Origin of the sequence: Streptomyces sp. NBC_00659 (assembly GCF_036226925.1) — a bacterium.
Taxonomy (GTDB): Bacteria; Actinomycetota; Actinomycetes; order Streptomycetales; family Streptomycetaceae; genus Streptomyces.
The window spans coordinates 6,772,794-6,830,464 of record NZ_CP109031.1; the positions used below are offsets into that span (position 1 = coordinate 6,772,794).

Below are 57,671 nucleotides of genomic sequence, written 5' to 3' on the forward strand. Positions count from 1 at the left end.
GATCCCGGCTCCCGCGAGGGCGACGTAGGGCCACTGGTCGTGCATGGACAGGTCGGTCAGCTTGCCGGCCCAGAGGTAGAACCCGACCGCGCCCACGATGGTGCCGATCTTCATGGGCCGCCGTGCGCCCTGTCTGTCCAGCATGCGGCCGCCCCACTGGGAGGCGATCGCGAAACCCGCGAAGAAGTACAGAAGGTAGAGCGCGGCCTGGTCGGGCGAGGCGCTGAGGGAGACCTGCGCGTACACCGAGGCGAAGAAGAACACCGGGACGAAGGCCAGCATGGCGAAGAAGAGCACCAGGGAGTCCACGGTGAACGCCTTGTCCCGGAAGACCGCCAGGTTGACCAGCGGTTGGCGCCGGTCCCGCTCGTAGCGCCAGAAGAGGATCAGGACGACGAGGCCGCCCGCGATGCAGCCCCAGGTCGCCGCGCTGTCCCAGCCCCAGGCCGCCGCCTGCTGGAATCCGAGCACGCTCAGGCCCATGCCCACCGCGATGAGCAGGGCCCCGACGCCGTCCAGCGACTCGTCGCGCCGCCGGTCGGGAATGCGCGCCAGCACGGTCAGGACGAGCGCCACGACGGCGACGGGCACGTTGACCCAGAAGATCGCCCGCCAGGTCCACGACGTGAGCCAGCCGCCCAGCAGCGGGCCGATGGCCGTCAGCGCTCCCGACAGTCCGAAGAACAGGGCCAGGGCCCGGCCGCGCCGCTGCACCGGGAACACGGCCACGACCACGGCGAGTGCCGCGGGGAAGAGGAGAGCGGCCCCCAGGCCCTGGGTCGCCCTGAAGACGATCAGCCAGGTCTGGGCGAGGTCTCCCTCGGGCACACAGCCGCACAGGACCGACGAGATGACGAACACCAGGGTGCCCACGACGACGACACGGCGTGGCCCGAGCAGATCGGCCAGCCGTCCGCCCAGGGCGAAGAACGCGGCCAGCGACAGCAGGTAGGCGTTCACCACCCACTGCATCCCGGACGCCGACAGCCCCAGCTCGCGGACGATGTCCGGCGCCGCGATGGAGACGATCGTCTGGTCGATGAACGTCATCGACACCGCGAAGAGCATCGCCGCCAGTGCCAGTGACTGGCGAGGGGCCCGGGGCGCGGTGGACGCGATGTCGTCCTGCTCTGCGTACATGCCACTCACACGCACAGTTTTGGCCGGTCGGGACACCACCGCATCCGCGGACCGCCACCCTCGGGACGGCCACCCCGGCATCCGCGGACCGCCCCCCGCCCCCTGGGGGCGTCGCTTCCGGCCTGGCCCTAGGAGCCCGCCTCCGTGGGCGCGTCCGGCGAGCGCAGCCGCTCGCGTGCCTCCATCAGGGCGAAGCCCAGCAGGTTCTCGCCCGGCCAGCGGCGTGGGTCGAAGGCGCCGTCGTCGTTCGCGGCGAGTCCGATCCCCCAGACCCGGTCCACGGGACTCGCCTCGACGAGCACGCGCCCGCCCGTGCCCAGCAGGAACGCCCGCAGGCCGGGATGGGCGGCGAACTTGTGGACGCTGCCCTCGACGACGATCCCGAACCGCTCGCGCTCCCAGGCGCCGTTGTCGAAGTCGCGCACCAGCCGCCCGGCCTTCTTGGCGAGCGCGGGGTTCGGCGCCTCGATGGCCTGCCGCTCGGCCTCGGCGTCGCCGAACAGGCGCGCCTTGGACGCCATCATCCAGTGCTCCGCCGTCGCGTAGACGACCCCTTCGACCACGAAGGGCGACGGCCACCACTGGCTGAGGCAGCTCGACCCCAGCCGTCCGTCCGGCTGCGGGCGGTGCCCCCAGAAGTGCAGGTACTTCACCGGTGTCCCCGACTGAACCGCACCGACCAGTGCTTCCCGTGTATCGATCTTCCCCATGCACGCCACTGTGGCACGCACCACTGACACACCGTCCCGCCTTTTCCGGGGGGACTCGACACCTGGTCAAAGGATTCCGTCGCGTAACCAAAAGGCAACAACGGAATCACTTGTTGGAGTCCCTTTGCTCTGTCAGGATCGGCACTCAAATCGAGCTGGAGCTACGCCGACCCTCGTCCCGACGGGGAGGACGGCGGAGGAGAGCGACATGCACAAACCGGGCCATCGCTTCCAGGCGCAGGACCGCCTCGCGGGCGGCGCGCAGTACATCGGAGGCCGTCTCACCCAGGGCACCTCCGGCCGTACGCACGCGGTCGTGAACCCCGCCACGGGCGAGGAGGTGTACACGTACGAGCTGGCGAGCACCGCCGACGTGGACGCGGCCGTCGCCGCCGCCCGCGCGGCGTTCCCCGGCTGGGCGGCCACCACCCCGGGGGAGCGGTCCGACGCGCTGCACCGGTTCGCCGCCGTGCTCGCCGAGCGGGCCGAGGAGTTCGCCCGGGCCGAGTCGCTCCAGTGCGGAAAGCCCCTGAAGCTGACCCGCGAGTTCGACGTCCCGGGAACCATCGACAACACCGCGTTCTTCGCGGGCGCCGCCCGGCATCTGCAGGGCCAGTCGGCCGGTGAGTACTCCGGCGACCACACCTCGTACGTACGCCGCGAGCCCATCGGGGTCGTCGGTTCCATCGCCCCCTGGAACTACCCGCTCCAGATGGCCGCCTGGAAGATCCTCCCGGCGGTCGCGGCGGGCAACACGATCGTGCTGAAGCCCGCCGAGCTGACCCCGCTCACCTCCCTGCTGTTCGCAGAGGCGGCCACCCACGCGGGGATTCCGGACGGTGTCATCAACATCGTCACCGGTCTGGGCAAGGAGGCGGGCGAGCATCTCGTCGGGCACCCCGACGTCGCCATGACCTCCTTCACCGGGTCGACCGCCGTCGGCAAGCGGGTCGCGGAGATCGCCACCTCGACCGTCAAGCGACTCCACCTGGAGCTCGGCGGCAAGGCCCCCTTCCTCGTCTTCGACGACGCGGACCTGGAGGCCGCCGTGCACGGCGCGGTCGCCGGTTCGCTCATCAACACCGGCCAGGACTGCACGGCCGCCACGCGCGCGTACGTGCAACGCCCCCTCTACGACGCGTTCGTGGAGCGGACCGGCGCCCTGATGGCGAGCGTCCGCGTGGGCGATCCCTTCGCGCCCGGCACCGACCTCGGCCCGCTGATCTCGCACGCGCAGCGTGACCGCGTCGCCGGATTCGTCGACCGGGCCCGCGGCTACGCGCGCGTGGTCACCGGCGGAGAGGCCCCACAGGGAGAGCTCAAGAGCGGCGCGTACTATGCGCCCACGCTCGTCGCCGACGCCGCACAGGACAGCGAGATCGTGCAGGCCGAGATCTTCGGCCCCGTGCTCGTGGTGCTGCCCTTCGACACCGACGACGAGGGCATCGCGCTGGCCAACGACACCCCGTACGGACTGGCCGCCTCCGCCTGGAGCCGCGACGTCTACCGGGCCAACCGCGCGACCCGCGAGATCAAGGCCGGGTGCGTGTGGGTCAACGATCACATCCCGATCATCAGCGAGATGCCGCACGGCGGTTACAAGGCCTCCGGCTTCGGCAAGGACATGTCCGCCTACTCCTTCGAGGAGTACACGCAGGTCAAGCACGTCATGTTCGACAACACCGCGGTCGCCAGGAAGGACTGGCACCGCACGGTCTTCGGGGACCGGCCGTAGCCCCATCGGCTACGGCCCTGTGGCAGACCAGGCCGCGACCACGGCCGCGACCCTCTCGAAAGGGCATCAGAGCATGGAGCAGTACGAGCCCGAACGCCTGTCCCCGGTGCAACTGGCCGCCATGCGGCGCAGCCTCCGGAACGGCAGGGCGGCCCTCACCCGTCGTTCACTGCTGCGTGCCTCGGCGGGCGGCGCGCTGGCCGTCGGCGGACTCGGGGCACTGAGCGGCTGCGGGATCCCCGCGGCCGGCCTGACCCAGGGCGGCACGTCCGCCCAGGACCACTCCGCCACGGAGAAGACCCTCAACTTCTCCAACTGGACCGAGTACATCGACCTCGACGACAGCGGCAAGCACCACCCGACGCTGGAGACGTTCCGCAAGCGGACGGGTATCTCGGTCAAGTACACCGAGGACATCAACGACAACAACGAGTTCTTCGCCAAGATCAAGCCGCAGCTCGCCGCCGGCCAGCCCACCGGCCGCGACCTGATCGTCCTCACCGACTGGCTGGCCGCGCGCGTGATCCGCCTGGGCTGGGTCCAGAAGCTCGACCCGTCCAACCTGCCGCACGCCTACACCAACCTGTCGCCGCAGTTCCGCAACCCCGACTGGGACCCGGGACGCGCCTACTCGTACGCGTGGCAGGGCATCCCGACGGTCATCGCCTTCAACAAGAAGGCGCTCGACGGGATCGAGGTGAAGTCGGTCTCCGACCTCCTCGACAACCCGAAGCTGAAGGGCCGTGTCTCGTTCCTGTCCGAGATGCGCGACACCATGGGCATGACCCTGCTCGACATGGGCAAGGACCCGGCGAAGTTCACCGACGACGACTACGACGCGGCCATAGCCCGGCTGCAGAAGGCCGTCGACAAGGGCCAGATCCGCCGCTTCACGGGCAACGACTACACCTCCGACCTGACCAAGGGCGACATCGCCGCCTGCGTCGCCTGGGCCGGAGACGTCGTCCAGCTCAAGAACGACAGCCCGGACGTCGACTTCGTCATCCCGGACAGCGGCTACATGACGTCGACCGACAACCTGCTGGTCCCCAACAAGGCGCGTCACAAGACGAACGCCGAGCGGCTGATCGACTTCTACTACGAGCCGGAGCAGGCCGCCGAGCTCGCCGCGTACATCAACTACGCGACTCCGGTCGAAGGAGTGAAGCCCTACCTTGCCAAGATCGACGAGGACGCGGCGAACAACCCGCTGATCGTTCCCGACAAGGCCATGCAGGCCCGGTCCCACGCCTTCCGCTCGCTGAGCCAGAAGGAAGAGACGGCCTACGAAGAGAAGTTCGCGAAGCTCACAGGGGCGTGACGATGATGACGACAGAAACCAGCGGCGACGTCCGCCTCACCGGGATCAGCAAGACCTACGGATCCTTCACCGCCGTACACCCGCTCGACCTGACCGTGCCGCAGGGCTCCTTCTTCGCCCTGCTCGGCGCCTCGGGCTGCGGCAAGACGACCACCCTGCGCATGATCGCCGGTCTGGAGGAACCTTCCTCCGGCACCGTGCACCTCGGCGACCAGGAGGTGACGAACCTGCCGCCGTACAAGCGGCCGGTGAACACCGTCTTCCAGTCGTACGCGCTCTTCCCGCACCTCGACATCTTCGAGAACGTCGCCTTCGGCCTGCGCCGGCGCGGGATCAAGAGCGTCAAGAAGCAGGTCGGGGAGATGCTCGACCTCGTCCAGCTCGGCGAGCAGGCACGCAAGAAGCCCCATCAGCTCTCCGGCGGCCAGCAGCAGCGTGTCGCGGTCGCCCGCGCACTGATCAACCACCCCAAAGTGCTGCTCCTGGACGAGCCCCTCGGCGCCCTCGACCTCAAGCTGCGCCGCCAGATGCAGCTGGAGCTCAAGCGCATCCAGACCGAGGTCGGCATCACCTTCGTACACGTCACGCACGACCAGGAGGAGGCCATGACCATGGCCGACACGGTCGCCGTGATGAACGGGGGCCGCGTCGAGCAGCTCGGCGCGCCCGCCGACCTCTACGAGAACCCGAACACCACCTTCGTCGCCAACTTCCTCGGCACCTCCAACCTCATCGAGGCCGAGGTCGACTCCAGGAGCGGCGGCGACATCGTGCTCAAGGCGGGCGGCGGCAAGCTGGTTCTCCCCGCGGCGCGTTGTTCGGCACCCGCCACGACCGGCGGCAAGGTCCTGGTGGGCGTCCGCCCGGAGAAGATCTCCCTCACGCACGCCGACGACGCGGGCGAGATACCCGCCGGCCGCAACCGGATCACCGGCAAGATCGCCGACTCCAGTTTCATCGGCGTCTCCACCCAGTACGTCATCGACAGCGCCGTCTGCCCCGAGTTCGAGGTCTACGCCCAGAACATCGACCGGGACTCCCGGCTCGTCCCCGGCGCGGACGTGGTCCTGCACTGGAGCCCGGCGCACACCTTCGGACTCGACGCAGCCCAGTCCCCGCTTGCCGGGACAGAGGTCTCCGCGGGTGTCGACACGGCCGAGGAGGAGGCCGCCTGATGGCCACCGTCGCCGAGGCCGAAGCGCCACCGCTCGCGCCGCATACCGAGCCGAAGCCGCCGAAGAAGCGGGGCCGCCTGGTCCCGTACTGGCTGCTGCTGCCCGGACTCCTGTGGCTCCTCGTCTTCTTCGCGCTGCCGATGATCTACCAGGCCTCCACGTCCGTGCAGACGGGCTCCCTGGAGGAGGGCTACAAGGTCACCTGGCACTTCGCGACCTACTGGGACGCGCTCACCGAGTACTGGCCGCAGTTCCTGCGCTCGGTGTCCTACGCGGCCGCCGCCACGGTCCTGTGCCTGCTGCTCGGCTACCCGCTGGCGTATCTGATCGCCTTCCGGGCGGGCCGCTGGCGCAACCTGATCATGATCCTGGTGATCGCGCCCTTCTTCACCAGCTTCCTGATCCGCACCCTGGCCTGGAAGACGATCCTCGCCGACGGCGGCCCCGTCGTCGGCGCGCTCAACACGCTGCACGTCCTGAACGTCACCGACTGGCTCGGCTGGACCGCGGGCGACCGCGTCCTCGCGACGCCACTGGCCGTGGTCTGCGGTCTGACGTACAACTTCCTGCCGTTCATGATCCTGCCGCTCTACACCTCGCTGGAGCGGATCGACGGCCGGCTGCACGAGGCCGCGGGCGACCTGTACGCCAGGCCCTGGACGACCTTCCGCAAGGTCACCTTCCCGCTGTCGATGCCGGGCGTGGTCTCCGGAACGCTGCTGACGTTCATCCCGGCGGCCGGTGACTACGTCAACGCCGAACTCCTCGGCTCGACCGACACCCGCATGATCGGCAACGTCATCCAGACCCAGTTCCTGAGGATCCTGGACTATCCGACGGCCGCCGCGCTCTCCTTCATTCTCATGGCCGCGATCCTGCTCATGGTCACGGTCTACATCCGCCGGTCCGGGACGGAGGATCTGGTCTAAATGCCCCTCGTCACCTGGCTCAAGCGTCATCTCGTCGTCATCGCGGGACTGCTGACGCTGTCCTATCTGCTGCTGCCCAACGTCGTCGTCACCGTGTTCTCCTTCAACAAACCGAAGGGCCGCTTCAATTACGAGTGGCAGCAGTTCTCCACGGACGCCTGGAAGGATCCGTGCGGTGTCGCCGACATGTGCGGCTCGCTCGGGCTCAGCCTCCAGATCGCCGTATGGGCGACGATCGGGGCCACCGTCCTCGGCACGATGATCGCCTTCGCGCTGGTCCGCTACCGCTTCCGCGCGCGCGGCGCCGTGAACTCGCTGATCTTCCTGCCGATGGCGATGCCCGAGGTCGTCATGGCCGCCTCGCTGCTCACCCTGTTCCTCAACATGGGCGCCCAGCTCGGCTTCTGGACGATCCTGATCGCCCACATCATGTTCTGCCTCAGCTTCGTCGTGACAGCCGTCAAGGCCCGTGTCATGTCGATGGACCCCCGGCTGGAGCAGGCGGCCCAGGACCTCTACGCCGGCCCGGCGCAGACGTTCCTGCGGGTCACCCTGCCCATCGCGGCCCCCGGAATCGCCGCGGGCGCGCTGCTCGCCTTCGCGCTCTCCTTCGACGATTTCATCATCACCAATTTCAACGCGGGCTCGACCGTCACGTTCCCCATGTTCGTCTGGGGTTCGGCACAGCGCGGAACACCCGTCCAGATCAATGTCATCGGTACGGCCATGTTCCTCGTCGCCGTCCTGTTCGTCCTGTTCGGAATGGTCATCGGAAATCGCCGGAACAGGCAGAAGGCATAACGCTCGTCACCCTTGTAGGGAGTTGAAATCATGGCCCCAAGCGCCATGACCCGTGGTAATCAGTGGACGAAATCCCTTTCCGACGCCCAGCCGGTCCCGTACTGGCTGGACGACCCCGGCAGACCCCGCCCCGAGCCCGCGCTCACCGGCGCCGAGACCTGCGACCTGCTCGTCGTCGGCGGCGGCTACAGCGGACTGTGGACCGCGCTGATCGCCAAGGAGCGCGACCCCGGGCGGGATGTCGTCCTGGTGGAGGGCCGCGAGGTGGGCTGGGCCGCCTCGGGCCGCAACGGCGGCTTCTGCGCCGCCTCCCTCACCCACGGTCTGTCCAACGGGCTCACCCGCTGGCCGGACGAGATCGGGAAGCTGGAGGAGCTGGGCGCCCGCAACCTCGACGAGATCGAGGCGGCGGTCGCCCGCTACTCCCTCGACTGCGACTTCGAGCGCAGCGGCGAGATCGACGTCGCCACCGAGCCGCACCAGGCGGAAGAACTGCGCGCGTGGCACCAGGAGCTGGAGCGGCGGGGTCTCGCCGACGGCATCGAGTTCCTCGACACCGCGGCCGTACGGGAACAGGTCGACTCCCCGACCTTCCTGGCCGGGCTGCACGACCGGCGCGGGGTCGCCATGCTCCACCCGGCCAAACTGGCCTGGGGCCTCAAGCGCGCGTGCGTGGAGCTCGGAGTGCGGGTGTACGAGCACACGCCCGCCCTCGAGCTGAAGCCGTCCGGCGCCGGCATGGCCGTCCGCACGCCGTACGGCTCGGTCCGCGCCCGCCGGGTGGCCCTCGGCACCAACATCTTCCCGAACCTGGTCAAGCGCGTGCGCCCGTACACCGTCCCGGTCTACGACTACGCGCTGATGACCGAACCGCTCACCGCCGACCAGCTCGCCTCCATCGGCTGGAAGAACCGCCAGGGTCTCGGCGACTCGGCGAACCAGTTCCACTACTTCCGGCTGTCGGCCGACAACCGCATCCTGTGGGGCGGCTACGACGCGATCTATCCGTACGGCGGCCGGGTGCGCGCCGAGTACGACGACCGCCCCGAGACGTACGCCACGCTCGCCGAGCACTTCTTCACCTGCTTCCCGCAGCTCGAGGGCGTCCGCTTCTCCCACGCCTGGGGCGGCGCGATCGACACCTGCTCCCGGTTCTCGGCGTTCTTCGGCAGCGCCCACCAGGGCAAGGTCGCCTACGCGGCCGGCTACACGGGCCTCGGTGTGGGCGCCACCCGGTTCGGCGCGGAGGTGATGCTCGACCTGCTGGAGGGGGAGCGGACCGAACGCACCGAGCTGGAGATGGTCCGCAGGAAGCCGCTGCCGTTCCCGCCCGAGCCGTTCGCCTGGACCGGCATCGCGCTCACCAAGTGGTCGCTGGCGCGGGCGGACACGCACGGAGGCCGGCGCAACCTGTGGCTGAAGACGATGGACAAGCTGGGCCTCGGCTTCGACAGCTGACGGCACGCCCGCGAAGGGCATGAGCTGAATTTCTGTCAATCGGTCCCCCGAACCCGCGTAATGGACCGCCCGGACCTCCCTCTCCTCTGTGACGCGACCGGCGTCGACACGAGAGGGAGGTTCCGTCATGACAGGGCCCAAGGCGGCGGTCGAGTGGCTGGTATCCGTGGCTCCGGACCCCGAAGCCTGCCGCTGGGAGTGGGAGCGCAGTCCCCGAGGGGTCACGCTGCTGCCCGCGGGAAAGGCCTGGGACGTCCTGATTCTTCCGGCCGGGCTCGGCTATCCCACCCTCGACGTGCTGACCCGGGTGCTCGACCAGCCCGGGCCGGTGCTCGTCGACTTCGGGGACGCCCGGATGGGCTTCTTCGTGCCCGCGGGCACCGCGACCCGGTGGCTGGGCACGGGGGTCCGCGCGGCGGGCCACGGCACATGGATCGTGGTGCCCTATCCGGGACGGTCGACCGGCGGGGTCCGCTGGCTGGTCGCGCCGGACGGCTCGGGCACGCTCACGGACCCGGCACTTCTCGAACTGGCCATGCACGAGGCCGCGGCCGGCCTCGCTCGTGACAGGGGCCGGCGCCGGTGAGGGGAGCTCCCGGCGGCCGTCGGAACTCCGTTGCCTGCCAGAGGACTTGACAACCGAATTGGTCTGGACCAAGTTGGGCGCGCGCTCCATCCTCCAACTCCCCCATGCCCGGAGGCACTCATGGACCCCACCCGGCACGACCGACCCCTCGCCCGCCACCGCCGACGGCTGCTCGCCGCCTGTACGGCCACCGTCCTGGCCGTACCCGGCCTGGTGGCGGTCTCGTCGGCCGCCCAGGCGGCCGACGTCGACCTGGCCAGGAACGGCGGCTTCGAGTCGGGCCTCGGCAACTGGACCTGCACGGCATCCGCTGTCGTCAACTCACCTGTGCACAGCGGCAGTTCGGCGATGACGGCTACCCCGGCCGGCAGTGACTACGCGCAGTGCTCGCAGACCGTGACGGTGAAGCCCGACGCGCAGTACACCCTCTCCGGCTACGTCCGCGGCAGCTACGTCTACCTCGGCGCGACCGGCACCGGTACCACCGACGTCAGCACCTGGACCCCGTCCGCCGCCGACTGGCAGCAGCTGAGCACCACCTTCCGCACCGGCGCCGCCACGACGCAGGTCACGATCTACACGCACGGCTGGTACGGCACCGGCGCCTACTGGGCCGACGACCTCTCGCTGACCGGCCCCGGGGTCGACGCGGGGCAGCCGCCGGCCGCGCCCACCGGTCTGAAGACCGGCACGGTCACGTCCTCCTCGGTCGGCCTGTCCTGGACGGCGGTGTCCGGCGCGACCGGCTACTCCGTCTACCGCGACGGGGTGAAGGTCCAGACCGTCACCGGAACCTCGGCCACCGTGAGCGGGCTGACGGCCTCCACCGCGTACTCCTTCCAGGTCGCGGCGACGAACGCCGCGGGCGAGTCGGCGAAGTCGGCCACGGTCACCGCGACCACCTCCGCGGGCTCGGGCGGAGGCGGCGGAGGCTCCTCCGACCTGCCCGCGCACGCGCTCGTCGGCTACCTGCACGCGAGCTTCGCCAACGGCGCCGGATACACGCGCATGGCCGACGTGCCCGACAGTTGGGACGTCATCGACCTGGCCTTCGGCGAACCCACCTCCACCACCTCGGGCGACATCCGCTTCAACCGCTGCCCGGTCACCGAGTGCCCCACGGTGGAGAGCGACGCCGACTTCAAGGCCGCGATCAAGGCCAAGCAGGCGGCCGGCAAGAAGGTGCTGATCTCGATCGGCGGCCAGAACGGCCAGGTCCAGCTCACCAGTACGGCCGCCCGAGACACCTTCGTCTCCTCGGTCTCGAAGATCATCGACACCTATGGCCTGGACGGCCTGGACATCGACTTCGAGGGCCACTCGCTCTCCCTCGACGCGAGCGACACGAACTTCAAGAGCCCGACCACCCCGGTGATCGTCAACCTCATCTCGGCCCTGAAGACCCTGAAGGCCAAGTACGGTTCGAAGTTCGTCCTGAGCATGGCCCCGGAGACGTTCTTCGTCCAGCTCGGTTACCAGTACTACGGCACCGGGAAGTGGGGCGGCCAGGACCCCCGCGCCGGAGCGTACCTCCCGGTGATCCACGCCCTGCGCGACGACCTGACCCTCCTGCACGTGCAGGACTACAACTCCGGGTCGATCATGGGCCTCGACAACCAGTACCACTCCATGGGCGGCGCCGACTTCCACATCGCGATGACCGACATGCTGCTGACCGGCTTCCCGGTGGCGGGCGACGCGAACAACGTCTTCCCGCCCCTGCGCCCCGACCAGATAGCGATCGGCATGCCCGCCACCACCAACGCGGGCAACGGCTATGTCGCCCCGGCCGAGGTCACCAAGACCCTGGACTGCCTGACGAAGAAGACCAACTGCGGCTCGTACGCGACCCATGGCACCTGGCCGGGCCTGCGCGGCCTGATGACCTGGTCGGTCAACTGGGACCGGTTCGGAGGCTGGGAGTTCTCGCGGAACTTCGACGCGTACTTCGGCTGACGAGGAGCCACAGGCAGGACAGCAGGACGGCGCAGAGGCACCAACTGGCCACCACGTCCAGTGGCCAGTGGTAGCCGCGCCGGACCAGGCCGAACGCCACGCCCGCGTTCAGGGCCGCACACACGCACAGCAGTGCGCCGCGGGCGCCCGCGGTGCGGAGCAGCGGGAGGAGGAGCAGGGTCGCCGCGCCGTACGCGACGGCGGCGGTGGCGGTGTGGCCCGAGGGATAGAAGCCGGTGCCGGGTCCCATGACCGGGGGGCCCGGCCGGGAGACGAGTTCCTTCAGGGGCACGATCACCGCGGGGACCAGCGCCATCAGGACCGCGGCGGCGGCGGGGGGCAGCCACCATCGGTCCAGACCGGTGGCGTGGTTCCGCAGGGCGACGAGAAGCAGCGCGAGTGCCAGGACCGGAACCGCCACCTGGACGCTGCCCAGGTCGGCGAGCAGCTCGGAGAACCGGCTCGGGTGGACGAGTCTGCCGCTCAGCCGCTCGTCCAGGCTCACGAGCGGGCCGCCCGCCACGACCTGCCAGGTGATGAGCGCGAAGCACAGGGCGGGCAGGCCGAACAGGAGGGGCGTGCGGGACATGGGGGACAGCCTGCCATTGTCCGGCGCCGTCGCGGCACGGGCCCCGCGGAGGAAGGGAGTCGGCCGCCCCGGAACAGGGGGGGTGGTTCCGAGGCGGCCGTCCGGACCGGAATGCCGCGCGCCCCGGGGGGTTTGGGGCGGGCGGCCGTCCGATCGGTGAGGAGAACCGGAGCCGCAAGCTCCGGGTGTGTGCGCGAGGGCACGACCAGGGCGAAGCCGGGGAAGCCTCGGCCCGGTACCGCCTGCAGTCCCCTGCGGGCGGGTGTATCCCTGATCCGCTTAGAACCTACGGCAGGGGGTGCGGCTCCGACAGGCGGATTCGCGTCCCGCCATGTACCTCGCACACCTTCTTCACACGCCCCCACGGGAACGCCGCAGCACCGAAACCCCGGCGGAATCCGCGTGGGCGGGTCCGGGGTTCCGGTGCTGCGGTGACGTCCGCGTCGTCAGATGCGGGAGAAGGCCTGCTCGATGATGTCGAGGCCCTCGTTCAGGAGGTCCTCGCCGATGACCAGCGGGGGCAGGAAGCGGAGGACGTTGCCGTAGGTGCCACAGGTCAGGACCAGCAGGCCCTCCTGGTGGCAGGCCTTGGCGAGCGCGCCGGCCGCCTCCGGGTTCGGCTCCTTGGTGGCCGGGTCCTTGACCAGCTCGATCGCGATCATGGCGCCGCGGCCGCGGACCTCGCCGATGATGTCGAACTTCTCGGCCATGGCGCCGAGGCGGGTCTTCATGACCGACTCGATGTGCTTCGCCTTGGCGTTGAGGTCGAGCTCCTTCATCGTCTCGATCGCGCCGAGCGCACCGGCGCAGGCCACCGGGTTGCCGCCGTAGGTGCCGCCCAGGCCACCCGAGTGCGCCGCGTCCATGATCTCGGCGCGGCCCGTCACGGCGGCGAGCGGCAGACCGCCCGCGATGCCCTTGGCGGTGGTGATCAGGTCCGGGACGATGCCCTCGTCCTCGCACGCGAACCACTGGCCGGTGCGGCAGAAGCCGGACTGGATCTCGTCCGCGACGAAGACGATGCCGTTGTCCTTGGCGAACTGGCTGATGGCCGGCAGGAAGCCCTTCGCGGGCTCGATGAAGCCGCCCTCGCCGAGCAGCGGCTCGATGATGATCGCGGCGACGTTGTCGGCGCCGATCTGCTTGTTGATCATGTCGATGGCCTGGGCGGACGCCTCGGCGCCGGCGTTCTCCGGGCCCGTCAGCCAGCGGTAGCCGTAGGCGACCGGCACGCGGTAGACCTCGGGCGCGAACGGGCCGAAGCCGTTCTTGTACGGCATGTTCTTGGCGGTCAGCGCCATCGTGAGGTTCGTCCGGCCGTGGTAGCCGTGGTCGAAGACGACGACGGCCTGGCGCTTGGTGTACGCGCGGGCGATCTTGACGGCGTTCTCGACGGCCTCGGCGCCCGAGTTGAACAGGGCGGACTTCTTGGCGTGGTCGCCCGGGGTCAGCTCGGCGAGCGCCTCGGCGACGGCGACGTACCCCTCGTACGGCGTGACCATGAAGCAGGTGTGGGTGAAGTCCTGGAGCTGGGCGGAGGCCCGGCGCACGACGGCCTCGGCGCTCGCGCCGACCGACGTCACGGCGATGCCGGAGCCGAAGTCGATGAGCCGGTTGCCGTCGACGTCCTCGATGATCCCGCCGCCGGCGCGCGTGGTGAAGACGGGGAGCACCGACCCGACACCGGCCGCGACCACGGCGGTGCGCCGGGCCTGCAGCTCCTGCGACTTCGGGCCGGGGATGGCGGTGACGACGCGGCGCTCCTGCGGAAGTGCGGTCATGAGGGGCTCCCTGATGATCTTGCGAACCGGACGGTCCCCGGCGAACGCGGGGCTGGTCCGGGCGGGGGGTTTTCGGACGCTTGCCTTCTTTCTTCGCAGGCTAGAGCCGAGGAGGGGGGCTCGGCATGCGCCATGTGGGCGTTGTCGGAGGAATCCGTTGTCCGCGGTGGACATAGAGGGGCGGACGCCCGGTGGCCCCGTCCCGCCGCGGGCCCGGCCGTGTAAACGGTGAACTCGCCCCGCAGGACCACTAGATTGGCCTCGGAGCGACAGGCGGACTGGCTGGTCAGGGGGCGCACACGATGGACTTCGACGGTACGCGCGACGCACGTGGCACGCATGCCGATCCCGTGCCTCGTCCGGCCGCACCCCCCGGGGCCGTCCCCGGCGGAGCCCCGCCCAGGCCCTCGGGCCCGCCGCCCGTCCCCGCCGGCCCGCCCGGACCCCGCCGGGCCGTACGCGACTGGCTCAACGAACCCCGCCCCGAGGCCGCACTGGGGATCTGGCGGTACGGATATGTCGCCCCCCGGGCGACGAAGGAGCGCAGGCGTCTGCCCTCCGTGACGATCGTCGGTCTCCTGATCCCCTTGGTGCTCGGGCTGATCGTCTGGTCGCTGTGGCGCCGGGGGGCCGTCCCCTACCAACTGGTCGTGCTGAAGCTGTTCACGCCGCAGGACTGGTGGTGGGGCGGGACGACGGCCCCGAAGACCTGGCAGGGCGTGGACGCCCGCGTCGTCTACGACGGCCTCTTCTTCGCGGCGCTGGTCTACACGATGGGGCGCCTCGGGAGCTGGCGCGAGATCGCACATCACTTCGTCGTACGGCGCGCGCAGCCAGGCCGGGCCGCCATCGCGGCCCTGGCAGCCCTGCTGACTCTGACGTTCGTCTGGCCGAGTGCCTTTCCGGGCGTGAGCTGGGACCCCCTGCCGATCGTCGATCCGGTGCTGTCCCTGGTGGCGCTGATCGCCGGCGGACGTGACGTGTTTGCGTCACTTGTGGTCAGCTACGGCGTCGAAGCGCTGATCACCGTGCTGGTCCTGCTGCCTTTCGCCAAACTGGGCGGCTGGTGGCCGCTCGCCAAGGCGCGCCTCGGTTCCCGCCCGGCCGCGGCGGCCACCGCGGCGGCCTCCCCGGCCGCACCGGAAGAGCCGTCCGGGCCTCCGGCCGAATGGCCCGAACTGAGGGCGACCGGTCAGCACAAGGCGGCGGAACTGCTGTCCTCCGAGGTGCTGACCGAACGCATGAACGACGTCGACTGCGTGAGGATTCTGCGCGCCTGGACCTCGGCCAAGCGCGACGGGGGGCTCGTCGGCTTCAGCGACACCGTGCTGCGGCGGGGCGCCGAGGCCTGGACCCATCCGTCCGGGGCCCGCGACCTGCCCGTCCGCGCCGCCTCGCACGACCTGCTCGCGGCCCAGGTGCGGCTCGGCCGGTGGGTCGCCCGCGAGCGCACCCCGCTCGCCTACTCCGGCGCGGGTGCCGCCCTCGGCCCGGCGACGCTCGGCACCTCGCTCCTCGCCGTCGGACCCGCGGGTTCCGGCAAGACGCGCCACCTCGTGCGGCCCGTCGCCGAATCCCTCGGGCTCCAGGCCCTCACCGCGCGCTGCGCCGTCGTCGTCGTGGCCGCCGCCGGGGCGCCGGTCGGCCCCGACGCGTCGTACGACGTCGTCGTGAAGCTCGGTGACCCCGAGTCCGTCCACGACCTGGATCTGTACGCCGACTGCGAGGACCCGGACGAGGCCGCCGCGTTTCTCGCGGAAGGCCTGGTCGGGAGCGGCGACGGTGTCGACGTCCGGCGCGCCGCCACGGCCCTGGCCCAGCTGCTCGGTCCCTACCGGGCCGTGCACGGCACGTTCCCCACGATTCCCGTGCTGCGCGAACTGCTCGAAGGAGTGCCCGCGCTGCTGGAACCCCTGCGGCAGGACCTGTCGGCCGGGGGCCACCCCGTGATGCTCCGCGAACTGGAGGCACGGCTGCGGCAGAGCGGCGGCCCGAACGACCCCGGCCCCGTTCTGGCCGACCGCCTGGCGCTGCTGGACCGGCCCGTCTTCGCGGACTTCTTCGGCTCGGGCACCAGCGCCCGGCCGTTCTCGCTCCGGGCGGTGGCCCATCACCCGCTGCGTGTCCGCGTCGACCTGCCGGAACGCGGGTACGAAGAGGCCTCCCAGCTCATCACCCGGCTCCTGCTCGCCCAGTTCGCCGCCGTCGTCCGCGGCGGCGACCGGCGCGGGCACTTCGCCTGCCTGGTCCTCGACGACGCGACCGGCGCCCTGACCGCCGAGACGGTACGCCGTATCCAGGGCCTGCGGGCGCACAACGCCGGAGTGGTCCTCGCCCTGCGGACCATCGGGGACATCCCCGAGGTCCTGCACGGGCCGCTGTACGGCGCGGTCGGCTGCCGCATGGCCTTCTCCGGCGTCACGACCTGGGACGGCGGCCGCTTCGCCGAATCCTGGGGCACCGAGTGGGTGGAGACGCAGGACGTGGCCAAGCACACCGTCTTCGCTGACCAGCCCATGACCCGGGCCATCCACGCCCTGCGCAAGCTGGTGACCGGCAAGGCGGTGACCACGGACGCCGTGACCGTGCGTCAGGTCGAGCGGGAACGCTGGTCCGCCTCCGAACTGGCGCACGCCGTCCCGCCCGGCCACGCCGTCCTGTCGCTGACCAGCGTCGAGGGGGAACACGCCCCGCCGCTGCTGGTGGACCTGCGCGGCTGACGGGCCCCAGGGGCGTGACGTATCGAGGCGGACGTATGGATATACGGACCCGCTGACCAGGGTGTCCGGGGATGAACGCACGCGGCGACCGTACGGTGAGGCAGAATCGACACAGGCCGTTCATACGCCGCGGCCAAAAGATCACAGCGATCACACCGACCTGAAGGCCCCATGCCCCCCACGCTCGCCTCGCTCGTCCACCACTCCGCGCTCAAGCTCACGGTGCGTGCGGGCGAGGACCGCCTGGACGTGCCCGTCCGCTGGGCCCATGTCAGCGAGCTCGCCGACCCCGTGCCGTACATGGAGGGCGGGGAACTGCTGCTGATCACCGCGCTCAAGCTGGACGCGGACGATCCCGAGGTCATGCGGCGGTACGTGAAACGGCTGACCGACGCCGGAGTCGTAGGGATCGGCTTCGCCGTCGGGGTCAACTACGACGAGATCCCGAAGGCGCTCGTCGACGCGGCCGCGGAAGAGGGACTGCCGCTCCTCGAAGTGCCCCGGCGCACCCCGTTCCTCGCCATCAGCAAGGCCGTGTCCGCCGCCATCGCCGCGGATCAGTACCGGGCCGTCACCGCGGGATTCGCCGCTCAGCGCGAGCTCACCAAGCAGGCCCTGAACGACGGGCCGGAGGGACTGCTCACCGCGCTCGCCGGACAGGTCGACGGATGGGCGGCGCTCTACGACGCGTCCGGTTCCGTCGTCGCCGCCGCCCCCGACTGGGCGGGACGCCGCGCCGCGCGCCTCACCCCGGACGTGGAGCGGCTGCGCGAGCGGCCCGCCCCCGCGAGCTCCGTGGTGGGCGGGGAGGACCGCGTCGAACTGCACTCCCTCGGCACGGGACGCAGACCGCGCGCCGCGCTCGCCGTCGGGACCGCCGGCGCGCTCGGCACCGCCGAGCGCTACGCCGTGCACTCGGCCATCGCCCTGCTGACCCTCACCACCGAACGCTCGCGGTCCCTGCACGCCGCCGAGCAGCGGATCGGCGCGGCCGTGCTCGGGATGCTGCTCGCCGGGGAATCCGACCACGCGCGCGCCGTCGCCGGAGACCTGTACGGCGAACTGCTCGACGCCCCCTTCCGGCTGATCATCGCCGAGTCGGTGTCCGCGTCGGCCGGCCGTGCGCACGCCGACGCACACGCCCGGCCGGGTGCCGCCGCGCCCTCGAAGACCGCCGTCGCCGTGCCCGACGCCAAGGGTGATCCGCTGGGCAGCCTCGCGGAGGTCCTCGAATCCGCCGCCGCGCGTTCGGGGGAGTCGGTGCTCGTCGTGCCCGACGGGGAGCGGCTGGTCGTTCTCGCCGTGGACGGAGGCGCCGCGGTGGCGGCCTGCGGGGACTACGCCGCGGGGCTGGAGTCCGCGCGGGCCGTCCCCCGCGAGCAGCCCGCCAAGGCGGCCGGGGACGAGGGCGAACTCGTCGTCGGGCTCTCGGCCCCCGCAGGACCGATCGCCGCCCGTGCCGCCTACAAGCAGGCCGAACAGGCCCTGTCCGTCGCCCGGCGGCGGGGCCGGTTCCTCGTCGAGCACGAGGAACTGGCGGCCGGGTCCGTACTGCCGCTGCTCGCGGACGACGCCGTGCGGGCGTTCGCCGACGGGCTCCTGCGGGCGCTCCACGAGCACGACGCCACCGGCCGCGGGGACCTCGTCGCCTCGCTGCGGGCGTGGCTGTCACGTCACGGGCAGTGGGACGCGGCGGCCGCCGACCTGGGAGTCCACCGGCACACGCTGCGCTACCGGATGCGCAGGGTCGAGGAGATCCTCGGCCGCTCCCTGGACGACCCCGACGTCCGGATGGAACTCTGGCTGGCCCTGAAGACCACGGCCGCGACCGGGGAGTGACCGGGTCCCGCCGCTGACGGCCGCGCGCCCGGCGGCTCGCCCGGCGGACATCCGGCGATCCCGCTCGGCGGATCCCGGCGATCAGCGGGCCCGACCAGTGGGCGATCAGTCCAAACCGGAGCACCTCGCCACCCGACTGTTACGCGCCGGACAAACGACCCGTGGTGGTCCCGGCCCTACCGTGGACGCGAGAGCAGCACCAGCAGGAACACCCCCCATCGTCACCCCCATACGGAAGGGCCGGGACTCGGACATGCCCCAGGAAAAAATTGTGGGGGCCACCCACGCCTTCTGGCTCGCCGGCCGCCAGGCCACGGGCGAGACCACCTTCGACGTCACCTCGCCGTGGGACGGCCGCCTCGTCGGCCAGGTCAGCGTGCCCACCGAGGCCCAGGTCGAAGAGGCCGTGGCCGCCGCGCACGCCGTGCGCGACGAGTTCGCCGCGACCCCGGCCCACGTACGCGCCGCCGCCCTCGACCACGTCTCGCGCCGTCTGGCCGAGCGCACCGAGGAGATCGCGCAGCTCATCTCCGCCGAGAACGGCAAGCCGATCAAGTGGGCCCGCGGCGAGGTCGGCCGCGCGGTGTCCGTGTTCCGGTTCGCCGCCGAGGAGGCCCGCCGCTTCAACGGCGGCGAGGCGCAGCGTCTGGACACCGACCTGGGCGGTCAGGGCCGACTCGCTCTCACGCGCCGCTTCCCCAAGGGTGTCGTCCTCGGTATCGCGCCCTTCAACTTCCCGCTGAACCTGTGCGCTCACAAGGTCGCCCCGGCCATCGCCGCGGGTGCCCCGATCATCCTGAAGCCGGCGCCCGCGACCCCGCTGTCCGGCCTGATCCTCGGCGACCTGCTGGCCGAGACCGACCTTCCCGCCGGTTCCTGGAGCATCCTGCCGGTCGCCAACGACAAGATGCCCGCCCTGGTCCAGGACGAGCGCCTTCCCGTCATCTCCTTCACCGGTTCCGAGACCGTCGGTTACGCGATCATGGACTCGGTGCCGCGCAAGCACTGCACCCTGGAACTGGGCGGCAACGGCGCGGCCGTCGTCCTCGCCGACTTCGCGAGCGACGCGGACCTGGACTGGGCCGCGACCCGTATCGCGACCTTCTCCAACTACCAGGGCGGCCAGTCCTGCATCTCGGTGCAGCGCGTGATCGCGGACGCCGCGGTGTACGAGCGGCTGCTGCCGCGCATCGTCGCCGCCGTCGAGGCCCAGGTCACCGGCGACCCGTCCGACGACGCGACGGACGTCGGCCCGCTGGTCAGCGAGGCCGCCGCCGAGCGCGTCGAGTCGTGGGTGGACGAGGCCGTCGCGGCCGGCGCCACGCTGCTCACCGGTGGCAAGCGCGACGGCGCCTCCTACGCCCCGACCGTCCTCGCCGACGTTCCGGCCGACGTCACGATCTCCTGCGAGGAGGTCTTCGGACCGGTCCTGACGGTGCAGAAGGTCGACGGCGAGGCGGCTGCCTTCGAGGCCGCCAACAACTCCAAGTACGGCCTCCAGACGGGCGTGTTCACGCACGACCTTCAGACCGCGTTCCGCGCGCACCGCGCCCTGGAGGTGGGCGGCGTCGTGATCGGCGACGTTCCGTCCTACCGTGCCGACCAGATGCCGTACGGCGGTGCGAAGCAGTCCGGCGTCGGCCGCGAGGGCGTCAGGTTCGCGATGGACGACTACACCTACGAGCGAGTGCTGGTGCTGACGGGTCTCGCCCTCTGACGCAGACCTCACCGAGACCGACGGCCGGAGCCCGCTGTGCGGGGGCTCCGGCCGTCGGCATGTCCGGGAACTTCAGGCGGCGGTCTCCGTGCGTGCCGGGCGTTCCGGTGCTGCCGACGCTCCGTCAGGACGCAACAGGCCAGGGACGTTTGCGTCCACGCGATTTCTCTTCCGACCCCCGTGACCTGCGGCGAGAGTAGTTCCTGTCACCGGGAGCCACACCCGAGAACATCCTTCACGGCTGCACCTGCAGGGCAGCTGTCTGGGCCAGGGATGTGGCTTCGCCCGCTCGACCTACTCACCGCAGGAGAAATCATGAAGCTGAGCCATGCCGTCCGCCGTACCACAGCCGCCGCCGTCGCCGTCGGCGCGATGTCCCTCGGCCTGGTGGCGGTCACCGGCGGAGCCGCGCATGCCGTCGCGTCCTGCAGCGGCGACGTGTCGATGTACGGCACGCTGTCCGACGGCCGGCTGACGTACACGCAGATCGAGCCGAACACCGGCGACCGCGTCAAGACGCTCACCGGCCCGAACCTCGGCTTCACGCCCAAGACGATGGCGGCCCTCAACTTCAACACGGTCCTGGTCACTTCGACCACCGGTGACCTCTACCGGGTCGACATACAGACGAACAACACCTCCCTCACGGTCGCGGGCGTCGTCAAGATCTGGGACGGCGGCTGGACCTTCGACAAGCTGGTCTACGACGGCGCCGGTCACCTCTACGGGACGGTCGACGGCCAGCTCCACCAGTACCTGGTGTCGCAGGCCAAGCCCGCGGGGTCGGCCCACATAGGCCAGCACGTCGTGATCGACACCGGCTTCGTCCTCAAGACGCTCGCCGCCGCGGGCGACGACCGCATCGTCGCCTCGACCTCCGACGGCCGACTGCTCAGCTACAAGATCAACGGAGTGGGCGACTGGGACCGCACGGTCCTGAAGTCGAGCGGCTGGTCGGCGGTGGACTCGCTCTCCTCGCCGGGCGGCGGCCTCTACTACGGCCGTACCAACGGCGGCATGTACTGGTACCACGACTCGGACCCGACCGACGGTGACGGCAGCGACATCACGTACCACTCGGACGACCCGGTGGACGCGTCCGGCTGGACCCAGAGCCTGCTGTCGACCTACGCGAACAACTGCGCCTATGTGGCGCCGGCCCCGCCGGAGTCCGTACAGGGCGGCACGATCTCCCGCAACGAGGTCATGACCCGGGCCAAGAACTGGTACACCCGCAACGTCCAGTACGACCAGGGTGCTTCCGCCTCCGACATCGACGGCGACCACTCCTACCGCACCGACTGCTCCGGCTTCGTCTCCATGGCCTGGCACCTCACCACCTCGCTGACGACCGAGACCCTCTCCAGCGCGAGCACGGAGATCAACAAGTCCGACCTCAGGCCCGGTGACGCTCTGAACAGCTACTCCGAGCACGCCGTCATCTTCGCGGGCTGGAAGGACCAGGATGCGGGCACCTTCTACTACTACTCCGAGAGCAGCCCGGCAACGGACATGAACTACTCGACCGCGGACATCGACAGCGGTGACATCAGCGGCCACCCGGCCTCGTCGTACGTCGCCCTGCGCTACAAGAAGATCGCCTGACGCCCCACCCGACGCCTTGAAGGCCCCGCCGATCCTCGGCGGGGCCTTCAAGGCGTTCCCGGCCCAGAGCGGCCGCACCGCCGGGGCACCCCCGCCTTCCGGGCCTGCCTCGTGCGCGACGTCGACGCCCAGGTCGTGCCGGTGGTCGTGGACAACTCCTCCTCGGCGGTCGCTACCTCGGGACCGTCACTTCCCGGTGCGCGGCCGACACGAGCCGTCCGGCGTACCGTCCGGCGGCCAGGAAAGTGCGGGGCCGATTCGGGGCGCCCGCGCGCGTCCCGGACGTGCGAGCACGGCGCCGGCGTCCGAGGACGGCGCGCAGACCTACGGCGGAACCGTCCGGCTCACGGTGAACGACGGGGCCGACTCCAGGAACTCGCCGCACGCCGCACGCCGCATCCATGTCCTGGAGCGCCGGACTTCCCCGGCCCACGCCGAAAGGGCGGCGCCCCCTCGGTTCGAGGGGGCGCCGCCCTTTTCAGGTCCGCCGGCATCAGTACCAGCTGTTCGCCTGCCAGAAGTTCCACGCGTCGCACGGGGAGCCGTAGCGGCCGTCGATGTAGTTCAGACCCCACTTGATCTGGGTGAGGGGGTTGTCCTTCCAGTCGTCGCCCGCGACGTCCATCTTGGTCCCGGGCAGCGCCTGCGGGATGCCGTAGGCACCGGAGGAGGAGTTCGTCGCGTTCCAGCGCCAGCTGCTCTCGTGGTCCCAGAGTGTCTCCAGGCAGGCCCACTGCGCGGAGGTGGCCCAGGAGGCGTCCTTGTCGTTCATCAGCTGCCTGCCGGCGGCCTTGACCTGGGTGATGTTGTCGCGGTCGACCGTCTCCGTGCTGGTGGTGCAGGTGTAGGTGCCCGGCTGGGCGGACAGCAGCTTCTGCGTCCAGCCGCTGGTGTTGACCGGGTCGTCGAGGTGGTACGAGATGTCGGAGCCGGAGCCGTCGGTCGGGTTGGCGTCCTTGTACCAGTACATGGCGCCGGTGGACAGGCGGCCGTAGTAGAGGCCGGCGCCGGGCGAGACGAGCTGGTTGAAGCCGGACCAGCCGGAGGACTTGAGGGTGTTGCCCTTCCAGGAGCCCGCGCCCGCTATGGAGTAGTCGAGCAGCCGTCCGTCGTCGGTGGTGGCGCTGAGGCGGTCGTCGCCGGTGGCGGTGAGCGTCTTCAGGACGAACCCGGTGTCGATCTCGGTGCGCACGCCGATGTGCTGGGAGCCGGCCGGCTTGTCCTCGGTCACGTTGTAGCGCAGCAGCAGGCCGGCGGCGGTGCCGTAGAGGTGGCCGTGGCCGTCGTAGGTGAGCTTGTCGTGGGTCCAGCCGCTGTCGGCGATCTTCACCGGTGCGTTCAGCAGGGCGAGGCTGGTGTTGTTGGTCTTGATGTCGACGCGGTAGAGGGCACCGGAGGTCGAAGTGACCAGGACCGTGTTGAAGTTGAGGGTCGCCATGGCCTTCGGCTCGAAGCCGAGGTCCGGGCCGACGAGCACCTTGGCGAGGTCTCCGGTGGCAGGGTTGATCTGGCTGAACGTCAGTCTGCCGTCGTCGAGTACGCCGTAGATGTTTACTCCGCCCGAGCAGGTGGTGGCCGCTTCGGCGGTCGGGGTGGCCACCGTGAGGAGTCCGGTGCCGAGGGCGCCGGCCGTCAGCAGGCCTGCCATTCTCCGGCCGTTCTTGCGGATGTTCTTCACTTTTCGGTCCCCCCGGGGCGGGTTGCGGTCAGGCAGACGGACAGGAGTCGGATCGTGGCCGACAGGCTGGTGGGTGGTCGACGGCCGCGGTGAGAGGCCGTCAGCGGCGGCGGGCGGCCTACTGCCAGCCGGCGTCCGTCGGGGTGACCTGCCAGCCGGCGTCCGCCGGGGTGACCTGCCAGCCGGCGTCACCGGCGAGAACGGAGGAGGCCGGAACCGCGTCCGCCGTGGACTGGAGCGTGACCACCGGGGAGGCGAGAGCCGCGGCGACGACGAGGGAGGAGACCGCGGCGACCTTGGCGATTCGGGTACGAAGCATGGCTGTTTCCGTTCCTTCCGGGATGAGATGCGGTGTCCGGCCTGCTGTCGCGCCCCGCGGTGGCGCTCGGCTCGGCCGGTGATCCATAGGTTCGTCGCAGCTCAGGCCCGTGAGAAGAGTTCACGGATGGACGGAAAGGGCCTTGGACCGATGTGTCCACGCGGGCCGCTTCAGTCCACCGCCTGTGGTTCGAAGGTCAGCGGCATCAACGGCACCCCCGCACCGGTCAGCCGCGCGGTGGCCAACTGCGGTACGTCGCGCAGCAGTCGGCGGCAGACGTGAACCGACCGTTCCTCCGCCTCCTCCAGCACACCGGCCAGCAGATAGAAGCCGAGCGTGAGCCGGGAGGGAGAGACGGGGTGAACGGCGACGTGCTCGACGCGGTCGCGGGTGACGATCGCCGATCGCACCAACGCCCGGATGTTCTCCGGAAGTTCCTCGCCGGAGGGCAGTTCCAGATGCGTGTGGACCAGATACATGCGTTCCAGACTCTCAACGGAAGTCGAGAGCAAGTCGGCCTGAGGGGTGGACGGTTGAGGCCACGGCCGGTTCCGTCCTGGCGCTGTGAGGATCCCGCACCCTTCTGCGAAGATCATCGTCGAAGAGGGGATGTCGAGTGCAGGAAACTGGGGGGAACCAGATGCTGACCGCTCTCGGGCTCGGCTCCGTCACGGAGGCGGTGTACCGCGCCATGCTCAGACACCCGGTCGCGGGTGTCGAGGCCCTCGCCGATGACGTGGGGCTGTCCGGGGAAGAGGTGCGCGACGCCCTCGACACACTGAGCGAGCTGGCGCTGGTGCGCCCCGCCGCCGGGGACGCGAGCAGGCTCCGGGCGGTCTCCCCGGACATCGGCATGGAGATCCTGATGGGCCGCCAGCAGGCCCAGCTGGCGGCCCAGCAGCAGCGCCTCGAAGCCTCGCGGGCGGCCGCGGCCCAGCTCATCTCCGAGTACGCCGAGCTCCGTCCGGCCACCAGCCATCCCGGGGTGGAGCAACTGGTCGGCCTCGACCAGATACGCGACCGGCTGGCCGTGCTCACCCGGGAGGTGCGCGAGGAGTTCCTGACCTTCGCCCCGGGCGGTCCGCAGACCGCGGAGAACATGGCCGCCTCACGGCCGCTGAACGAGGATCTGCTCGGCCGTGGGGTGCGCATGCGCACGATCTACCTCGACAGCGTCCGCACCAACCGGCCCACCGTCGAACACGCCACCTGGCTGGCCCGGCTGGGCGGCCGGATCCGCACGGTTCCGTCCCTGCCGACCCGGATGATCCTCATGGACCGGCGGACCGCCATGGTCTCGGTCAGCAGCGACGACACCGCCGCAGGCGCCGTCCTGCTGACCGGCCAGGGCACGCTCACCGCGCTGTGCGCGCTCTTCGAGACCACCTGGGAGGCTGCACAGCCGCTCGGCGAGGTCGTCCCCACCGACCCGAACGGGCTCACCGGCCAGCAGGCGACCGCCCTCCGTCTCCTGGCCGGAGGCCATACCGACGAGGCGATCGCCAAACGGCTCGGGGTGTCGCACCGCACGGCCCGGCGGATCGCCTCCGAACTGATGGACCGCCTCGGCGCACGCAGCCGTTTCGAGGCCGGCGTACGCGCCGTTCAGCAGGGCTGGCTGCCGGCCCGGCCCTGAATCGCCGTCCAGGGGCGAGGCAGCACGACGGCGACCGCTCGGCACGCAGGGCCTCGCCCGTACGCTGCGGTTTCACGCCGGCGAGCCGCGTGCCACGGTCGCCGCGCTCACACACGCTCACACGGGCCCGAAGAGATCCGTCGCCCCCCACCGGAATCGGCCCGTGCGAGCCGGACCCGGACAAAAAAGACCCCGTCCCGGATAACGCGGGACAGGGTCTTCACAGAGCGCCGGGCAGGCCTTGCACCTGCATTTCCCCGCAGGAAGCGGGGCGTCTTTCCTTGGACCACCAACGCATCGCGAACCGGTGTGACCTCCACCGATCTGCTGAAGATCAGATTAGCGCACGGCCTGAGAAGCGCAAACACCCCGGCCGGGCAGGATCGCTGAACGTCAGCGGCAGGTGCGCGGCCGCACGGCCTGGCGTTTCCCGGAAGAGCTCGAAGACGCCCACGGGCTCCGGTCGTCCGTCTGTCGGGACGTGACCGAAAACGATGTGTCTAGTGACAATCGTTTTCAGCTAAGTTCGCCAGAGAAGGGGCCCGGCACCGATGCCTTCCGGTGCCGGACCCCTGTGCCGGCTCCTCCGGACCCTCAACCGGAGAAGCCGACGTGCGCGAGCCGGACAGGCCCGCGCAGTCCGAGGCGGACGTCGTGCACACCGCCGGCGGTGAACGGGGCGGTGAGGGTGCGGTAGTCGTAGGGCCCCCGTGTTCCGCTCAGCGTGACTTCGGCGACCGGCTTGCCGTCCAGCGAGACCTCGACAGCGCCCTCGCCCGCCACCTCGATCACGACACCGGTGACGCCCGCTCCGAAGTCGCACAGCCGGTACAGGAGTTCGCCCGTGCCGCCGTCCGCCGGGGTCACCGCGTCGCCCGCCGTCTTCGTACGGTCGACGATCCCGATGCCGTGCTGCTCGTCGAAGTCGGCCGCGTCCAGACCGCGTTCGCGGACCGGGCGGAACGCGCCCGGCTCGCCTTCGAGTTCGACGGTCGCGCCGAGCCGGACGTCCTCGCTGGAGGCGCCGACCAGCAGCTCGTACATGCCCGGTTCCAGGCGTCGACGGCCGTGCGCTACGTCCCAGAACTCCAGCGCGGTGAGCGGGAGGCCGAAGGTGACGGCCGTCGAGGCGCCCGGAGCGAGCCGGACCCGCCGGTGCGCCGCCAGTTCGCGGCGCGGGCGGGGCACGGACGGGGCGACCGCCCGGGTGTAGAGCTGGACGACCTCGTCGGCGGTCACGGTCGCGGTGTTCGTCACGGTGCAGGAGACGGTCAGGGCCGCGGCCTCCCTGCGGACCCGCAGATCCGTGTAGGCGAACGAGGCGTAGGACAGACCGTGCCCGAAGGGGAACAGCGCGGTCCCCTCGAAGTAGAGGTAGGTCTGCCGGCCGCCGATCACGTCGTAGTCGAGCAGACCGGGCAGGTCGTCGTCCGTGGCGTACCAGGTCTGCGGGAGGCGCCCCCCGGGGGAGACGTCCCCGGCGAGCACGCGGGCCAGCGCGGTGCCCGCCGCCTGGCCGCCGTGCGCGGTCCACAGCAGGGCGGGCAGGCCGGTGGGGTCGACCGCGTACGGGTAGGCGGAGACCAGCGCCAGCACGGTGTCCGGGTTCGCCGCGCGGGCGGCGTCCAGCAGCCGTTCCTGATGGGCGGGCAGCCGCAGGGTCGTACGGTCCTCGGTCTCGCGGCCGTTGATGTGCGGGTCGTTGCCCGCGACGACGAGAACCACGTCGGCGGAGGCGGCGACGCGCGCCACCGCGTCCTCACCGCGTTCGGTGAACTCCGCCACGAAGATCTCGGCGTCCCCGGCCTCCCGCCCGGCAACCTTCACGCCGTCGGCGGCGACACACACGTATCCGCCCGTCCCGAGGTGCTTGAGGAGGTGGCCGCCGCGATGGGAAGCGGAGGGTTCCAGCCGGAAGGTCTCCTGGACGACCCAGCCGCCCGGCCGGTCGGCGGACGCGCGCACGAAGCCGTCGTCGGCGACCGACAGGTAGCGGCCGTCGGGGGAGCGCAGCGTGAGGACGCCCTCGCCCCAGTCGACCAGAGCCAGTTCGGTGCCCACGGCGTCGGCGGTCAGCGGGGGCAGATCCGTACGGCCGACGAGCAGCGCCGGGTCGAGCGCACCCTCGGCACCCCGGGTCTCCACCGGTGTGCCGTCCGCGGCGGGCACCGCGAGATACCGGCCGGACGCGGTCCTCAGGCGTACGCGGTCCACGCCCTCGGCGAAGTCCACCCGCTCGGCGCCGAACCGCTCGTACAGGCCTTCCAGCGGGGTCGACCGGTGGATGAGCGTGCCGCTGTACCAGTCGAGCTTGCACTCGTCGGCGAGCAGGCCCACGACGGCGAGCCGGACGCCGGGGCGCAGCGGCAGCAGACCGTCGTTCCTGAGCAGGACGATCGCCTGCTCCGCGGCCTCCCGGGCGAGCGCGCGGTGGGCGGGCGTGTCGAACTCCCCGGTGCTCGCGTACGGGTCGAGGTCCGGGTCGAACTCGCCCAGCCGGAAGCGCACGGCGAGCTGGCGGCGGACCGCGGTGTCGATGTCGGCCTCGGTCAGCAGGCCTCGCTCCAGGGCTCCCCGGACGCGTGCGGTGATCCGCGAGCCGTCCTCGCCGTGGTCGGTGAAGCTGTCGACGCCGGCGCGGAGCGCGGCGGCGGTGGCCTCCTCGTGGGTGTCGAAGTAGTGCTCGGAGTCGACCAGGTTGGAGGGCGCGCCCGCGTCCGAGCAGACCAGCAGCTCCTGGTCGGTCCAGGTCCGCAGGTGCTCGCGCAGGTACGGCGAGACATGGTTGGGACGGCCGTTGACCAGGTTGTACGCGGGCATCACCCCGGCGACGGAGCCCGCCTCGACGGTCTCGCGGAAGGCGCGCAGATCGTATTCGTGCAGCACGCGCGGCCGGACGGACGAGGACGAGGTGTCCCTGCTCGTCTCGTTGTTGTGCGCGAGCCAGTGCTTGAGGACCGGCGCCGTACGCCAGTAGACCGGATGGTCGCCGCGCAGCCCGCGGGTGTACGCGGTGGCGATGGCGGAGGTGAGCGCCGGGTCCTCCGAGTAGCCCTCCTCGTTGCGCCCCCACAGCGGGTGGCGCAGCAGATTGACCGTGGGGGACCAGACGTTGAGGCCCACGCGGTCGTCGCGGGCGCGCATCGCACGGGCCTCCGACGAGACGGCCTCCCCGATCCGGCGCACGAGCTCGGCGTTCCAGGTCGCGCCGAGCCCGACGGCCTGCGGGAACACCGTCGCCGGACCCATCCAGGCGACCCCGTGCAGCGCCTCCTGGCCGGTGCGGAAGGCGGGTATCCCGAGCCGCTCGACGGGGGGCGCGTACTGGTGCAGGAACGCGACGCGTTCTTCCAGGGTGAGCCGCGTCAGCAGGTCGTCGATGCGCTTCGCGAACGGCAGGCTCGCGTCGCGGAAGGGCGGCATGGGTGGCGTCTCTGCGGTCACGTGGTGATCCCTTTGCGGTGGGGCATCGAAGGTCTTTCGAAGCGCTTCGATGCTCGATCGCCCCAGGGGTGGGTGTCAAGACGCTTGAGCGCCTCACCTCTGTTTCCCGCCAGTGATGTCAAGTGCCGCATGGATACGCTCTGTTGTCGCGCGCCTCCGAGGAATCTTGGGATCGACCCTTGTGCACCCCCAGGCGTTCACTTAACCTCGCAGCAACATCGAAGCGCTTCGATTGTCGGGCTTCCCTCTTCCCAGGGCACAGTCCTCCGAGGACCGCTTCAGCTCAGGCAGATCCACTCAAGACACCGCAGCCGACGGCTCCACCGCCGGGTGTCCTGCTGTGCGCCATGAAGGGTTGACGCAATGACGCCGAACACCGCCACCACCACCCCCAGCCGGAGAAGCTTCCTCGCCTCCACGGCGGTCGCAGCGGCCGCCGTGGCCGGCGGAACGTCCCTGCTCGCCGCCTGCGGCGGAGGACAGGACGGCAGCAAGGACGGCACCACCTCGGGGAAGGACGCCCAGAAGATCCTTCCGGCGTTCGTGGCGTCGAACGTCGTCACGCCCGACCTCCCGTCGAAGAACGGCTCGGCGGCCGGGTTCACCCGGGCGATCGACCTGGGCGCGCTGAAGACGTCCGTCCCGAAGAAGCTGGGCACCGGCAGTGGCCTGAAGATCATGTCGCCGTTCTGGGGCACCCCGCCGTCCGGCGACAACGCGTACTACACGGCCATGAACGAGGCCATCGGCGTCAAGGCGACCTGGCAGAACCAGGACGGCAACACCTACGACGAGAAACTGGGCGCGGTCCTCGCCTCCAGCGACATCCCGGACGTGGTGGTCGTCCCGGGCTGGAACCTGAACGGCAAGATCCCGAGCGCGATCAACGCCAAGTTCGCCGACCTCGGCCCGTATCTGTCGGGCGACAAGGTCAAGGCCTACCCGAACCTCGCGGCCGTACCGACCGACGCCTGGCAGCGCTCCATCTTCGGCGGCCGGCTGCGCGCGATCCCGATGCCGGCCTCCTACGTCACGAACATCGCGCCCTTCTACCGCAAGGACATCTTCGCCAAGAAGGGCTACACCCTGCCCAAGTCGCCCGACGAGTTCCTGTCCTGGGCGAAGGAGGCCACCGACGCCAAGGCGAAGGTGTGGGCCTGCGACGACCTCAAGTGGACGGCCTTCAACATCTACGGCGTCCTCAACGGCAGTGACAAGGCCCTGTGGTGGGACCTGAGGGACGGCAAGCTGATCAACCGGATCGAGACCGACGAGTACCTCGAAGCGCTGGAGTGGACGCGCAAGCTGTACGCGGCGGGCGTCGTCCACCCCGACGCCAAGGCAGTCAAGGGCGACGCGTCCAACCGCTTCACCGCGGGCCAGTCCCTCGTCTTCAACGGCGACCTGTCCTACTGGTACGGCTCGACGGCCGAACAGCGCACCCAGAAGACCGACTTCGAGATGGGCGCCTTCGACATCTTCGGCCCCGACGGTGGCGACCCCACACTCTGGGCGACCCAGCCCGCCGGCATCTTCACCTTCGTGAGCGCAAAGGCGTCCAAGCAGCAGATCAAGGACTTCCTCGCGCTCGCCGACTTCTGCGCGGCGCCCTACGGCACCAAGGAGTACATGCTGACGGTGTACGGCGTCGAGGGCACCGACTACACGATCAAGGACGGCCTGCCCACCAAGACCACCAAGGGCACCAACGAGGTCAACGGCGCCTACGACTACACCGGCGACCCGGCCGCCTACCTCGCCCACCCCGATCTGCCGGAGATCGCCAGGCTCCAGGTCGAGTGGCAGCAGCGCATGGGCGCCTTCACCAAGAAGTCCTCCTTCTACGGCCTGACCATCACCGAACCCAACCGATGGACCAACCTCGCCAACGACTTCGAGCAGCTGGAGGACGATGTCGTCCGCGGCCGCAAGAAGATCGGTGACGTGCAGCAGGCCGTCGCGGACTGGAAGCAGAAGGGCGGCGACGACCTGCGCGCCTGGTACAAGAAGCTGCTCGACGACAATGGCTCCGCGGCCAAGTGACCCAGGACTGAGGCAAGGAGAAGGCCGTGTCCCACAGCACGGTGCCTCGGAGCAGGGCCGGGGCCAGGGCGGGCAAGAGGACGCCGGAAGGGAGCCCGCCGGACGGCGCCACCGGACGGCGGGCCGCCGGGGGCGCCGCACAGGGCGCGGGAAAGCCGGCCTTCCGGCTGCGGTTCAGACGCGACCGCACCCTGATCCTGATGACCCTGCCCGCGATCGCGCTGCTGCTCGTCTTCACCTACATACCGGTGCTGGGCAATGTCGTCGCCTTCCAGGACTACGACCCGTATCTGAGTGACAACGGCTTCGTCGCGATCTTCGAGAGCCCCTGGACCGGCCTGGAGAACTTCCGGCGGATCTTCGCCGACTCGGCCTTCTGGCACGCGGTGCAGAACACGTTCGTCCTGTTCTTCCTCCAGCTCGTGCTCTACTTCCCGATCCCCATCGGCCTCGCACTGCTCATCAACAGCGTGGTCAGACCCCGGGTCCGGGCCGTCGCCCAGGCGGTCATGTACCTCCCGCACTTCTTCTCCTGGGTCCTCGTCGTCACCGTCTTCCAGCAGATCTTCGGCGGGGCGGGCATCATCGCCCAGACCCTGCGCCAACACGGTCATCAGGGCATCGACCTGATGACCGACCCGGGGATCTTCAAGTTCCTGGTGACGGCCGAGGGCGTCTGGAAGGACGCGGGCTGGGGCATCATCGTCTTCCTCGCGGCCCTGTCGGCCGTCTCGCCCGACCTGTACGAGGCCGCCGCCATGGACGGCGCCGGACGGTGGCGCCGGATGTGGCACATCACCCTGCCGGCCCTGCGCCCGGTGATCGCCCTGCTCCTGGTGCTGCGCGTCGGCGACGCGCTCACCGTCGGCTTCGAGCAACTCCTGCTCCAGCGCGACGCGGTGGGACCCGGCGCCGCCGAGGTCCTCGACACCTACGTCTGGTGGAACGGCATCCGCAACCAGGACTTCGGCTACGCCGCGGCGGCCGGACTGATCAAGGGGGTGGTCGGCCTGGGGCTCGTCCTGACCGCCAACAAGGTCGCCCATCTCATGGGCGAGCAGGGGGTGTACGAGAAATGACCGCCGTGACGCACGCACCGCGCGAGAGGCCCGGCCGCCGGTCGGCACCGCCCCGGCCGCCCTGGGAGGAGGAGCCGTCCAAGGCCGGCCTCGCGGGCAAGGGGCTCATCCTCGCCCTGGCCGCCTTCGCGATCCTGTTCCCGCTCTGGATCGTCGTCGTCACCAGCCTCCAGTCGAAGAAGACCATCGACGCGGCCGGCGGACTGGTCGTCGTCCCCAGGGGTGTCACCCTCGTCGCCTACAGGGAACTGCTCACCGGCGGCCAGGTGCAGCGCGCCGCGCTCGTCAGCGTCGGAGTGACCCTGGCCGGCACCCTGTTCAGCATGGCGGTCTCGGTCCTGTGCGCCTACGGGCTCTCGCGCGTCGGATCGCTCGGCCACCGCTGGTTCCTGATGCTGCTGCTCGCCACGATGTTCTTCGGCGCCGGCCTCATCCCCACCTATCTGCTGGTGCAGGCGCTCGGCCTCACCGACAGCTACCTCGCGTTGATCCTCCCCAGCGCGGTCAGCGTCTTCAACATCCTGGTGCTGCGGGCGTTCTTCATGGGCATCTCGCCCGAACTCGTCGACAGCGCCCGCATCGACGGCGCGGGCGACTGGCGCATCCTGTGGCAGATCGTGATGCCGCTCTCCCGGGCAGTCCTCGCGGTCATCTCGCTGTTCTACGCGGTCGGTTACTGGAGCGCCTGGTTCAACGCCTCCATCTACCTGAGCGACCAGGACATGATGCCGCTCCAGAACGTCATGATCCAGCTGGTGCAGAAGCAGGAACGGCCGGTCGGCCTCGCCACCCAGATCAACACCGGTCAACTGTCGCCGCTGGCCATCCAGATGGCCGTCATGGTGATGGCGCTGCTGCCGGTCGCGGTCCTCTCGCCCTTCGTCCAGCGGCACTTCAAGAAGGGCATGCTCACCGGCGCAGTGAAGGGCTGACCCCCCCGGCGCTCCGTACCCGGGTGCCCCGGTGCCCACCCCGCGCCGCCCCCAGCTCGTCGCGGCCGACCTGCTCCTGACCAGCGGTCGGCCGCGGCGGTCCACTCCTCACCCCGAACGAGGTAGGTCATGCGCACGCCCCCTGGAACCGGTCCGCAGTCCGGGCGGCCGAGCCTGAGCGACGCCACCCGGGGCCGCATCCTGTTCGGCGGCGACTACAACCCCGAACAGTGGCCTGAGGAGATCTGGCACGAGGACGTCCGCCTCATGAAGGAGGCCGGCGTCAACTCCGTCACCCTCGGGGTCTTCTCCTGGGCCAGGATCGAACCCCGCCCCGGGGCAAGGGAGTTCGGCTGGCTGGACCGGCTGATGGACCTGATGCACGCGCACGGCATCGGCGTCGTGCTCGCCACCCCCACCTCCTCGCCGCCGCCCTGGATGGGCCGGCTGCATCCCGAGACCCTGCCCCGGGACGAGGAAGGCCGCACCGAATGGTGGGGCTCCCGGCAGCACTTCTCGCACTCCAGCGCCGTCTACCGCAGCCATGCCGCCGCCGTCACCGAGGACCTGGCGGCCCGCTACGCCGGCCACCCCGCCCTCACGATGTGGCACATCAACAACGAGTACTGCACCGTCGACTACGGCGACGAGGCGGCCACCGCTTTCCGCCGCTGGCTCCAGGACAGGTACGGCACCCTCGAAGCGCTCAACACGGCCTGGGGAACGGCCTTCTGGGGCCAGGCCTACGACGACTGGCACGAGGTCCTCCCGCCGCGTCACGCGCACTACATGAAGAACCCGACGCATGTCCTCGACTTCAGGCGGTTCACCTCCGACATGCTCCTGGAGTGTTACGCCGCCGAGCGGGACATCGTGCGCCGCCACAGTCCCGGCACTCCGGTGACCAGCAACTTCATGCCGATGTGGGTCGGCCAGGACGCCTGGCGGTGGGCCGAGGAGGAGGACGTCGTCTCGGTCGACCTCTATCCCGACCCGCGCGACCCGCTCGGCGCGCAGCACGGCGCGCTCGTCCAGGACATGACGCGCTCGCAGGCGGCGGGCGGTCCCTGGATGCTCATGGAACAGGCGGCCGGAGCCGTCAACTGGCGCGGTGTGAACCATCCCAAGCCGCGCGGGCTGAACCGGCTGTGGTCCCTCCAGGCTGTGGCGCGCGGCGCCGACGCCGTCTGCTACTTCCAGTGGCGGCAGTCCCGGCAGGGCGCGGAGAAGTTCCACTCCGGGATGATCGGCCACGCGGGGGAGCGGGGCCGCACCTTCCAGGAGATCAAGCGGATCGGAGCCGAACTGGCCGCCCTCGCACCCCATGTGACGGGCAATCGAGTCGAGGCGGACATCGCGATCCTGCACGACTGGAACTCCTGGTGGGCGGGAGACCATGACGGCCGGCTGTCCGCGGAGAACGACTGCGCAGAAGTCGTACGGACCTGGCACCGCGCCCTGTGGGAGGCCCACCTCACCACCGCGTTCGCCCACCCCGAGCATGACCTCTCCGCGTACCGGATGGTCGTCGTGCCCCAGTTGTACCTCCTCGCGGACGCGGCGATCGACAACCTCCTGGCCTACGTACGAGCGGGCGGAACGCTCGTCTGCGGCTTCCTCACCGGCGTCGCCGACGAGGACGACCGGGTCCGGCCGGGCGGCATGGACCAGCGGCTGCGCGACCTGTTCGGCATCCGCACGCTGCACGAATGGTGGCCGCTGGACGCGGGGGAGAAGGTCGCGTGCGACAGCTTCTCGGGCACGCTGTGGTCCGAGGAGATCGAACCCGACGGCACCGCGACCGTCGAGGCGCGGTACCGCGGCGGCGAGCTGGACGGACTGCCCGCCGTACTGTCCAAGGGCACCGCCCGCTACCTCTCCACCCTGCCCGAACCGGCCGCTCTGCGCGCACTGCTGGCGGCCGCCGCGGACCGTGCGGGCGTCCGGCCGCCACTCGGCCTGCTGCCCGACGGCGTCGAGGCCGTCCGGCGCGGCGACCTGCTCTTCCTGCTCAACCACCGGCGCGACCCGGTGACCGTCGAGGTGCCGGGCAGCCACCGCGACCTGCTCGGCGGTGCGGCCGTGCGGGACTCCGTACGACTGGAGCGCCACGGAGCGGCGGTGCTCGCCCCATGACCGGCGAGGCCCGCTCGGGCCCCCACGCGGACCGCTCCCCGACGGAGGGCGGCCCCGGGTCCGCCCCCGTCCACGGCACCTGGGAACCCCGGCCCGCCGCCCGCTGGGAGGACGCCTTCCTGAGCGGGAACGGCACACACGGCGCCATGGTGTTCGGCGATCCGAACGATGACCGGGTCATCGTCAACCATCACCGTCTGGTCCGCCCCAACGGCAGCGCGGACGCCCGCCCGCCCGAGCTCGCCGACCGCCTCGCCGACGTACAGGACCGGCTGCTCGCCGGGGACGTGAACGCCGGCGAGGACTTCACCGACGGACGGCCGCTGCTGTGGGTACAGCCGTTTCATCCGGCGTTCCAGGTGCGGTTGCGCCGCCCCGCCGAGGAGGCGCGCGGCTACCGCCGCGAGGCCGACTTCACCACCGGGGTCGTCCGCACCGTGTGCGGTGACCGGCGGAGCGAGGTGTTCGTCTCGCGCGCCGACGACGTGATCGCGCAGTACGTGACCGCCCCCGGCCCCGCGGCCGAGGTGACGCTGGACCACCGGCTGCCGGGAGCGCCCGCGGACCTGGCGGTGGAGCACGGAGCCGTCCACACCCCCGAGGGTGCCCTGCTCACCCTGCGCTCCCGCTATCCGGGCAGCGACCTGGCGTACACCGGGGTCACCCTCCTCGTCACGGACGGTGACACCCGTCCCACCCCTTCGGGCGTACGGGCCGAGGGCGCCCGCTCGATGCTGCTGCTCACCCGGGTGCGCCGGCACCCGGGCCACCTGGACGCCCGCGCGGAGTTCCGCGCGCTGCGGGATCTGCTGCCCGGGTCCGGTCACGGCGCCGAGGACATCGAGAACGCCCACGCGCACCTGCTCTCCCGCCACACCGCCCTGCACCGCGCCGCCTATCTGCGGGTCACCCTCGACCTGCACGCCGATCCCGCCGAACGGGCCCTGCCCGGATCGGAGCTGGTCCGGCGCCCCAAGAGCCCCGCCCTTGTGGAACGGCTCTTCGCGGCCGGCCGGTACCACCTGCTGTCGGCGGCCGGCACGCTGCCGCCGCGGCTGACCGGCCTGTGGACCGGCGACTGGGACACCGCCTGGTCCGGGGCGTTCACCACGGACGCCAACCTCAATCTCCAGACGGCGTCGGCCGCCGCGGCCGCCCTCCCCGAGGTCACAGAGGCGCACGCGGCCCTGGTCCACGGCCAGTTGCCGCACTGGCGGGACAACGCCCGAGCCGTCTTCGGCGCACGCGGGGCACTCGCCCCCGCCCACACCGACGGCGAGTCCGGCCACATCTACCACCTCAGCCGCGCGTACCCGCTGCACGTGTGGACCGCGGGCGCCGACTGGCTGCTCAAGCCGCTCGTGGACCACGACGAGACCCGCGGCGCCCGCGACCCGCGGCTGGCCACGGCGCTCGCCGAAGCCGCCCGCTTCTACGAGGACTTCCTGACCCGGACCGACCAGGACGGCCACCTGGTGATCGTGCCGTCCTACTCCCCGGAGAACCGTCCCGCGAACGCGAGCTGGGTCACCGTGAACGCCGCCATGGACCTCTCGGCGGCCCGCCACGCCCTGTGCACGGCGGCCGCGTATCACCCGGGCCCCGACGCCGAGCGCTGGCGGGCGCTCGCCGACCGGCTGCCGCCGCACCGGGTCAACTCCGAGGGCGCGCTCGCCGAGTGGGCCCGTCCCGGACTCCTCGACACCTACGACCACCGGCACCTCAGTCACCTCTACGGCGTCTGGCCGCTCGACGAGATCAACCCCTACGACACCCCCGGGCTCGCCGCGGCGGCCCGTCGCGCCCTCGAACTGCGCGGCGCCGAGAACGACTCGGCGCACGGCCACCTCCATCACGCCCTGGTGGCCGCCCGGCTGCGGGACGCCGGGCGGGTGGCGAAGGCCCTCGACAACGTCCTGGCCGGGGACTTCTTCCACGTCTCCCTGATGAGCGGCCACTACCCGGACCGGCACGTCTACAACGCCGACGCGGCCCACACCCTGCCCGCCGTCGTCATCGAGGCACTCGTCCAGTCCACGCCGCGGCGGCTCGTCCTCTTCCCGGCCCTCCCCACGAGCCTGCCGAGCGGTGAACTCCGGGGCATCCGCACGAGGTTCGGCGCGGAGGCCGACCTCACCTGGACCCCCGACGGCGCCACCGTCGTACTGCGGCCGGGCCGCACCTGCCGCATCGAACTCCGGACTTCCGCCGGCGCGCGACCGCTCTCCCTGAGCGCCGGAGAAGACCGCGTCCTCACCCTGGGGCCGCGGTAGCCCCCGCACTTCCCCCCACCCATGAAAGGGACCTCATGGCGCTTCGTACACGGAACAGGATCACTATGACCCTGCTGGCCCCCGCGCTCGCGCTCGGCGCGACGATCGGCCTCGCCTCGGCCCCCGCCCAGGCCGCCGTCTGGTCATCCTGCGACCAGTGGGGCAACACCACCCTGAACGGCTACACGCTCTACAACAACATCTGGGGCTCCGGCGCGGGCAGCCAGTGCGTCTGGGCCAACTCCGGCACCAACTGGGGAGTCTGGGCCAACCACCCCAACACCGGCGGCATCAAGTCCTACCCGAACTCCAAGAAATACGTCGGCAAGACGATCTCGGGGCTGTCCTCCCTCACCAGCACCTACAACGTCACCGTCCCGTCCTCCGGTGCGTACAACACCTCGTACGACATCTGGGACACCGACTACGACTACGAGACCATGCTCTGGGTCAACTACAACGGCGCCGTCGGCGCGCTCGGCACCTCGCAGGGCACGCTCACGCTGAACGGCAACACCTGGACCGTCTACAAGGGCAACAACGGCGCGAACGACGTCTTCTCGTTCCTGCGCACCTCGGACTCCACCTCCGGCACCATCAACATCCTCCCGATCATGAGGTGGATAGCGAACACCAAGGGCTGGATGTCCAGCGCCGAGACCATCGGCGACGTGCAGTTCGGCTTCGAGATCACCTCCTCCGCGGGCGGTCTCGACTTCGCCGCCAACAACCTGACGGTCAGCAGCAGCTGACCCGTGCGCCCAGGCGCGGCCGGCCCCTCCCGGGACCGGCCGCGTCCGCTATCCGGCCACCGGCAGCCGCGCCCCGTCCCGCAGGAACAACGGGATCCGGTCCAGCGGCGCGTCCACCGTCACGGCCGCGCCCCCCTCGTACGACACCCCGGTCCACGCGTCCGTCCAGCGCGCCCCCGCCGGGAGATACGCGGTACGGGCCGTCGCACCCGCGGTGAGGACCGGCGCGACCAGCAGGTCCCGGCCGAGGAGGTAGGCGTCGTCCACCGACCAGGCCGCCTGGTCGCCCGGGAACTCCAGGAGCAGCGGGCGCATCACCGGCAGCCCCTCCTCGTGGGCTTCCCGCATGACGTCCAGCACGTACGGCTTCAGGCGCTCGCGCAGCCGCAGGTACTTCTCCATGATCGCGCCGGCCTCCTCGCCGTACGACCAGACCTCGTTCGGGCCGCCGGTCATGCCGGGACCGAGCGGCAGGCCGGGGTCGCGGAAGCCGTGCAGCCGCATCAGCGGCGACAGCGCGCCGAACTGGAACCAGCGCACCATGACCTCGCGGTACGCCGGGTCGTCCGGGTCGCCGCCGTGGAAGCCGCCGATGTCGGTGTTCCACCAGGGGATCCCGGACAGCGCGGTGTTGAGACCCGCGGCGATCTGGCGGCGCAGGGTCGCGAAGTCGGTTCCGATGTCGCCCGACCACAGGGCGGCCCCGTAGCGCTGGCTGCCCGCCCAGGCCGAGCGGTTGAGGGAGATGATCTCGCTCTCCCCGGCGGCGCGCAGGCCCTCGTAGAAGGTGCGGGCGTTCTCGCGCGGGTAGAGGTTGCCCACTTCGAGTCCCGGGCCCGCGTGGTAGCGCAGGTTCTCGGAGAAGCCCGGCTTCAGCTCCGGCTCGCAGGCGTCCAGCCAGAAGGCCGAGATGCCGTACGGGTCGAGATAGTTGTCCTTCACGCGGGACCACAGGAAGTCCCGCGCCTCGGGGTTCGTGGCGTCGTAGAAGGCCACCTGGACCGTGGAGGCGACCTGCTTGTCCGGCCAGTCGGCGTGCGCCATCGGCCCGTACTCCGTGCCGATGAACCAGCCCCGCTGCTCCATGAGCTGATGGTTCTCGGAGAGCGGCGAGACCGAAGGCCAGACCGACACGACCAGTTTGACGCCGAGACCGGCGAGTTCGGCCTGCATGGCCGCCGGGTCGGGCCACTCGGCCGGGTCGAACTTCCAGTCGCCGAGGTGGGTCCAGTGGAAGAAGTCGCAGACGATCACCGACAGCGGAAGGCCCCGCCGCTTGTACTCCCTCGCCACCTCCAGGAGTTCGTCCTGGGTGCGGTAGCGCAGCTTGCACTGCCAGAAACCGGCCGCCCACTCGGGCAGCATCGGTGTCCGGCCGGTCGCCGCGCTGTAGCGGCGCTGGGCGTCGGCCGGGGTGCCCGCGGTGATCCAGTAGTCGATCTGCCGGGCCGAGTCGGCGACCCAGCGGGTGCCGTTGCCCGCGAGCTCCACCCGGCCGACGGCCGGGTTGTTCCACAGGAGGGTGTAGCCGCGGCTGGAGGTGAGCACCGGAACGGTGACCTCGGCGTTGCGCTGGATCAGGTCCAGGACCGCGCCCTTCTGGTCGAACAGTCCGTGCTGGTGCTGCCCGAGGCCGTACAGCCGCTCGCCGTCGTACGCGGCGAAGCGCTGCTCCAGGCGGTGGTGGCCGTTGCCGGTGGGGGTGTACAGCCGTGGGCCGGGCCACCAGAAGTGGGCGCGCTCCTCGGCGAGGAGTTCACCGCCGTCCGCGGTGCGGGTGAAGCGGATCAGCCCCTCGGCGCTCACCTCGACGGTGAGTGCTCCGACCGTCAACCGGCCCTCTCCGCCGATGAGTTCCAGGGTGCTCGTGGTGTCCTCGGGCCGGTCGAGCAGCGCTCCCGGCAGGCCTTCGAGCAGCGGACCGCCGAGCCGGGCGCGGACCCGCACGGCATCGGGGCCCCACGGCTCGATCCGGACGGTCTCCGTACGGCCGCTCCACTCCAGAGCGCCGTCCCGTTCACGGAAGGTGCCGACGGTCGGGGAGGACTGCGCGAGGCTCACCTGGGGCTGGACTGCGGCGGACTGATTCACGTGGATGCTCCTGAAGGAGTGCAGACATGAAGGAGTACGGACGGGGAGTGCGGCCGGGATTCCGTCCGGGGTGGGGCGGCAAAGGGCGGTACAGGGAGAGCACGCGGACAGCGGCTGCCCGGCAGGGGCACGAAGTCCGTGAGGCCCGCGAGGCCCGCGCAGGGAGTGCCGGCGGGTGCCGGCGGGTGCGCCGCCGGCAGGAGCCCGGCTCAGGGAGCGGCCGGCGCCGGCCCCGTGCTCGCCCGTACCGTCAGCTCCGGGGCGATCAGTACGACTTCGTCCTTGCCGCGTCCTTCGAGCTTGGCGATCAGATGCTCGACGGCATGGCGGCCCATGTCCTGGGCGGGGATGGCGACCGACGTCAGCCGCACCGAGGACTGGGTGGCGACCTGGTCCGGGCAGATCGCGATCACCGAGACGTCCTCGGGGACGGCACGGCCCTTCTGGCGCAGCAGCGCGAGCAGCGGTTCGACCGCCGACTCGTTCTGCACGACGAAGCCCGTGGTGCCCGGGCGCTCGTCGAGGATGCGGGCGAGGGTGAGGGCCATCGCGTCGTAGCCGCCCTCGCAGGGCCGGTGCAGCACCCGCAGCCCCAGCTCGCGGGAGCGGGCACGCAGTCCGTCGAGCGTCCGCTCGGCGAAGCCGGTGTGCCGCTCGTAGACGGCGGGCGCCTCGCCGATGACAGCGATGTCACGGTGGCCGAGCAGCGTCAGGTGCTCGGCGCACAGCGCGCCCGTCGCCCCGAAGTCGAGGTCGACGCAGGTCAGGCCGGTGGTGTCGGCGGGGAGGCCGATGAGCACGGACGGCTGGTCGGTCTCACGCAGCAACGGCAGCCGCTCGTCGTCGAGTTCGACGTCCATCAGGATCATCGCGTCGGCGAGCCCGCTGCCGGTGACCCGGCGCACCGCGTCGGGCCCCTCCTCGCCGGTGAGCAGCAGGACGTCGTAGCCGTGGGTCCGGGCGTTGGTGGCCACCGCGATGGCGATCTCCATCATCACGGGTACGTACATGTCGGTGCGCAGCGGGACCATCAGCGCGATGATGTTGGACCGGCTGCTCGCCAGGGCGCGGGCGCCCGCGTTCGGGTGGTAGCCGAGTTCCTGGATGCTCTGCTCGACCCGCTGCCGGGTGCTCGCGGAGATGGACCGCTTGCCGCTGAGGACATAGCTCACCGTGCTCGCCGAGACTCCGGCGTGCTGGGCGACCTCGGCGAGGGTGACCATCCGGCTCTCCCAGTTTTGTGAAGCGCTTCGACAGTGCGCGCGATACCGATAGGGGCGATGAGGGTGGCTCGACACTAGCTCGGTGGAGGAATCGTGTCCATAGGCTGTCGAAGCGCTTCGACAGCCAATTCCCGGCGCCGGCCCGGCCCTCGGTGGCCGTGCGGAACCTCACCCGGACGGCGCACCCGGACCGTCCCCCGGAACGGGCCTCCGGTGCAACACCGGCGGCCGGTTCGCGGGTGGGTCCATTGCGCCGAACGCTGCGCGAGGACTGGTGGGGTCGTCCGGAATCAGGTAAATACGATCGAGTAGAACCGGTCGGTAACGGACAGTCCCAAGATCCCTATTCGCGGCGAGGTGACCCTCATGTCCGCAACACCCCACCAGCCCACAGTCACCGAACGTGAGGCCCGACAGGTCGCCGAGGCCGCGCGCGAACAGGACTGGCGCAAGCCCAGCTTCGCCAAGGAACTCTTCCTCGGCCGCTTCCGGCTCGACCTGATCCACCCGCACCCGCTCCCGGCCGACGAGGACACGCAGCGCGGCGAGGAGTTCCTGGCCAAGCTGCGGGACTTCTGCGAGACGAAGATCGACTCCGCCCGGATCGAGCGCGAGGCACTGATTCCGGACGAGACGATCACGGGGCTCAAGGAACTCGGCGCCCTCGGCATGAAGATCGACACCAAGTACGGGGGTCTCGGCCTCACCCAGGTGTACTACAACAAGGCCCTCGCCCTGGTCGGCTCGGTGAACCCGGCGCTCGGCGCCCTGCTCTCGGCCCATCAGTCGATCGGCGTACCGCAGCCGCTGAAGCTCTTCGGCACCCAGGAACAGCGGGACACCTTCCTGCCGCGCTGCGCCCGCACCGACATCTCCGCCTTCCTGCTCACCGAACCGGACGTCGGCTCCGACCCGGCCCGGCTCGCCACGACCGCCGTGCCGGACGGCGACGACTACATCCTCGACGGGGTGAAACTGTGGACGACCAACGGCGTCGTCGCGGACCTCCTCGTCGTCATGGCGCGCGTCCCGAAGTCCGAGGGCAGCAAGGGCGGCATCACGGCCTTCGTGGTGGAGGCCGCCTCGGAGGGCGTCACGGTCGAGAACCGCAACGCGTTCATGGGTCTGCGGGGCCTGGAGAACGGCGTCACCCGCTTCCACCGGGTGCGGGTGCCGGCCGCCAACCGCATCGGACCCGAGGGGGCGGGGCTGAAGATCGCCCTCACCACCCTCAACACCGGACGCCTCTCGCTGCCCGCGATGTGCGTGGGCGCCGGCAAGTGGTGTCTGAAGATCGCCCGTGAGTGGACGTCGGTGCGTGAGCAGTGGGGCAAGCCGGTCGCGTTCCACGAGGCCGTCGGCTCCAAGATCTCCTTCATCGCGGCCACCACCTTCGCGCTGGAGGCCGTGCTCGACCTGTCGTCGCAGATGGCCGACGAGAACCGCAACGACATCCGCATCGAGGCCGCCCTCGCCAAGCTGTACGGCTCCGAGATGGCCTGTCTCATGGCCGACGAACTGGTCCAGATCCGCGGCGGCCGCGGCTTCGAGACGGCCGCGTCGCTGGCGGCCCGCGGCGAGCGCGCCGTCCCCGCCGAGCAGGTGCTGCGCGACCTGCGCATCAACCGCATCTTCGAGGGCTCCACGGAGATCATGCACCTGCTGATCGCCCGGGAGGCCGTCGACGCCCACCTCTCGGTCGCCGGCGACCTCATCGACCCCGACAAGTCCCTCTCCGAGAAGGCGAAGGCGGGCGCGAACGCCGGTGTCTTCTACGCCAAGTGGCTGCCGAAACTGGTCGCGGGCGCGGGCCAGCTCCCGCGCTCCTACAACGAGTTCCACCACGACGTGGACCTCTCCACGCATCTGCGGTACGTCGAGCGCAATGCCCGCAAGCTCGCCCGGTCCACCTTCTACGCGATGTCGCGCTGGCAGGGCCGTATGGAGACCAAGCAGGGCTTCCTGGGCCGGATCGTCGACATCGGCGCCGAGCTCTTCGCGATGAGCGCGGCCTGCGTACGGGCGGAACACCTGCGCACGAAGGACGATCACGGACGCGAGGCCTACCAGCTCGCCGACGCCTTCTGCCGCCAGTCCCGCATCCGTGTCGAGGAACTCTTCGGACGCCTGTGGAGCAACACCGACGACATCGACCGCAAGGTCGTCAAGGGCGTCCTGTCCGGCACCTACACCTGGCTGGAGGAAGGCGTCCTGGACCCGTCGGGCGAAGGCCCCTGGATCGCCGACGCCACCCCCGGCCCGAGCACCCGGGAGAACGTGCACCGGCCCATTCGCTGACGATTTCCCCGGCGGTGCGCTCCCGCCCGTCCGCCGCCCTGCTGCTTGCCGCGCCGCAGCAGGGCGCCGACAATGAACGCAACGGCGAACGGGGACATCCACCACGACGCCCTGGCGGTTCTCCCCGGCATCGACCGCGCCGGACTGCGAGGGATGTCCTATGCCAGCAAAAGGGCTCGACGCCATCACCGGAAGGATCATGCGGGCGGGCGAGGGCCGGATGCTGCGCCGCCTCGAACACCTCGCCGCGCAGACCGGCTCCCTGGAAGAGGAGTTCAGGGCGCTGTCCGACGAGGAGCTCCAGGCCCTGACACCGGAGTACAAGGAGCGTCTCGGCGCGGGCGAGAGCCTGGACGACCTGCTGCCGGAAGCCTTCGCCGCGATGCGCGAGGCCTCCCGCCGCATCCTCGGCATGCGGCACTTCGACGTGCAGATCATGGGCGGAGCGGCACTGCATCTCGGCCACATCGCCGAGATGCAGACGGGCGAGGGAAAGACGCTCGTCGGCACCCTGCCGGTCTATCTGAACGCCCTCGCCGGCAACGGGGTCCACCTCGTCACCGTCAACGACTACCTGGCCCGCCGGGACGCCGAGTGGATGGGGCGCGCGTACCGCTTCCTCGGACTGAGCGTCGGCGTCCTCAGGGCCGAGTCGACCCCCGCCGAACGGCGTGCCCAGTACGCCTGCGACGTCACCTACGGCACCAACACCGAGTTCGGTTTCGACTACCTGCGCGACAACATGGCCCGCTCCAAGGACGAACTCGTGCAGCGCGGGCACCACTTCGCGATCGTCGACGAGGCCGACTCGATCCTCATCGACGAGGCGCGCACCCCGCTGATCATCTCCGGGCCGGCCGACCAGCCGACGCACTGGTACGAGGCCTTCGCCGCGTTCGTCCAGCACATGAGGGGCGTAGCGGTGCAGGAGGAGCAGTTCACCACGCAGGCCGACAAGGACCGCCTCGCCGTCCTGCGGACGGGGCACGACTACGAGTACGACCCCAAGAAGCGCACGGTGTCGATCCTGGACCCCGGCGTCGAGTACCTCCAGGACCAGCTCGGCATCGACAGCCTCTACGAGTCCGACCACACCCCGCTGATCGGACACCTGAACAACGCGCTCAAGGCCAAGGAGCACTTCAGGAAGGACAAGGACTACGTCATCGTGGACGGCGAGGTGCTGATCGTCGACGAGCACACCGGCCGCATCCTTGCCGGCCGGCGCTACAACGAGGGACTGCACCAGGCCATCGAGGCCAAGGAAGGCGTCGCGATCAAGGACGAGAACCAGACGCTCGCCACGATCACCCTCCAGAACTTCTTCCGCCTCTACGGCAAGCTCGCCGGCATGACCGGCACCGCCATGACCGAGGCGGCCGAGTTCCACCAGATCTACCGGCTGCACGTCGTCCCGATCCCCACCAACCGGCCCATGGTCCGGCGCGACGACCCCGACCAGATCTACCGCACCGAGGAGGCTAAGTACGCCGCGGTCCTCGCCGACATAGCCGAGAAGCACGCCCTCGGCCGGCCGGTCCTGGTGGGCACCACCTCCGTCGAGAAGTCCGAGACGCTCTCCGCGCTGCTGCGCCGGCAGGGCATCCGGCACGAGGTGCTCAACGCCAAGAACCACCGGCGGGAGGCCCAGATCGTCGCCCAGGCCGGACGCCGGGGCGCCGTCACCGTGGCCACCAACATGGCGGGCCGCGGCACCGACATCATGCTCGGCGGCAACCCCGAGGCGATGGCGCTCGCCGAGGCGGGCGAGGACGCGGACCCCGGGGAACGGCGCGGGGTCCTCGACCGGATCACCTCCGCGGTCGCCGCCGAGCACGACGAGGTCACGGCGCTCGGCGGACTGTACGTACTGGGCACCGAGCGGCACGAGTCACGGCGCATCGACAACCAGCTCCGCGGCCGCTCCGGCCGCCAGGGCGACCCGGGCGCCTCCCGCTTCTACCTCTCCCTGGAGGACGACCTGATGCGGCTGTTCCGGGCCAACGTCGTCGACCGTGTGATGGCCATGGCGAACGTCCCCGACGACGTGCCCATCGAGAACAAGATGGTCACCCGCGCCATCGCCTCCGCCCAGGCCCAGCTGGAGCAGCAGCACTTCGAGTCGCGCAAGGACGTCCTGAAGTTCGACGAGGTCCTCAACCGGCAGCGCACCCTCATCTACGCCGAGCGCCGCCGCGTCCTGGACGGCGAGGACCTGAACGAACAGATCGCGCACTTCATGGAGGACACCGTCCGGGCGTACGTCGAGCGGGAGACCGGCGAGGGCTTCCCCGAGGAATGGGACCTGGAGAGGCTGTGGGGAGCCCTACGGCAGCTCTACCCTGTGGGGATCACGGTCGGGGAACTGGTGGACCTCCACGGCGGCCGTGAGGACCTCACCACAGAGCGGGTCCTCGAGACGGTCACCGACGACATCCGCGCCCGGTACGCGGAGCGCGAGAGGGAACTCGGCCCGGAGGCCCTGCGCGACCTGGAGCGTCTGGTCGTCCTGTCCGTCCTCGACCGCAAGTGGCGCGAGCACCTGTACGAGATGGACTACCTGCGCGAAGGCATCGGACTGCGCTGGACGCTCGGCCGCGAGCCGATCGTCGAGTACGAGCGCGAGGGCTACGACATGTACGGAGCCATGACCGACGCCATCAAGGAGGAGTCCGTCGGCTACGTCTTCAACCTCGACACCGCCGCCCCGGCCCCCAGGGCCCTGGAACCCCGCGACCGTGCCGACGGACTGATCTTCACCGCGCCGACGCTCGACACGGCCGACGGTGTGGTCGAAGGCGCGTTCGCCCCCGCACAGCCGCTCAGGACCGCGTCGGCCGTTCCCGGACCCACCGAAGCACCCGCCGACGCACGGCCCGCGCGCGGCGGTCCCCGGTCGTCCGGACCCGCGTCCCGGCGCCGCCGCAAGCGCTGACCTGCGGATCAGTAGGACGGCCAGACCACGCCACGGCCACCGCGGACGGGCACCCGCCCGCCGCCGCCCCGTGGAATGCCCGATCCTCGCGGGCGCCCCCGAGGCGCCCCGGCACCACCGGTCACGGGGCGAGACGGCGGGAATGAGGGACGCCCTGTCTTCGGGCGGACGCGATGCGGCCACAATGGGGGGATGAGCGACAGTCCAGCCCCCCTCGCTGATCCGCATCTCGTCTTCGACCCCGTGAACGGAGTCCGGGATGTCGTGATCCTCGGATCCACCGGCTCGATCGGCACCCAGGCCATCGACCTCGTGCTGCGCAACCCCGACCGGTTCCGGGTCACCGCGCTGTCCGCCGCCGGCGGCAGGGTCGCCCTGCTCGCCGAGCAGGCCCACCAGCTGCGGGTACGGACGGTCGCCGTGGCGCGCGAGGACGCAGTCCCGGCGCTCAGGGAGGCCCTCGCGGCCCGGTACGCACCCGGTGAGACCCTTCCCGAGATCCTCGCCGGGCCCGACGCGGCCACCCAGGTCGCCGCGTCCGACTGCCACACCGTGCTCAACGGCATCACCGGTTCCATCGGCCTCGCGCCCACCCTCGCCGCCCTGGAGGCGGGCCGCACCCTCGCGCTCGCCAACAAGGAGTCGCTCATCGTCGGCGGCCCGCTCGTGAAGGCGCTGGCGAAGCCGGGCCAGATCATCCCGGTCGACTCCGAGCACGCGGCCCTCTTCCAGGCGCTGGCCTCCGGCACGCGCGCGGAGGTACGCAAACTCGTCGTGACCGCCTCCGGGGGCCCCTTCCGCGGCCGTACGAAGGCGGAGCTGGCGGACGTGAAGCCGGCCGACGCCCTGGCGCACCCCACCTGGGCCATGGGCCCGGTCATCACGGTCAACTCCGCGACCCTGGTCAACAAGGGACTGGAGGTCATCGAGGCGCACCTCCTCTACGACATTCCCTTCGACCGCATTGAGGTGGTCGTGCACCCGCAGTCGTATGTCCACTCGATGGTGGAATTCACGGACGGCTCGACGATCGCCCAGGCGACGCCCCCCGACATGCGGGGGCCCATCGCCATCGGCATCGGCTGGCCCGAGCGCGTCCCGGACGCGGCCCCCGCCTTCGACTGGACGAAGGCCTCGAACTGGGAGTTCTTCCCGCTCGACGAGGAAGCCTTCCCGTCCGTGGGACTCGCCCGGCACGTGGGGCAGCTCGCGGGTACGGCCCCGGCGGTGTTCAATGCCGCCAACGAGGAGTGCGTGGACGCGTTCCTGAACGGCACACTGCCGTTCAACGGGATCATGGAGACCGTCACCCGGGTCGTCGAGGAACACGGCACACCGCGTACGGGAACTTCCCTGACCCTCGCGGACGTCCTCGAAGCGGAGACCTGGGCGCGCGCCCGGGCCCGTGAACTGACGGCACAGATGACAATCGCGGAGGCTCGTGCATGACGACCCTGATGATGATCCTCGGCATAGTCGTCTTCGTGATCGGCCTGCTGATCTCGATCGCGTGGCACGAGCTGGGACATCTGTCGACGGCCAAGCTCTTCGGCATCCGGGTGCCGCAGTACATGGTGGGCTTCGGCCCGACCATCTGGTCGCGCAGGAAGGGCGACACCGAGTACGGCATCAAGGCCGTTCCGCTCGGTGGCTACATCCGCATGATCGGGATGTTCCCGCCCGGCCCGGACGGCCGGATCGAGGCCCGCTCGACGTCCCCCTTCCGGGGCATGGTCGAGGACGCCCGGTCGGCCGCGTTCGAGGAGCTGAAGCCCGGCGACGAGACCCGCCTCTTCTACACGCGCAAGCCGTGGAAGCGCGTGATCGTGATGTTCGCCGGCCCCTTCATGAACCTGATCCTGGCCGTCGCGATCTTCCTCGGCGTGATGATGACGTTCGGCATCAACACGCAGACCACCACGGTCAGCGCGGTCTCCCCCTGCGTGATCCAGGCCAGCGAGAACCGCGACAAGTGCACGAAGAAGGACCCGGTCGCGCCCGCCGCGGAGGCGGGACTCAAGCCCGGTGACAAGATCGTCGCCTTCAACGGCACGCCCGTCCCGGACTGGTCCGCGCTTCAGTCCGACATCCGCTCCAACCCCGGCAAGAAGGTGACGATCACCGTCGACCGCGGGGGCGAGCAGCTCGGCCTCACCGCCCACCTGGTCAAGAACACGGTGAGCAGGACCGACGGCAGCGGCGGCTATGTGGAGGGCAAGTACGTGGAGGCCGGCTGGTTCGGCTTCACGCCCGCCACCGGCATCGTCGAGCAGTCCTTCGGCCAGTCCGTGGACCGCATGGGCGACATGATGCAGAACGGCGTCGAGTCCCTGGTCTCGCTGCCCGGCAAGGTCCCCGACCTGTGGGACGCGGCCTTCGGCGACGGCCCGCGCAAGGCCGACTCCCCGATGGGCGTGGTCGGCGCGGCCCGCATCGGCGGCGATGTCTTCACCCTGGACATCCCCGCGTCGCAGCAGGTCGCGATGATGCTCCTGCTGGTCGCCGGGTTCAACCTCTCCCTGTTCCTGTTCAACATGCTCCCGCTGCTCCCGCTCGACGGCGGGCACATCGCGGGCGCGCTGTGGGAGTCGCTGCGCCGCAACCTCGCGAAGCTGCTGCGCCGCCCGGACCCGGGTCCGTTCGACGTGGCGAAGCTGATGCCGGTGGCCTACGTGGTGGCCGGGATCTTCGTCTGCTTCACCTTGTTGGTCCTCGTGGCAGACGTCGTCAATCCCGTGAAAATCTCTTAGCCGTACAGCGTTGGCGACGGCCGGGCACCCTGGGTGCCCGGCCGTCTTCCGTTGAGTGGGTTTGAACGCCGGGGCGTGATGTGCCCGGTGGTGCGCCCGTACCGTAATCTCGAAGCCCGGAGCCCACGATTCCCGGGACCTTGAACCATAACTTGGGGTTGCACAGCAGATGACTGCGATTTCTCTCGGCATGCCGTCCGTTCCGACCAAGCTGGCCGAGCGCCGGAAGACCCGGCAGATCCAGGTCGGGACCGTCGCCGTGGGCGGAGACGCACCCGTCTCGGTGCAGTCGATGACGACCACGCGTACGTCGGACATCGGTGCCACGCTCCAGCAGATCGCCGAGCTGACCGCGTCCGGCTGCCAGATCGTGCGCGTGGCCTGTCCCACGCAGGACGACGCCGACGCGCTCGCCACGATCGCCAAGAAGTCGCAGATCCCGGTCATCGCGGACATCCACTTCCAGCCGAAGTACGTCTTCGCCGCGATCGACGCCGGCTGCGCGGCCGTCCGCGTCAACCCCGGCAACATCAAGCAGTTCGACGACCAGGTCAAGGAGATCGCGCGGGCCGCGAAGGAGACCGGCACCCCGATCCGTATCGGCGTCAACGCGGGCTCGCTCGACAAGCGCCTGCTCCAGAAGTACGGCAAGGCGACCCCCGAGGCGCTCGTCGAGTCCGCGCTCTGGGAGGCCTCCCTCTTCGAGGAGCACGACTTCCGCGACATCAAGATCTCGGTCAAGCACAACGACCCGGTCGTCATGGTCAACGCCTACCGCCAGCTCGCCGCCGCCTGCGACTACCCGCTGCACCTCGGCGTGACCGAGGCCGGCCCCGCCTTCCAGGGCACCATCAAGTCGGCCGTCGCCTTCGGCGCCCTGCTCTCCGAGGGCATCGGCGACACCATCCGCGTCTCCCTGTCGGCCCCGCCGGTCGAGGAGGTCAAGGTCGGCCTGCAGATCCTCCAGTCGCTGAACCTGCGCCAGCGCGGCCTGGAGATCGTCTCCTGCCCGTCCTGCGGCCGCGCCCAGGTCGACGTCTACAAGCTCGCCGAGGAAGTCACCGCCGGCCTCACCGGCATGGAGGTCCCGCTCCGCGTCGCCGTCATGGGCTGCGTCGTCAACGGTCCCGGCGAGGCCCGCGAGGCCGACCTCGGCGTCGCCTCCGGCAACGGCAAGGGCCAGATCTTCGTCAAGGGCGAGGTCATCAAGACCGTCCCCGAGTCGAAGATCGTGGAGACCCTGATCGAAGAGGCGATGAAGCTCGCCGAGCAGATGGAGGCCGACGGAGTCGCCTCCGGCGAACCCACGATCTCGGTAGCTGGCTGACCCCGCCGCCCGCGGCCGGGCGAGACGAGACACCTCGCCCGGCCATCCGGAGGCGCGGGGAACGAGGCGGCGCGTTCGAGCTCCGGCCGGGATGCCAGGGGCGCGAGGAACTGCGCGCCCAGCCCCCCACCCTCCGCACCCGGGCACCGGGCCCGCTCCGGCAGCCGCGGACAACAAGGCTCCCTTCCGGACTCCGGCCGCGCGGACCCACCCAGGGGCGCGAGGAACTGCGCGGCCAACCTCCACGCCCCGCACCCGGGCGACAACCCCAGGCCCCACCCCGGTGACAGCCTGCTCCCCTGTCCGGCCAGAGGACTCGGCGGCGGGCCACAAGTACGGCAGGTACAGTGCGGAGATCAGCAGATCCCAGGGTGAGGCCCCCGTACGTGTTGACCCAGACCACCACCAGGGTCCTCGAACCGAGTGACCTGGACGCCGCGCTCGCCGTCCTCGGCCGCGAGCCGGTGGCGAACGCGTTCGTCACCTCCCGAGTACAGGTCGCCGGGCTCGACCCATGGCGGCTCGGCGGCGAGATGTGGGGCTGGTACGAGGACGGCATGCTGCGGTCCCTCTGCTACGCGGGCGCCAACCTCGTCCCGATCTGCGCCACCCAGCGCGCCGTGCGCGGCTTCGCCGACCGGGCCCGCAGAAGCGGCCGCCGCTGCTCCTCGATCGTCGGCCCCGCCGAATCCACCGCCCAGCTCTGGCGGCTCCTCGAACCGAGCTGGGGCCCCGCCCGCGAGATCCGAGCCCACCAGCCGCTGATGGTCACCGACCGGCTGCCCGCCGACATCACCCCGGATCCGTACGTCCGCCGCATCCGCAAGGACGAGATGGAGACGATCATGCCGGCCTGCGTCGCCATGTTCACCGAGGAGGTCGGCGTCTCGCCGCTGGCCGGCGACGGCGGCCTGCTCTACCAGGCCCGGGTCGCCGAACTCGTCGGCTCGGGCCGGTCCTTCGCCCGCCTCGACCCGGACGGCAACGTCGTCTTCAAGGCGGAGATCGGCGCCGCGACCGCCGAGGCCTGCCAGATCCAGGGGGTCTGGGTGGCCCCCGAGTACCGCGGCAGGGGACTCGCGGCCCCCGGCATGGCCGCCGTGCTGCGCTACGCCCTCGCCGACGTCGCCCCGCTCGTCAGCCTCTACGTCAACGACTTCAACACCGCGGCCCGGGCGACGTACCGCCGCGTCGGGTTCCAGGAGGCCGGCGCCTTCATGAGTGTCCTGTTCTGACGCCCGGTGCGGGCCCGTCGGGACCTCACGCGTCACACGGTCCGCCAGGTAGTCTCCCGGCATGCTGCGCTTTCCCGGCCACGGCCACCGCGACTTCGACGACGTGGTCATCGGCCCGCTGGATCTCGCCGCCCGCGTCGACGAGGCACTCGCCGTGCAGGCGCTCGCCTTCGGGCTCGGCGCCGACGAGATCGCCGTACGACGCCAGATCGTGCTGCGCCACGTCACCTACCCGGGAGCCCGCGCGCTCGGCGCCACCACCGTCGACGGACGGCTCGTGGGATTCGTCTACGGCATGCCCAACGACCGCGCGCACTGGTGGTCCACCGTCGTCGAACCGTATCTGCGCGACCAGGGCCATGACGGCTGGCTGGTCGACTCCTTCGTGATCACCGAACTGCACGTCCACCCCCGCTTCCAGAACCGGGGCGTCGGCCGCACCCTGATCACCGCCATCACGGACACCGCGGCAGAACCCCGCTCGATCCTCTCCGCGATCGACTTCGACAGCCCGGCCCGCGGCCTGTACCGCTCCCTCGGCTACGAGGACCTCGCACGGCAGGTCCTCTTCCCCAGCGCACCCAGGCCGTACGCCGTGATGGGCGCCCCGCTTCCGCTGCGCCACGCCTAATGGATTTCCGGGGACGGCCGCTGCCCGGCTAACCTCCAGACATCACCCTTACGCAGCAGGAGTCGAGAATCATGGCCCAGGTCCAGCGCATGTCCCGTTTGATGGTCAAGACATTGCGTGACGACCCGGCCGACGCCGAGACGCTCAGCCACAAGCTGCTCGTCCGCGCCGGCTACGTACGCCGCAACGCCGCGGGCATCTGGACCTGGCTGCCGCTCGGCAAGAAGGTCCTCGACAACATCTCCCGCGTGGTCCGCGAGGAGATGGACGCGATCGGCGCCCAGGAGGTCCTCCTGCCGGCCCTGCTGCCCAAGGAGCCCTACGAGGCCTCGGCCCGCTGGGAGGAGTACGGCGACCTGCTCTTCCGCCTCAAGGACCGCAAGGGCGCGGAGTACCTGCTCGGCCCGACGCACGAGGAGATCTTCACCCTGGTGGTGAAGGACCAGGTGGCCTCGTACAAGGACCTGCCGGTCATGCTCTACCAGATCCAGACGAAGTACCGCGACGAGGCCCGTCCGCGCTCCGGTGTGCTGCGCGGCCGCGAGTTCCAGATGAAGGACTCGTACTCCTTCGACATCACGGACGAGGGCCTCGCCGAGTCCTACGGGCTGCACCGCGAGGCCTACCAGAAGATCTTCGCGCGCATCGGCCTGGACTACCGCATCGTGTCCGCCGTCTCCGGCGCCATGGGCGGCTCGGCCTCCGAGGAGTTCCTCGCGCCCGCCGCCGCCGGTGAGGACACCTTCGTGGACTGCCCGGCCTGCGACTACGCCGCCAACACGGAGGCCGTGACCTTCAAGCTCACGCCTGTCTCCGGGGAGCACGGCGCGGTCGAGGAGCTGGACACCCCCGACACCCCGACGATCGAGACGCTCGCCGAGCACCTCGGCGTACCCGCCTCCGCGACCCTGAAGAACCTGCTGGTCAAGGTCGACGGCGAGATCGTGGCCGTGGGCGTCCCCGGCGACCGCGAGGTCGACCTCGGCAAGCTCGGCGAGCACCTCGCCCCGGCCGTCGTCGAACTCGTCACGGCCGAGGACTTCGAGGGCCGCGAAGACCTCGTACGCGGCTACGTGGGCCCCCAGGGCCTGGAGAAGGTCCGCTACATCGCCGACCCGCGTATCGCCCCCGGCACGGCCTGGATCACCGGCGCCAACAAGATCAATACACACGCGAAGAACGTCGTGGCCGGCCGCGACTTCGAGGTCGACGACTACCTCGACGTCGTCGTGGTGCAGGAGGGCGACCCCTGCCCGGCGTGCGGCACCGGCCTCAAGATGGACCGCGCCATCGAGATCGGCCACATCTTCCAGCTCGGCCGCAAGTACGCCGACACCTTCGGCCTCGATGTCCTCGGACAGCAGGGCAAGCCGGTCCGCGTGACCATGGGCTCGTACGGCATCGGCGTCTCCCGCGCGGTCGCGGCGCTGGCCGAGCAGTCGGCGGACGACCAGGGTCTGTGCTGGCCCAAGGAGATCGCTCCCGCCGACGTGCACGTGGTCGCCGCCGGCAAGGCCCTCCAGACCGAGCTGGCGCTCGACGTCTCCGAGAAGCTCGGCGCCGCGGGTGTCCGCGTCCTCGTCGACGACCGTGCCGGCGTCTCCCCGGGCGTGAAGTTCACCGACGCGGAACTGATCGGCGTACCGACGATCCTCGTCGCGGGCCGCCGCTCGGCCGAGGGCGTCGTCGAGCTGAAGGACCGCCGCACCGGCGAGCGTGAGGAACTGACCGTCGAAGAGGCGATCGCCCGCCTGACGGCCTGACCGACAACCTGAGCGGCGCCCCGCACCCCTCCCCGGAGGGGTGCGGGGCGCCGCTCAGCCGTTTCCGGGGCCGCGGTGCTCCGCTCCGGCCTCCCGTATGTGCAGGCGGCGGCACCACACCCGGGGCCCCGGCCGGTGCTCAGAGCCAGCCGGCGAACTCCAGCAGCAGTTCGGCGTCCTGGGGGCGGCCGACCCGGCCCGCCCGGACACCCGACTCGACGGCACGGAACAGGGTCCAGCCGCGCAGCCGCGCCTGGTCCACTTCCAGGGACTCGGCGAGCCGCTTGATCCGCCGCCGGGTGATCGACGGTCCCGAAGGCGAGGCGATGAGGTCCTCCACCCGGTCGCGGACCAGCCGGGCCAGGTCGAACGCGCACTCGCCGACCACCGGGTCCGGTCCCACCGCCAGCCAGGGCACGCGCTCACCGGCGAGCACCTTGCTCTGCCGGAACGTGCCGTGCAGCAGCAGTGCCTCGGGCGGCTGGACGAGCAGTTCCTCGCGGGCCGCGAGCGCCGCGTCGACCAGAGCCCCGGTCCCGGCCCCGGCCTCGCCCGCCGTGGCCCGCATGGCCTCGGCCTGTCGCCCGGTCCGCTCCGCCACGGTCTCGAAGACGGCGCCGGCGGGCGGCTCGACCCACAGCCGCCGCAGCGTCCCCGCCGCCTCCAGCAGGGCCTTCGCCTCGGGCAGCGACCGCACGGAGACGTCAGGATGCAGCCGCTCGAGCAGCAGGACGCCATCGGTGCCGGAGGTCTCCCCGGTGTCACCGCCGTCGAGAAGACGGACCGCGCCGCGGCCGTCCCAGTGGGCGAGCGCGACCCGCTCGGCCTCCGGACGCGCCCGCCCGGGCGCCAGCTTCAGCACGGCGGGCGTGCCGTCGGCCCGGCGCACCAGGACGACCAGACTGCTGCGCCCACCCGGAGCCTGCACTCGCTCCACGGTCAACTCGCGCAGAGCGACGGCCCCTCGGGCCAGCTCGGGCAGCCGCTCCAGCCACTCGTCGGCCTCGTCGGCGCCCTCCGGCCCGCTCCGGCGGGTCTCGCCGAGCGCCCGGAGAAGGCGCCGCGGCGGTTCGAAGGCCATGCGCGAGTCCATGCGCGAGAGGCTCCTTCCAGGTCGCGTCAGGTCGGCGAGGGTGCCGTGGCCGATGGGGTGCCCGCCCGCTCGGCGAGCCCAGGGAAGGCTACGCTCTCGCCGCTCCAGCGCACCGCGCGGACCGCGGCCTCGCGCAGCGCCCCGGCCGCCGTCCGCCGCCGGTCGCCCGTGGCGGCGCGCACGAGGTCGGAGTACACGTCGGCGACGCGTTCCTCCAGCTCGGCCGCGAACCGTATCGCCGCGGCGGTGTCCGTCACCGGGAACGGCAGCACGTACGCGGGTGACGCGGCCTCGGGTGCCGCGCCCATGTCCTTGACCTCCCGCGTCAGTTCGTCCCTCCGCGCCCGGTGGGCGTCGTAGGCCGACCGGGCGTCCGTCTGACGGGCTGTGCCGATCCGGGCGCCCACGACGCCGTAGCCGTAGACGGCCGCGTGCTCGGCGCCCAGCGCGGCCTGGAGGGCCTTGAGCTCCGCTTCCTCGGTTCTGGTCCGCTTGCTCACTTCGCCGCCTTCGTCAGCAGGAACGCGTGGGCCGCTCCGGCCGCCGCCACGGAGGCGAGCAGCCGGGCGAGTTCGCCGGGGACGTCCACCAGGGCCCGTGTCCGTTCGTCCGCGAGCGCCAGTTCGGCCGAGGCGAGTTCGGCGAGCGCGTCCTTGGGACGGGCCGCCACGCCGGGCGAGACACCGGCCGAAGCCGAACTCGAAGCCGAACCGGAAGCCGAACTCGAAGCGGACGCCGACTCCGAGGCCGACGAGGACGAGGACGGAGACTCCGTCGAGGACGCCGCCGCCGATGCCGACCCTGACGGAGTATCCGATGCCGACCCTGACGGAGTATCCGACGCCGACCCCGACGGAGCAGCCGACGCGGACCCCGGGGCTCCCGCACTGCCGCCCCCGAACGCCTGCGCGTGCCGGACGACCTCCCCCCGCAGCGGGCCGAGCCGCTCCGCCAGCTGGGGATGGGCGGCGATCACCGCGGTGTACCGGTCGGAGAGCGTCATGCTGTCCCGGGCCGCACGCGCGCGGGCCCGGTCCGCGAGCGAGGGGCTGCCGCCCGTCGTGTCGCCGGACGACTCGGGAGCGGCGGAACAGCCCGCGAGCGCGAAGGCACCCGCGGCGGCCGCGAGCAGGGTCCTTCGGCGCGGACCCGACGGGGTGCGCGACGGCAGGGGGAACGACACGGCAGACGTCCTCGGAGGGCTCGTACGAATGTATGGGCGAGCTGCCCGTGATCACGGTACCCGCGCATCGGCCGATCACGGCCCAGCGGCTCTCCTCCAACTGTCTCCGGCGCGATTTCGGGGAGGTCCGGCGGCACCCGCCGGCGCGGGCGCACCCGCACGGTGGACGGCAACACCCTCCGCGACCGGATACCCTTTGAGCTGACACGCGACCAACCCACAACAGCACACGCGGCCGAGGAGTCACCCGGATGAGCACGACCCAGAGCGAGAGGCTTCGAGAACTCCTGGATCCGCTCGTGAGCTCCCAGGGCCTCGATCTCGAAGAGATCGAAGTGGAGTCAGTAGGCCGCAAGCGTGTACTGCGCGTCGTCGTCGACTCGGACGAAGGTGCCGACCTGGACGCGATCGCCGATGTGAGCCGAGCGCTCTCGGCGAAGCTCGACGAGACCGACGCGATGGGTTCGGGTGAATACACCCTCGAGGTCGGAACCCCCGGTGCCGAGCGCGAGCTCAAGGAGCACCGTCACTACGTACGCGCCACCGACCGCCTGGTGAAGTTCCAGCTGGCGGAGGACGGCGAACTGCTCGCCAGGATCCTGCGGGTCGAGGACGACGGTCTCGATGTCGAGGTGCCGGGCGTGAAGGGGCGCAAGCCCACCGCCAGGCGGCTCGCCTTCGGGGACATCGTCAAGGCCCGCGTCCAGGTCGAGTTCAGCCGCAAGGACAAGAAGGAAGAGGAGGCGTAGCCGTGGACATCGACATGAGTGCCCTGCGGGGTTTGGTGC

42 protein-coding genes (2 of these 42 cut by a window edge) are annotated in these 57,671 nt (G+C 70.8%); 29 read left to right on the forward strand and 13 right to left on the reverse strand.

Annotated features, from left to right (window positions below; translation table 11 throughout):
* Together OG410_RS29730 and OG410_RS29735 are read right to left on the reverse strand one after the other, a co-directional pair.
* Positions 1–1,140 carry the 5' portion of an MFS transporter gene (locus tag OG410_RS29730; RefSeq protein ID WP_329304291.1) on the reverse strand. 456 nt of this gene lie to the left of the window's left edge, so the window shows 1,140 of its 1,596 coding nt (coding positions 1–1,140); its start codon is at positions 1,138–1,140; its stop codon lies off the left edge, out of view.
* Positions 1,141–1,268: 128 nt separating this feature from the next.
* Positions 1,269–1,850 carry an NADAR family protein gene (locus OG410_RS29735; RefSeq protein ID WP_329301906.1) on the reverse strand — a complete coding sequence of 194 codons (582 nt, stop codon included), beginning with the start codon at positions 1,848–1,850 and terminating at the stop codon, positions 1,269–1,271.
* A 208-nt stretch (positions 1,851–2,058) separates the two neighbouring features.
* Between OG410_RS29735 and OG410_RS29740 the strand changes: the two genes are divergently transcribed.
* The 8 genes from OG410_RS29740 (at position 2,059) to OG410_RS29775 (ending at position 11,811) form a co-directional block, all read left to right on the forward strand.
* Complete coding sequence (locus tag OG410_RS29740; protein WP_329301907.1) at positions 2,059–3,585, forward strand: gamma-aminobutyraldehyde dehydrogenase; 1,527 nt, start codon at positions 2,059–2,061, stop codon at positions 3,583–3,585.
* 73 nt (positions 3,586–3,658) lie between these two features.
* Entirely contained in the window at positions 3,659–4,906 is a 1,248-nt protein-coding gene (locus OG410_RS29745; RefSeq protein ID WP_329301908.1) for an ABC transporter substrate-binding protein, read from the forward strand.
* A 5-nt stretch (positions 4,907–4,911) separates the two neighbouring features.
* Positions 4,912–6,081: an ABC transporter ATP-binding protein gene (locus tag OG410_RS29750; RefSeq protein WP_329304292.1), complete on the forward strand. Its 1,170-nt coding sequence runs from the start codon at positions 4,912–4,914 to the stop codon at positions 6,079–6,081.
* Positions 6,081–7,010, forward strand: a complete 930-nt coding sequence (locus OG410_RS29755; protein WP_329301909.1) for an ABC transporter permease — start codon at positions 6,081–6,083, stop codon at positions 7,008–7,010. The genes OG410_RS29750 and OG410_RS29755 overlap by 1 nt, the downstream gene beginning before the upstream one ends.
* Positions 7,011–7,811 (forward strand): ABC transporter permease, encoded by an 801-nt coding sequence (locus tag OG410_RS29760; RefSeq protein WP_328447506.1) that lies wholly within the window; start codon positions 7,011–7,013, stop codon positions 7,809–7,811.
* 30 nt (positions 7,812–7,841) lie between these two features.
* Positions 7,842–9,269: an NAD(P)/FAD-dependent oxidoreductase gene (locus OG410_RS29765; protein WP_329301910.1), complete on the forward strand. Its 1,428-nt coding sequence runs from the start codon at positions 7,842–7,844 to the stop codon at positions 9,267–9,269.
* Between the two features lie 127 nt (positions 9,270–9,396).
* Positions 9,397–9,855 carry a hypothetical protein gene (locus OG410_RS29770; RefSeq protein WP_329301911.1) on the forward strand — a complete coding sequence of 153 codons (459 nt, stop codon included), beginning with the start codon at positions 9,397–9,399 and terminating at the stop codon, positions 9,853–9,855.
* 120 nt (positions 9,856–9,975) lie between these two features.
* Entirely contained in the window at positions 9,976–11,811 is a 1,836-nt protein-coding gene (locus OG410_RS29775; RefSeq protein WP_329301912.1) for a chitinase, read from the forward strand.
* Here the strand turns inward: OG410_RS29775 and OG410_RS29780 are convergent.
* On the reverse strand, positions 11,750–12,400 hold the full coding sequence (locus OG410_RS29780; protein WP_443063811.1) for a phosphatase PAP2 family protein: 651 nt from the start codon (positions 12,398–12,400) through the stop codon (positions 11,750–11,752). The two genes, OG410_RS29775 and OG410_RS29780, sit on opposite strands and share 62 nt — an antisense overlap.
* A 446-nt stretch (positions 12,401–12,846) precedes the next feature.
* Positions 12,847–14,181, reverse strand: coding sequence for a 4-aminobutyrate--2-oxoglutarate transaminase (gabT, locus tag OG410_RS29785; protein ID WP_261708045.1), 1,335 nt, complete (start codon positions 14,179–14,181; stop codon positions 12,847–12,849).
* A gap of 302 nt (positions 14,182–14,483) precedes the next feature.
* On the opposite strand from gabT, the gene OG410_RS29790 reads away from it, so the two are divergent.
* From OG410_RS29790 to OG410_RS29805, 4 genes are all read left to right on the forward strand, one after another.
* On the forward strand, positions 14,484–16,901 hold the full coding sequence (locus tag OG410_RS29790; RefSeq protein ID WP_329301913.1) for an ATP/GTP-binding protein: 2,418 nt from the start codon (positions 14,484–14,486) through the stop codon (positions 16,899–16,901).
* 171 nt (positions 16,902–17,072) lie between these two features.
* Positions 17,073–18,740: a PucR family transcriptional regulator gene (locus tag OG410_RS29795; protein WP_329301914.1), complete on the forward strand. Its 1,668-nt coding sequence runs from the start codon at positions 17,073–17,075 to the stop codon at positions 18,738–18,740.
* 271 nt (positions 18,741–19,011) lie between these two features.
* Complete coding sequence (locus tag OG410_RS29800) at positions 19,012–20,457, forward strand: aldehyde dehydrogenase family protein (protein WP_329301915.1); 1,446 nt, start codon at positions 19,012–19,014, stop codon at positions 20,455–20,457.
* A gap of 315 nt (positions 20,458–20,772) precedes the next feature.
* Positions 20,773–22,062: a hypothetical protein gene (locus tag OG410_RS29805; RefSeq protein WP_329301916.1), complete on the forward strand. Its 1,290-nt coding sequence runs from the start codon at positions 20,773–20,775 to the stop codon at positions 22,060–22,062.
* A 493-nt stretch (positions 22,063–22,555) separates the two neighbouring features.
* Here the strand turns inward: OG410_RS29805 and OG410_RS29810 are convergent, their stop codons facing one another.
* The 3 genes from OG410_RS29810 to OG410_RS29820 all read right to left on the reverse strand — a co-directional run bounded on the left by OG410_RS29810 (position 22,556) and on the right by OG410_RS29820 (position 24,538).
* Positions 22,556–23,740: a tachylectin-related carbohydrate-binding protein gene (locus tag OG410_RS29810; RefSeq protein ID WP_443063812.1), complete on the reverse strand. Its 1,185-nt coding sequence runs from the start codon at positions 23,738–23,740 to the stop codon at positions 22,556–22,558.
* 118 nt (positions 23,741–23,858) lie between these two features.
* A complete protein-coding gene (locus OG410_RS29815) occupies positions 23,859–24,059 on the reverse strand; it encodes a hypothetical protein (RefSeq protein ID WP_329301918.1) in 201 nt (66 codons plus the stop codon).
* Positions 24,060–24,229: 170 nt separating this feature from the next.
* Positions 24,230–24,538, reverse strand: coding sequence for a hypothetical protein (locus tag OG410_RS29820; RefSeq protein WP_329301919.1), 309 nt, complete (start codon positions 24,536–24,538; stop codon positions 24,230–24,232).
* A gap of 161 nt (positions 24,539–24,699) precedes the next feature.
* Between OG410_RS29820 and OG410_RS29825 the strand changes: the two genes are divergently transcribed.
* Positions 24,700–25,695: a helix-turn-helix transcriptional regulator gene (locus OG410_RS29825; RefSeq protein ID WP_329301920.1), complete on the forward strand. Its 996-nt coding sequence runs from the start codon at positions 24,700–24,702 to the stop codon at positions 25,693–25,695.
* Positions 25,696–26,289: 594 nt separating this feature from the next.
* On the opposite strand, the gene OG410_RS29830 is transcribed toward OG410_RS29825, so the two are convergent.
* A complete protein-coding gene (locus OG410_RS29830; protein WP_329301921.1) occupies positions 26,290–29,139 on the reverse strand; it encodes a glycoside hydrolase family 3 C-terminal domain-containing protein in 2,850 nt (949 codons plus the stop codon).
* 363 nt (positions 29,140–29,502) lie between these two features.
* Between OG410_RS29830 and OG410_RS29835 the strand changes: the two genes are divergently transcribed.
* From OG410_RS29835 to OG410_RS29860, 6 genes are all read left to right on the forward strand, one after another.
* Positions 29,503–31,182 (forward strand): Tat pathway signal sequence domain protein, encoded by a 1,680-nt coding sequence (locus tag OG410_RS29835; protein ID WP_329301922.1) that lies wholly within the window; start codon positions 29,503–29,505, stop codon positions 31,180–31,182.
* Between the two features lie 26 nt (positions 31,183–31,208).
* The gene (locus tag OG410_RS29840) at positions 31,209–32,261 is read left to right on the forward strand and encodes an ABC transporter permease (protein WP_329301923.1); all 1,053 of its coding nucleotides are present in this window, start codon (positions 31,209–31,211) and stop codon (positions 32,259–32,261) included.
* Positions 32,258–33,193 (forward strand): carbohydrate ABC transporter permease, encoded by a 936-nt coding sequence (locus OG410_RS29845; RefSeq protein WP_329301924.1) that lies wholly within the window; start codon positions 32,258–32,260, stop codon positions 33,191–33,193. The genes OG410_RS29840 and OG410_RS29845 overlap by 4 nt, the downstream gene beginning before the upstream one ends.
* Before the next feature lie 129 nt (positions 33,194–33,322).
* Positions 33,323–35,329: a beta-galactosidase gene (locus OG410_RS29850; RefSeq protein WP_329301925.1), complete on the forward strand. Its 2,007-nt coding sequence runs from the start codon at positions 33,323–33,325 to the stop codon at positions 35,327–35,329.
* A complete protein-coding gene (locus OG410_RS29855) occupies positions 35,326–37,602 on the forward strand; it encodes a glycosyl hydrolase family 95 catalytic domain-containing protein (protein ID WP_329301926.1) in 2,277 nt (758 codons plus the stop codon). The genes OG410_RS29850 and OG410_RS29855 overlap by 4 nt, the downstream gene beginning before the upstream one ends.
* 35 nt (positions 37,603–37,637) lie before the next feature.
* On the forward strand, positions 37,638–38,354 hold the full coding sequence (locus tag OG410_RS29860; protein WP_329301927.1) for a glycoside hydrolase family 12 protein: 717 nt from the start codon (positions 37,638–37,640) through the stop codon (positions 38,352–38,354).
* A gap of 48 nt (positions 38,355–38,402) precedes the next feature.
* On the opposite strand, the gene OG410_RS29865 is transcribed toward OG410_RS29860, so the two are convergent.
* Positions 38,403–40,445, reverse strand: coding sequence for a glycoside hydrolase family 31 protein (locus tag OG410_RS29865; RefSeq protein WP_329301928.1), 2,043 nt, complete (start codon positions 40,443–40,445; stop codon positions 38,403–38,405).
* 209 nt (positions 40,446–40,654) lie between these two features.
* Positions 40,655–41,668, reverse strand: a complete 1,014-nt coding sequence (locus tag OG410_RS29870; protein ID WP_329301929.1) for a LacI family DNA-binding transcriptional regulator — start codon at positions 41,666–41,668, stop codon at positions 40,655–40,657.
* 366 nt (positions 41,669–42,034) lie between these two features.
* Between OG410_RS29870 and OG410_RS29875 the strand changes: the two genes are divergently transcribed.
* From OG410_RS29875 to OG410_RS29910, 8 genes are all read left to right on the forward strand, one after another.
* Entirely contained in the window at positions 42,035–43,966 is a 1,932-nt protein-coding gene (locus tag OG410_RS29875) for an acyl-CoA dehydrogenase family protein (protein ID WP_329301930.1), read from the forward strand.
* Positions 43,967–44,126: 160 nt separating this feature from the next.
* Entirely contained in the window at positions 44,127–46,901 is a 2,775-nt protein-coding gene (secA, locus tag OG410_RS29880) for a preprotein translocase subunit SecA (protein ID WP_329301931.1), read from the forward strand.
* Between the two features lie 192 nt (positions 46,902–47,093).
* Positions 47,094–48,350 (forward strand): 1-deoxy-D-xylulose-5-phosphate reductoisomerase, encoded by a 1,257-nt coding sequence (dxr, locus tag OG410_RS29885; RefSeq protein WP_329301932.1) that lies wholly within the window; start codon positions 47,094–47,096, stop codon positions 48,348–48,350.
* Positions 48,347–49,651: a M50 family metallopeptidase gene (locus OG410_RS29890; RefSeq protein WP_329301933.1), complete on the forward strand. Its 1,305-nt coding sequence runs from the start codon at positions 48,347–48,349 to the stop codon at positions 49,649–49,651. Before dxr ends, OG410_RS29890 begins: the two co-directional genes overlap by 4 nt.
* A 169-nt stretch (positions 49,652–49,820) precedes the next feature.
* Positions 49,821–50,978 (forward strand): flavodoxin-dependent (E)-4-hydroxy-3-methylbut-2-enyl-diphosphate synthase, encoded by a 1,158-nt coding sequence (gene ispG, locus OG410_RS29895; RefSeq protein WP_326785167.1) that lies wholly within the window; start codon positions 49,821–49,823, stop codon positions 50,976–50,978.
* A gap of 386 nt (positions 50,979–51,364) precedes the next feature.
* Complete coding sequence (locus tag OG410_RS29900; RefSeq protein ID WP_328671850.1) at positions 51,365–52,213, forward strand: GNAT family N-acetyltransferase; 849 nt, start codon at positions 51,365–51,367, stop codon at positions 52,211–52,213.
* A gap of 61 nt (positions 52,214–52,274) precedes the next feature.
* Positions 52,275–52,844 (forward strand): GNAT family N-acetyltransferase, encoded by a 570-nt coding sequence (locus OG410_RS29905; RefSeq protein WP_329301934.1) that lies wholly within the window; start codon positions 52,275–52,277, stop codon positions 52,842–52,844.
* 71 nt (positions 52,845–52,915) lie between these two features.
* Positions 52,916–54,607 (forward strand): proline--tRNA ligase, encoded by a 1,692-nt coding sequence (locus tag OG410_RS29910; RefSeq protein WP_329301935.1) that lies wholly within the window; start codon positions 52,916–52,918, stop codon positions 54,605–54,607.
* Positions 54,608–54,746: 139 nt separating this feature from the next.
* Here OG410_RS29910 and OG410_RS29915 read toward each other — a convergent pair whose 3' ends face one another.
* The 3 genes from OG410_RS29915 to OG410_RS29925 are packed head-to-tail and all read right to left on the reverse strand — an operon-like array spanning position 54,747 to position 56,883.
* A complete protein-coding gene (locus OG410_RS29915; RefSeq protein WP_329304294.1) occupies positions 54,747–55,688 on the reverse strand; it encodes an aminoglycoside phosphotransferase family protein in 942 nt (313 codons plus the stop codon).
* A 38-nt stretch (positions 55,689–55,726) separates the two neighbouring features.
* Positions 55,727–56,200, reverse strand: coding sequence for a ferritin-like domain-containing protein (locus OG410_RS29920; RefSeq protein WP_329301936.1), 474 nt, complete (start codon positions 56,198–56,200; stop codon positions 55,727–55,729).
* Positions 56,197–56,883 (reverse strand): hypothetical protein, encoded by a 687-nt coding sequence (locus OG410_RS29925; protein WP_329301937.1) that lies wholly within the window; start codon positions 56,881–56,883, stop codon positions 56,197–56,199. The genes OG410_RS29920 and OG410_RS29925 overlap by 4 nt, the downstream gene beginning before the upstream one ends.
* Positions 56,884–57,134: 251 nt before the next feature.
* On the opposite strand from OG410_RS29925, the gene rimP reads away from it, so the two are divergent.
* Together rimP and nusA are read left to right on the forward strand one after the other, a co-directional pair.
* On the forward strand, positions 57,135–57,632 hold the full coding sequence (gene rimP, locus OG410_RS29930; protein ID WP_328447446.1) for a ribosome maturation factor RimP: 498 nt from the start codon (positions 57,135–57,137) through the stop codon (positions 57,630–57,632).
* 2 nt (positions 57,633–57,634) lie between these two features.
* Positions 57,635–57,671: the 5' portion of a transcription termination factor NusA gene (gene nusA / locus OG410_RS29935; protein WP_329301938.1), read on the forward strand. Its footprint extends 962 nt past the window's final position; only the first 37 of its 999 coding nucleotides appear in the window; its start codon is at positions 57,635–57,637; the stop codon falls past the right edge of the window.

What these genes read in the sequence shown, in the direction of transcription:
- OG410_RS29735 (WP_329301906.1), bottom strand. Translation starts at nt 1,850, where the DNA reads ATGGGGAAGATCGATACACGGGAAGCACTGGTCGGTGCGGTTCAGTCG.
- OG410_RS29740 (WP_329301907.1), top strand. Translation starts at nt 2,059, where the DNA reads ATGCACAAACCGGGCCATCGCTTCCAGGCGCAGGACCGCCTCGCGGGC.
- OG410_RS29745 (WP_329301908.1), top strand. Translation starts at nt 3,659, where the DNA reads ATGGAGCAGTACGAGCCCGAACGCCTGTCCCCGGTGCAACTGGCCGCC.
- OG410_RS29750 (WP_329304292.1), top strand. Translation starts at nt 4,912, where the DNA reads ATGACGACAGAAACCAGCGGCGACGTCCGCCTCACCGGGATCAGCAAG.
- OG410_RS29755 (WP_329301909.1), top strand. Translation starts at nt 6,081, where the DNA reads ATGGCCACCGTCGCCGAGGCCGAAGCGCCACCGCTCGCGCCGCATACC.
- OG410_RS29760 (WP_328447506.1), top strand. Translation starts at nt 7,011, where the DNA reads ATGCCCCTCGTCACCTGGCTCAAGCGTCATCTCGTCGTCATCGCGGGA.
- OG410_RS29765 (WP_329301910.1), top strand. Translation starts at nt 7,842, where the DNA reads ATGGCCCCAAGCGCCATGACCCGTGGTAATCAGTGGACGAAATCCCTT.
- OG410_RS29770 (WP_329301911.1), top strand. Translation starts at nt 9,397, where the DNA reads ATGACAGGGCCCAAGGCGGCGGTCGAGTGGCTGGTATCCGTGGCTCCG.
- OG410_RS29775 (WP_329301912.1), top strand. Translation starts at nt 9,976, where the DNA reads ATGGACCCCACCCGGCACGACCGACCCCTCGCCCGCCACCGCCGACGG.
- OG410_RS29780 (WP_443063811.1), bottom strand. Translation starts at nt 12,400, where the DNA reads ATGTCCCGCACGCCCCTCCTGTTCGGCCTGCCCGCCCTGTGCTTCGCG.
- gabT (WP_261708045.1), bottom strand. Translation starts at nt 14,181, where the DNA reads ATGACCGCACTTCCGCAGGAGCGCCGCGTCGTCACCGCCATCCCCGGC.
- OG410_RS29790 (WP_329301913.1), top strand. Translation starts at nt 14,484, where the DNA reads ATGGACTTCGACGGTACGCGCGACGCACGTGGCACGCATGCCGATCCC.
- OG410_RS29795 (WP_329301914.1), top strand. Translation starts at nt 17,073, where the DNA reads ATGCCCCCCACGCTCGCCTCGCTCGTCCACCACTCCGCGCTCAAGCTC.
- OG410_RS29805 (WP_329301916.1), top strand. Translation starts at nt 20,773, where the DNA reads ATGAAGCTGAGCCATGCCGTCCGCCGTACCACAGCCGCCGCCGTCGCC.
- OG410_RS29815 (WP_329301918.1), bottom strand. Translation starts at nt 24,059, where the DNA reads ATGCTTCGTACCCGAATCGCCAAGGTCGCCGCGGTCTCCTCCCTCGTC.
- OG410_RS29820 (WP_329301919.1), bottom strand. Translation starts at nt 24,538, where the DNA reads ATGTATCTGGTCCACACGCATCTGGAACTGCCCTCCGGCGAGGAACTT.
- OG410_RS29825 (WP_329301920.1), top strand. Translation starts at nt 24,700, where the DNA reads ATGCTGACCGCTCTCGGGCTCGGCTCCGTCACGGAGGCGGTGTACCGC.
- OG410_RS29835 (WP_329301922.1), top strand. Translation starts at nt 29,503, where the DNA reads ATGACGCCGAACACCGCCACCACCACCCCCAGCCGGAGAAGCTTCCTC.
- OG410_RS29845 (WP_329301924.1), top strand. Translation starts at nt 32,258, where the DNA reads ATGACCGCCGTGACGCACGCACCGCGCGAGAGGCCCGGCCGCCGGTCG.
- OG410_RS29850 (WP_329301925.1), top strand. Translation starts at nt 33,323, where the DNA reads ATGCGCACGCCCCCTGGAACCGGTCCGCAGTCCGGGCGGCCGAGCCTG.
- OG410_RS29855 (WP_329301926.1), top strand. Translation starts at nt 35,326, where the DNA reads ATGACCGGCGAGGCCCGCTCGGGCCCCCACGCGGACCGCTCCCCGACG.
- OG410_RS29860 (WP_329301927.1), top strand. Translation starts at nt 37,638, where the DNA reads ATGGCGCTTCGTACACGGAACAGGATCACTATGACCCTGCTGGCCCCC.
- OG410_RS29870 (WP_329301929.1), bottom strand. Translation starts at nt 41,668, where the DNA reads ATGGTCACCCTCGCCGAGGTCGCCCAGCACGCCGGAGTCTCGGCGAGC.
- OG410_RS29875 (WP_329301930.1), top strand. Translation starts at nt 42,035, where the DNA reads ATGTCCGCAACACCCCACCAGCCCACAGTCACCGAACGTGAGGCCCGA.
- secA (WP_329301931.1), top strand. Translation starts at nt 44,127, where the DNA reads ATGCCAGCAAAAGGGCTCGACGCCATCACCGGAAGGATCATGCGGGCG.
- dxr (WP_329301932.1), top strand. Translation starts at nt 47,094, where the DNA reads ATGAGCGACAGTCCAGCCCCCCTCGCTGATCCGCATCTCGTCTTCGAC.
- OG410_RS29890 (WP_329301933.1), top strand. Translation starts at nt 48,347, where the DNA reads ATGACGACCCTGATGATGATCCTCGGCATAGTCGTCTTCGTGATCGGC.
- ispG (WP_326785167.1), top strand. Translation starts at nt 49,821, where the DNA reads ATGACTGCGATTTCTCTCGGCATGCCGTCCGTTCCGACCAAGCTGGCC.
- OG410_RS29905 (WP_329301934.1), top strand. Translation starts at nt 52,275, where the DNA reads ATGCTGCGCTTTCCCGGCCACGGCCACCGCGACTTCGACGACGTGGTC.
- OG410_RS29910 (WP_329301935.1), top strand. Translation starts at nt 52,916, where the DNA reads ATGGCCCAGGTCCAGCGCATGTCCCGTTTGATGGTCAAGACATTGCGT.
- OG410_RS29915 (WP_329304294.1), bottom strand. Translation starts at nt 55,688, where the DNA reads ATGGCCTTCGAACCGCCGCGGCGCCTTCTCCGGGCGCTCGGCGAGACC.
- rimP (WP_328447446.1), top strand. Translation starts at nt 57,135, where the DNA reads ATGAGCACGACCCAGAGCGAGAGGCTTCGAGAACTCCTGGATCCGCTC.